At 37.4% G+C, this 57,671-nt stretch carries 47 protein-coding genes and 2 tRNA genes (1 of these 49 running past the window's edge); 27 read left to right on the top strand and 22 right to left on the bottom strand.

Features of this window, described 5'->3' with window-relative positions; translation table 11 throughout:
• Nucleotides 1–211 precede the first annotated feature (211 nt).
• Nucleotides 212–298, top strand: a tRNA-Leu gene (locus INT04_RS14725).
• A gap of 182 nt (nucleotides 299–480) precedes the next feature.
• On the opposite strand, the gene INT04_RS14730 is transcribed toward INT04_RS14725, so the two are convergent.
• From INT04_RS14730 to INT04_RS14745, 4 genes are all read right to left on the bottom strand, one after another.
• The gene (locus INT04_RS14730) at nucleotides 481–1,515 is read right to left on the bottom strand and encodes a glycosyltransferase family 9 protein (RefSeq protein WP_193016851.1); all 1,035 of its coding nucleotides are present in this window, start codon (nucleotides 1,513–1,515) and stop codon (nucleotides 481–483) included.
• A gap of 290 nt (nucleotides 1,516–1,805) precedes the next feature.
• Entirely contained in the window at nucleotides 1,806–2,975 is a 1,170-nt protein-coding gene (locus INT04_RS14735; protein WP_193016852.1) for an iron-containing alcohol dehydrogenase, read from the bottom strand.
• Between the two features lie 245 nt (nucleotides 2,976–3,220).
• Nucleotides 3,221–4,132, bottom strand: a complete 912-nt coding sequence (locus INT04_RS14740) for an AraC family transcriptional regulator (RefSeq protein WP_193016853.1) — start codon at nucleotides 4,130–4,132, stop codon at nucleotides 3,221–3,223.
• 169 nt (nucleotides 4,133–4,301) lie between these two features.
• Complete coding sequence (locus tag INT04_RS14745; RefSeq protein WP_193016854.1) at nucleotides 4,302–4,673, bottom strand: DUF305 domain-containing protein; 372 nt, start codon at nucleotides 4,671–4,673, stop codon at nucleotides 4,302–4,304.
• Between the two features lie 299 nt (nucleotides 4,674–4,972).
• On the opposite strand from INT04_RS14745, the gene INT04_RS14750 reads away from it, so the two are divergent.
• From INT04_RS14750 to INT04_RS14770, 5 genes are all read left to right on the top strand, one after another.
• Complete coding sequence (locus tag INT04_RS14750) at nucleotides 4,973–5,758, top strand: class I SAM-dependent methyltransferase (RefSeq protein WP_193016855.1); 786 nt, start codon at nucleotides 4,973–4,975, stop codon at nucleotides 5,756–5,758.
• Between the two features lie 199 nt (nucleotides 5,759–5,957).
• Nucleotides 5,958–6,377, top strand: a complete 420-nt coding sequence (locus INT04_RS14755; RefSeq protein WP_193016856.1) for a hypothetical protein — start codon at nucleotides 5,958–5,960, stop codon at nucleotides 6,375–6,377.
• Between the two features lie 745 nt (nucleotides 6,378–7,122).
• Nucleotides 7,123–8,346: a sugar transporter gene (locus tag INT04_RS14760; RefSeq protein ID WP_193016857.1), complete on the top strand. Its 1,224-nt coding sequence runs from the start codon at nucleotides 7,123–7,125 to the stop codon at nucleotides 8,344–8,346.
• Between the two features lie 140 nt (nucleotides 8,347–8,486).
• On the top strand, nucleotides 8,487–8,819 hold the full coding sequence (locus INT04_RS14765) for an SMR family transporter (protein WP_193016858.1): 333 nt from the start codon (nucleotides 8,487–8,489) through the stop codon (nucleotides 8,817–8,819).
• Between the two features lie 31 nt (nucleotides 8,820–8,850).
• On the top strand, nucleotides 8,851–9,159 hold the full coding sequence (locus tag INT04_RS14770) for a DUF333 domain-containing protein (protein ID WP_193016859.1): 309 nt from the start codon (nucleotides 8,851–8,853) through the stop codon (nucleotides 9,157–9,159).
• A gap of 78 nt (nucleotides 9,160–9,237) precedes the next feature.
• Here INT04_RS14770 and dsbB read toward each other — a convergent pair whose 3' ends face one another.
• Entirely contained in the window at nucleotides 9,238–9,762 is a 525-nt protein-coding gene (gene dsbB / locus INT04_RS14775) for a disulfide bond formation protein DsbB (RefSeq protein WP_193016860.1), read from the bottom strand.
• 173 nt (nucleotides 9,763–9,935) lie between these two features.
• Nucleotides 9,936–11,480 carry a sodium/proton antiporter NhaB gene (gene nhaB / locus INT04_RS14780; protein WP_193016861.1) on the bottom strand — a complete coding sequence of 515 codons (1,545 nt, stop codon included), beginning with the start codon at nucleotides 11,478–11,480 and terminating at the stop codon, nucleotides 9,936–9,938.
• Nucleotides 11,481–11,713: 233 nt separating this feature from the next.
• Here nhaB and fadR point away from each other — a divergent pair, with 233 nt between their 5' ends.
• The 5 genes from fadR to INT04_RS14805 all read left to right on the top strand — a co-directional run bounded on the left by fadR (nucleotide 11,714) and on the right by INT04_RS14805 (nucleotide 18,537).
• Nucleotides 11,714–12,433, top strand: coding sequence for a fatty acid metabolism transcriptional regulator FadR (gene fadR, locus INT04_RS14785; protein WP_193016862.1), 720 nt, complete (start codon nucleotides 11,714–11,716; stop codon nucleotides 12,431–12,433).
• Nucleotides 12,434–12,906: 473 nt separating this feature from the next.
• Nucleotides 12,907–14,211: a D-amino acid dehydrogenase gene (locus tag INT04_RS14790; RefSeq protein ID WP_193016863.1), complete on the top strand. Its 1,305-nt coding sequence runs from the start codon at nucleotides 12,907–12,909 to the stop codon at nucleotides 14,209–14,211.
• 13 nt (nucleotides 14,212–14,224) lie between these two features.
• On the top strand, nucleotides 14,225–15,337 hold the full coding sequence (gene alr / locus INT04_RS14795; protein WP_193016864.1) for an alanine racemase: 1,113 nt from the start codon (nucleotides 14,225–14,227) through the stop codon (nucleotides 15,335–15,337).
• Between the two features lie 49 nt (nucleotides 15,338–15,386).
• The gene (gene hypF / locus INT04_RS14800; protein ID WP_193016865.1) at nucleotides 15,387–17,705 is read left to right on the top strand and encodes a carbamoyltransferase HypF; all 2,319 of its coding nucleotides are present in this window, start codon (nucleotides 15,387–15,389) and stop codon (nucleotides 17,703–17,705) included.
• A 79-nt stretch (nucleotides 17,706–17,784) separates the two neighbouring features.
• Nucleotides 17,785–18,537 carry a MipA/OmpV family protein gene (locus INT04_RS14805; RefSeq protein ID WP_193016866.1) on the top strand — a complete coding sequence of 251 codons (753 nt, stop codon included), beginning with the start codon at nucleotides 17,785–17,787 and terminating at the stop codon, nucleotides 18,535–18,537.
• A gap of 98 nt (nucleotides 18,538–18,635) precedes the next feature.
• Here INT04_RS14805 and INT04_RS14810 read toward each other — a convergent pair whose 3' ends face one another.
• Both INT04_RS14810 and gapA read right to left on the bottom strand, forming a co-directional pair.
• Complete coding sequence (locus INT04_RS14810) at nucleotides 18,636–19,520, bottom strand: D-hexose-6-phosphate mutarotase (RefSeq protein ID WP_193016867.1); 885 nt, start codon at nucleotides 19,518–19,520, stop codon at nucleotides 18,636–18,638.
• A 112-nt stretch (nucleotides 19,521–19,632) separates the two neighbouring features.
• Nucleotides 19,633–20,628: a glyceraldehyde-3-phosphate dehydrogenase gene (gapA, locus tag INT04_RS14815; RefSeq protein WP_193016868.1), complete on the bottom strand. Its 996-nt coding sequence runs from the start codon at nucleotides 20,626–20,628 to the stop codon at nucleotides 19,633–19,635.
• Between the two features lie 343 nt (nucleotides 20,629–20,971).
• Between gapA and msrB the strand changes: the two genes are divergently transcribed.
• Nucleotides 20,972–21,409, top strand: a complete 438-nt coding sequence (msrB, locus tag INT04_RS14820; RefSeq protein WP_193016869.1) for a peptide-methionine (R)-S-oxide reductase MsrB — start codon at nucleotides 20,972–20,974, stop codon at nucleotides 21,407–21,409.
• Between the two features lie 81 nt (nucleotides 21,410–21,490).
• A complete protein-coding gene (locus INT04_RS14825; RefSeq protein ID WP_193016870.1) occupies nucleotides 21,491–21,772 on the top strand; it encodes a YeaC family protein in 282 nt (93 codons plus the stop codon).
• A gap of 111 nt (nucleotides 21,773–21,883) precedes the next feature.
• On the opposite strand, the gene pncA is transcribed toward INT04_RS14825, so the two are convergent.
• From pncA to sppA, 3 genes are all read right to left on the bottom strand, one after another.
• Nucleotides 21,884–22,525 (bottom strand): bifunctional nicotinamidase/pyrazinamidase, encoded by a 642-nt coding sequence (pncA, locus tag INT04_RS14830; protein ID WP_193016871.1) that lies wholly within the window; start codon nucleotides 22,523–22,525, stop codon nucleotides 21,884–21,886.
• Between the two features lie 22 nt (nucleotides 22,526–22,547).
• The gene (gene ansA, locus INT04_RS14835; RefSeq protein WP_193016872.1) at nucleotides 22,548–23,570 is read right to left on the bottom strand and encodes an asparaginase; all 1,023 of its coding nucleotides are present in this window, start codon (nucleotides 23,568–23,570) and stop codon (nucleotides 22,548–22,550) included.
• 246 nt (nucleotides 23,571–23,816) lie between these two features.
• A complete protein-coding gene (sppA, locus tag INT04_RS14840; protein WP_193016873.1) occupies nucleotides 23,817–25,673 on the bottom strand; it encodes a signal peptide peptidase SppA in 1,857 nt (618 codons plus the stop codon).
• Nucleotides 25,674–26,218: 545 nt separating this feature from the next.
• On the opposite strand from sppA, the gene INT04_RS14845 reads away from it, so the two are divergent.
• The 3 genes from INT04_RS14845 to INT04_RS14855 are packed head-to-tail and all read left to right on the top strand — an operon-like array spanning nucleotide 26,219 to nucleotide 29,795.
• Nucleotides 26,219–26,770 carry an NAD(P)H nitroreductase gene (locus INT04_RS14845; RefSeq protein WP_193016874.1) on the top strand — a complete coding sequence of 184 codons (552 nt, stop codon included), beginning with the start codon at nucleotides 26,219–26,221 and terminating at the stop codon, nucleotides 26,768–26,770.
• 15 nt (nucleotides 26,771–26,785) lie between these two features.
• Complete coding sequence (gene selD / locus INT04_RS14850; protein ID WP_193016875.1) at nucleotides 26,786–27,829, top strand: selenide, water dikinase SelD; 1,044 nt, start codon at nucleotides 26,786–26,788, stop codon at nucleotides 27,827–27,829.
• A gap of 4 nt (nucleotides 27,830–27,833) precedes the next feature.
• A complete protein-coding gene (locus tag INT04_RS14855) occupies nucleotides 27,834–29,795 on the top strand; it encodes a DNA topoisomerase III (protein ID WP_193016876.1) in 1,962 nt (653 codons plus the stop codon).
• A 67-nt stretch (nucleotides 29,796–29,862) separates the two neighbouring features.
• Here the strand turns inward: INT04_RS14855 and xthA are convergent, their stop codons facing one another.
• A complete protein-coding gene (gene xthA / locus INT04_RS14860) occupies nucleotides 29,863–30,669 on the bottom strand; it encodes an exodeoxyribonuclease III (protein ID WP_193016877.1) in 807 nt (268 codons plus the stop codon).
• A gap of 440 nt (nucleotides 30,670–31,109) precedes the next feature.
• Between xthA and INT04_RS14865 the strand changes: the two genes are divergently transcribed.
• On the top strand, nucleotides 31,110–31,973 hold the full coding sequence (locus INT04_RS14865) for a helix-turn-helix domain-containing protein (protein WP_193016878.1): 864 nt from the start codon (nucleotides 31,110–31,112) through the stop codon (nucleotides 31,971–31,973).
• Nucleotides 31,974–32,007: 34 nt separating this feature from the next.
• Here the strand turns inward: INT04_RS14865 and INT04_RS14870 are convergent.
• The 3 genes from INT04_RS14870 to INT04_RS14880 all read right to left on the bottom strand — a co-directional run bounded on the left by INT04_RS14870 (nucleotide 32,008) and on the right by INT04_RS14880 (nucleotide 33,701).
• A tRNA-Tyr gene (locus INT04_RS14870) sits at nucleotides 32,008–32,092 on the bottom strand.
• Nucleotides 32,093–32,340: 248 nt separating this feature from the next.
• Nucleotides 32,341–33,189, bottom strand: a complete 849-nt coding sequence (purU, locus tag INT04_RS14875; protein ID WP_193016879.1) for a formyltetrahydrofolate deformylase — start codon at nucleotides 33,187–33,189, stop codon at nucleotides 32,341–32,343.
• 38 nt (nucleotides 33,190–33,227) lie between these two features.
• Entirely contained in the window at nucleotides 33,228–33,701 is a 474-nt protein-coding gene (locus INT04_RS14880) for a YchJ family protein (protein WP_193016880.1), read from the bottom strand.
• A gap of 149 nt (nucleotides 33,702–33,850) precedes the next feature.
• On the opposite strand from INT04_RS14880, the gene rssB reads away from it, so the two are divergent.
• The 3 genes from rssB to INT04_RS14895 all read left to right on the top strand — a co-directional run bounded on the left by rssB (nucleotide 33,851) and on the right by INT04_RS14895 (nucleotide 37,236).
• Nucleotides 33,851–34,870 carry a two-component system response regulator RssB gene (gene rssB, locus INT04_RS14885; RefSeq protein ID WP_193016881.1) on the top strand — a complete coding sequence of 340 codons (1,020 nt, stop codon included), beginning with the start codon at nucleotides 33,851–33,853 and terminating at the stop codon, nucleotides 34,868–34,870.
• A gap of 179 nt (nucleotides 34,871–35,049) precedes the next feature.
• Nucleotides 35,050–35,958 (top strand): UTP--glucose-1-phosphate uridylyltransferase GalU, encoded by a 909-nt coding sequence (gene galU, locus INT04_RS14890; protein WP_193016882.1) that lies wholly within the window; start codon nucleotides 35,050–35,052, stop codon nucleotides 35,956–35,958.
• A gap of 270 nt (nucleotides 35,959–36,228) precedes the next feature.
• Nucleotides 36,229–37,236: an NAD-dependent epimerase gene (locus INT04_RS14895; protein ID WP_193016883.1), complete on the top strand. Its 1,008-nt coding sequence runs from the start codon at nucleotides 36,229–36,231 to the stop codon at nucleotides 37,234–37,236.
• A 230-nt stretch (nucleotides 37,237–37,466) separates the two neighbouring features.
• On the opposite strand, the gene hns is transcribed toward INT04_RS14895, so the two are convergent.
• Nucleotides 37,467–37,871 carry a histone-like nucleoid-structuring protein H-NS gene (gene hns / locus INT04_RS14900; RefSeq protein WP_193016884.1) on the bottom strand — a complete coding sequence of 135 codons (405 nt, stop codon included), beginning with the start codon at nucleotides 37,869–37,871 and terminating at the stop codon, nucleotides 37,467–37,469.
• Between the two features lie 509 nt (nucleotides 37,872–38,380).
• Between hns and INT04_RS14905 the strand changes: the two genes are divergently transcribed.
• Nucleotides 38,381–38,977: a thymidine kinase gene (locus INT04_RS14905; RefSeq protein ID WP_193016885.1), complete on the top strand. Its 597-nt coding sequence runs from the start codon at nucleotides 38,381–38,383 to the stop codon at nucleotides 38,975–38,977.
• Nucleotides 38,978–40,133: 1,156 nt separating this feature from the next.
• Here INT04_RS14905 and adhE read toward each other — a convergent pair.
• Nucleotides 40,134–42,800, bottom strand: a complete 2,667-nt coding sequence (gene adhE / locus INT04_RS14910) for a bifunctional acetaldehyde-CoA/alcohol dehydrogenase (protein ID WP_193016886.1) — start codon at nucleotides 42,798–42,800, stop codon at nucleotides 40,134–40,136.
• 514 nt (nucleotides 42,801–43,314) lie between these two features.
• On the opposite strand from adhE, the gene INT04_RS14915 reads away from it, so the two are divergent.
• Nucleotides 43,315–43,959, top strand: a complete 645-nt coding sequence (locus tag INT04_RS14915) for a YchE family NAAT transporter (RefSeq protein ID WP_193016887.1) — start codon at nucleotides 43,315–43,317, stop codon at nucleotides 43,957–43,959.
• Nucleotides 43,960–44,041: 82 nt separating this feature from the next.
• Here INT04_RS14915 and INT04_RS14920 read toward each other — a convergent pair whose 3' ends face one another.
• The 5 genes from INT04_RS14920 to INT04_RS14940 all read right to left on the bottom strand — a co-directional run bounded on the left by INT04_RS14920 (nucleotide 44,042) and on the right by INT04_RS14940 (nucleotide 49,095).
• The gene (locus INT04_RS14920) at nucleotides 44,042–44,764 is read right to left on the bottom strand and encodes an ABC transporter ATP-binding protein (protein ID WP_193016916.1); all 723 of its coding nucleotides are present in this window, start codon (nucleotides 44,762–44,764) and stop codon (nucleotides 44,042–44,044) included.
• On the bottom strand, nucleotides 44,751–45,587 hold the full coding sequence (locus tag INT04_RS14925) for an ABC transporter ATP-binding protein (protein ID WP_193016888.1): 837 nt from the start codon (nucleotides 45,585–45,587) through the stop codon (nucleotides 44,751–44,753). Before INT04_RS14925 ends, INT04_RS14920 begins: the two co-directional genes overlap by 14 nt.
• Nucleotides 45,580–46,410: an ABC transporter permease gene (locus INT04_RS14930; RefSeq protein WP_193016889.1), complete on the bottom strand. Its 831-nt coding sequence runs from the start codon at nucleotides 46,408–46,410 to the stop codon at nucleotides 45,580–45,582. The genes INT04_RS14925 and INT04_RS14930 overlap by 8 nt, the downstream gene beginning before the upstream one ends.
• Nucleotides 46,410–47,453 (bottom strand): ABC transporter permease, encoded by a 1,044-nt coding sequence (locus INT04_RS14935; RefSeq protein WP_193016890.1) that lies wholly within the window; start codon nucleotides 47,451–47,453, stop codon nucleotides 46,410–46,412. Before INT04_RS14935 ends, INT04_RS14930 begins: the two co-directional genes overlap by 1 nt.
• Before the next feature lie 76 nt (nucleotides 47,454–47,529).
• Entirely contained in the window at nucleotides 47,530–49,095 is a 1,566-nt protein-coding gene (locus INT04_RS14940; protein WP_193016891.1) for an ABC transporter substrate-binding protein, read from the bottom strand.
• 328 nt (nucleotides 49,096–49,423) lie between these two features.
• Between INT04_RS14940 and nirB the strand changes: the two genes are divergently transcribed.
• From nirB to oppA, 5 genes are all read left to right on the top strand, one after another.
• Nucleotides 49,424–51,970 (top strand): nitrite reductase large subunit NirB, encoded by a 2,547-nt coding sequence (gene nirB / locus INT04_RS14945; RefSeq protein ID WP_193016892.1) that lies wholly within the window; start codon nucleotides 49,424–49,426, stop codon nucleotides 51,968–51,970.
• Nucleotides 51,967–52,299 carry a nitrite reductase small subunit NirD gene (gene nirD / locus INT04_RS14950; protein ID WP_193016893.1) on the top strand — a complete coding sequence of 111 codons (333 nt, stop codon included), beginning with the start codon at nucleotides 51,967–51,969 and terminating at the stop codon, nucleotides 52,297–52,299. The genes nirB and nirD overlap by 4 nt, the downstream gene beginning before the upstream one ends.
• Nucleotides 52,300–52,326: 27 nt before the next feature.
• Entirely contained in the window at nucleotides 52,327–53,718 is a 1,392-nt protein-coding gene (cysG, locus tag INT04_RS14955; RefSeq protein ID WP_193016894.1) for a siroheme synthase CysG, read from the top strand.
• A gap of 642 nt (nucleotides 53,719–54,360) precedes the next feature.
• Nucleotides 54,361–55,998 carry an ABC transporter substrate-binding protein gene (locus INT04_RS14960; protein ID WP_193016895.1) on the top strand — a complete coding sequence of 546 codons (1,638 nt, stop codon included), beginning with the start codon at nucleotides 54,361–54,363 and terminating at the stop codon, nucleotides 55,996–55,998.
• A gap of 271 nt (nucleotides 55,999–56,269) precedes the next feature.
• Nucleotides 56,270–57,671 carry the 5' portion of an oligopeptide ABC transporter substrate-binding protein OppA gene (oppA, locus tag INT04_RS14965; RefSeq protein ID WP_193016896.1) on the top strand. Its footprint extends 236 nt past the window's final position, so 1,402 of the gene's 1,638 nt are visible here — the first part of the coding sequence; its start codon is at nucleotides 56,270–56,272; its stop codon lies off the right edge, out of view.

Genomic DNA, 57,671 nt, shown 5'->3' on the forward strand with positions numbered 1-57,671 from the left:
TTAAAATCCCTCGGCTGTAAGGCTGTGCGGGTTCAAGTCCCGCCCTGGGCACCATATAAAAAAGCGGACCTTGTAGGTCCGTTTTTTCTTACACCGACAAAGATTGGTATAAGAAAGGCGTTACTGTATTAAGCAATAAATGTTTTAAATTTATTTGTTATCACCATTATTTGATGAATATATAATGAGTGTGGCAAGTAAATACAATTTGGCCCAGGTGGTGAAATCGGTAGACACAAGGGATTTAAAATCCCTCGGCTGTAAGGCTGTGCGGGTTCAAGTCCCGCCCTGGGCACCATCTATAAAAAAGCGGATCTCATAGAGGTCCGTTTTTTTTGATCTATTCAAAGTGAAAGTTAAGTCATTCAATATTTAAATTATTTTTGCTTTAGGCAGTCAATTGTTATTGGAATAAAAAATCATCTTATTAATCGTGATAATAAGATGATTTAATATGCGTTTAGAGGTGTATGTCAGCTATCATTTACTCTCTGATTTTAAATGAATGACACGATCTCTCAGATTAATAAAATGTGTCAATACATCCTCAACAGTAAGAAGCCCAACGTTATCTTCAGGTGCTTTTAGCACTTCACTGGCGATATGCCATGGTCCCCAAAAGCCAGCATCACTATTACCAAACATTGCCACTGTCGGCACTCCGACACCCACTGATATATGTAATGCACCGCCATCACTGGTTAGCATTTGATCACACAGAGACATACCTGCCATTAATTCTCGAAGGTTTTGAGTAGGGACTGGTGTAATAGGAATATCTTTACACTGGTCAAGAATAAATTGTGCCTTTTCATCATCACCAGGATGTTGTTTATTATCGCTACTGCCCGGCGACCAAAAGAGTAAAATATGACATTTTTCACGTTGTATAAGCTGGTGTGCTAGCGCGATAAATTTTTCTGCTTGCCAACGCTGCTGTGGTTTACGAGAGCTAATTTGTAAACCATAGATAGGAACATTTTCAGTTATATTGACACGTTGTCGGATTGCAGTGATTTCATCATCTTTAACATATAGCTTTAGTGGGCCTGCTTTTGTTTCTATTCCAAGAGGGTGGGCTAATTGGCAGAAAAGTTCAGCAATATGACCTTTGTGGGAAGGGATAGGAATTGGATCAGTTACCGCAGAAGGTGTGTCATTACCAATAGCAATAATACGTTTAGCACCTGATAATTTTGCCCATTGCAAGGCTCTTTTTGCCCAATGATCACGTGCAACAATGGCAATATCATAGCGTTGGCGTCGCATATCAAGAATAATTTTCAAACGACTAAAAATCAGTTTTAAGGATGACTGACCTGATTTTTTATGATGTAGCTTGCTGTAAATATGAATATTTCCAACAGAAGGGTTACCTTCTAAAATAGCTTGATTATAAGAATTGACGAGAAGATCTATCTTTGTATTGTATTCTTGCGCAAGAGAATCTATTAAAGGTGTAGTGAGTATTAAATCCCCAATATTATCTCGTTGTATTATCAATATTTTAGGCATAATTAGGTTTGTTTATCTTAAAATGAGAGAAGTGCATTGCTGATAGGTATTATTCAGCAGTAAGCATAATATATATTAATGATTATAAACAATTCAATATGCAGAGACATCTCTATCAGCGAAATAATCCGCTTTTTAGATAGGAAATGAGAGGAATATAATTATTGATGATATTTTATTTTAACACAGTGGCTATCTAAGAGATAACCACTGTGATTACATCATAAACTTTAATCGTATAACTTATTGTTAGCTATTCAATGTATTTTCACTATAGGGTTGAAGGGCGATTAAAAACATTCTTCTAAAATAGTGAGCACATCTTTTGTTGTCAGCTTTTTATAGCCATTGCCAATAATTGTCGTAGATTGTGCAATTTGAGGAAGCATTTCTTTTGTAGCACCTAATGCTTCTAATGAAGTCACGATGCCGCACTCTTTCGTAAAGTGCTCAAGTGCATCAATGCCTTCTAAAGCAATTTGTTCTTGAGTTTTACCTTCCGTAGAAATACCCCATACTTGAATTGCGAACCGTACAAATTTCTCAATACCAAATGTATAGATAAAACGATAATAAGGCAGAGAAATTGCAGCAAGTCCCATTCCATGGGCACAATCTGTATAAGCACCTAATTGATGCTCAATCATATGAACTTGCCAATCTTGCGTTTTTGATAATCCTGTTAGGGTATTTAATGCTAATGTGGCATTCCACATTAAGTTACTTCTTGCTTCATAATCAGTCGGGTTTTTAAGCGCGATGCGTAAATTATCAATTGAAGATTTTAATAAACTTTCAATTAAATAATCGGTTGTATTTGCACCTTGATCAGAAAAGTATTGCTCCATCAAATGGGACATTGTATCAAATACACCACTCACCATCTGATACTGAGAAACAGTAAATGTATATTCTGGGTTTAAGATTGAAAATTTAGGAAATACACTTGCAGGAAATAGACGCCCAATTTTATATTTAGAGTCTTCATGAGTAATAACTGAACCACCGTTCATCTCAGAGCCAGTCCCTACCATAGTAAGAATTGAAGCGACAGGAATGATGTTATTGTCAATATCTTGATTTTCAACCCAGTATTTTTGAAATGGATCTTCGTTTTCACAATAGGCTGAGACAGAGATACCCTTGGCACAATCAATAACAGAACCACCACCCACAGCTAAAATTAAGCTGACGTTATGCTCACGAACTAATTGAGCGCCCTCCATCATTTTTGCATAGGTTGGGTTTGGCATAACACCTGATAACTCAACCACTTTTTTACCTGCATGATTGAGAATGGTTATAACTTCATCATAAAGACCATTGGATTTAATTGCATTACGACCATACATCAGCATGACTGTTTCGCCATAATGTGATAATTCATCATTTAATTTAGCAAGAGAATTCTTACCAAAATGAATGGTTGTCGGATTATAGTAAGAGAAATCGAGTTGCATTTTGATATCCTATTGCGATATTAAGTTGATAGCTATTCAATTGACGTCTTGTTTATTTTTGACTTCAAAAGAGATAGAGAGGTATTCGTCGTTGGGGTAAATGCTATCGCTTTTATATTTAGATATGAATGTCTGATCTTCTTTGTCTCTTGCCTATTTTTCCAAAAGATAAAAAAGAGACATTAAATAGAGATTAATAGGTAAACAAGAGACATAAAAAATGAAATGATAAAATAGTAGTATCGTTAAAGACGCTGAGTTTCTTTGAGTATTTTAATATCTGTTGCTGGTGGAGCACCAAATAACCGGCTATATTCTCGACTAAATTGAGACGGACTTTCATAACCTACACGATAAGTCGTTGTTATTGCGCCTAAATTTTCAGTTAACATTAATCGACGGGCTTCACTTAGTCTTAGCTTTTTTTGGAATTGCAACGGGGTCATTGAAGTCATCGTTCTAAAATGGTTATAAAAGGCAGATTTACTCATTCCAGAACATGACGCCAATTCATTGATATTTAATGGTTTTATAAAATTATTTTTTAACCAATCAATTGCTTTTGATATTTGATGGCTATGACTACCCGCAGTGACGATTTGATTTAAACGTTCACCTTGTTCAGTGATGAGTAGGCGATAGAAAATTTCACGCTTTATCCCTGGAGCCAGAATTTTAATACTCTCAGGAGAATCAAGAAGATCGAGCAAACGAATAAAGGCATTGACTAATGGTACTGATAATTCACCGACTGCAATTCCTTTTTGTGCATTTGAATTTGGATTAAATGTTAATTCGCCATCTACAATGAGTTGTGATATCTCTTGTAGATCTAACTCCATAACTAGTCCTAAAAAAGGTTTATCTTCGCTGGCTTTCATAATATTAGCCATAACAGGAAGCTCAATTGATGAAATTAAAAAATGGTTGGCATCATAAATAAAACTTTCGTCTCCTAATATAACTCTCTTTTCACCTTGGGCTATTAAACAGATACCTGATTTATGTGTGTGGCTGGTAATAGGTGTTGGTGAATTCCAGTGTGTTAGTGTTAATCCTGGAATTGGAGTTTCAAGTTGGTTAGTATCATGAGTCCACTTTTCAATTATCACGGCAAGTTTTTGAGTTAATAGCGCCATGGTGTCTGAATTATTCATAGGGGCTCCATACATAATAAGAGTATTAATATTGATACAACCTTAAAATTATAATGTATGTGATGGATATTAGACAATTATTTGATTAATCTTTAATAAAAATCCTAGTAAGGCTGTCATAAAAAAGAAAATAGGCTGAATTCAATAAATCACAGCCTATTTAAATCTGTTATTTATTCGCTTTCTTTTTTTCTAACCATTTTTGCATTTGCTCTATTTCAGGGCCTTGTGCATCGATAATAGCTTGGGCAAGTTTACGCATCTCAGGATCTGTGCCGTATTTTAGTTCAATCTTTGCCATATCGATAGCGCCTAAATGGTGGGCAATCATACCATCAGCAAAAGCAACATCGGCGTTATCCGTATTCATACCTTTTGCCATCTCGGCATGCATTTTATTCATAGAGTCATTAAGTTCTTTCTGCATTGGAGAAGTATTGTGCGATGTGCTCATGTCCATATTCGGATGTGTGTTGTTTGCCATTGCCCCAAAAGAGAGAGTACTCATAAAAATAACTACAGCAGGTAATATTTTTTTCATAACAGTTTCCTTTAATTTATCGTGAAATTGTTATCACCTTAAAGATTCCCCTTAGGGGAAGGTCAATGTTGTTGTTCAAAGTTTAATATTCTTTACCTTTAATGACGTATTTATAGGATTATTTTTATTAACTCATTATATTTTAATGATTTATAGATTAAGTAATGATGATGAGAGGTTTTATCAGTTTTTATTTTTAAGACTTTCTTTATGAAAATACAGAAAAGTAATGATAACTATTTTCATTAAATGGTTTTTGTTATAAAGTTGCATTGTTAATGCAACTTTAAGGTGGCAATATGAAAACTCAAACAACAACACAATCGATACCTCAAGAACAGTCAAAAGCAGGGCATACATTTTTGGCCAGCTTAGGAAAAACACGCTTAAGACCCGGTGGTGTAGAAGCGTCGGATTGGTTAATTAATAATGGACATTTTACATCCTCAAGCCATGTTTTAGAGATTGCCTGTAATATGGCGACAACCTCAATAGAAATAGCGAAAAAATATGGCTGCCATATTATTGCTGTAGATATGGATGATAAGGCTTTAGCCAATGCAAAAAATAATGTTGATAATGCACAGTTATCACATTTAATTCAGCTAACAAAAGCCAATGCATTATCACTCCCTTTCCCTGATAATAGTTTTGATGTGGTTTTGAATGAAGCCATGTTAACTATGTATGCGGATAAGGCGAAAGCAAAATTAGTAAAAGAGTATTATCGTGTTTTAAAACCGGGTGGTTTGCTATTAACCCATGATATTATGAAAAAAAATAATGATGTAAATAGAGATAATTTAATAGGTGTGGTGAAATCAAATGTTGCGCCTATGTTTAAGCAAGAGTGGAATGAGTTGTTTATTAATATTGGGTTTTCAGAAGTAAAAATAAAATCAGGTAATATGAGCTTAATGTCACCGATAGGCTTAATACGTGATGAAGGCTTATTAAGAACAGCTAAAATAATTAAAAATGGATTAAAAAATAAGGAAAACAGAGAACGATTCTTATCAATGTTTCGTTTTTTTAGAGAAAATAGGCATAATTTAAATTATATCGCGTGTTGCTCAAAAAAATAATATTTATTAAGCGAGATTAATAGAATAATTAATAGCACCTAAGTAATAATGATAGGTGCTTATTTTTTATAAAAAATAATTAGTATTGTATACCTCCGTAATAAAATGTAAAAAATAAAAAGAATCGTAATCCAGATTGAACCTAATTTATTTTAATTATATATATTGAAGTAGAGATAACCGATAGATGGAGTTAAGCATGAAGCAAATACTAATTATTGCAGGAGGATTACTATCACTAACAATTATGTTGACTATTTTTATCGCGATTTTAATTGTGTCCGTATTTAAAGATAACACCGTCGAAATATGGAATGAAGGGCGTGAAGTGATAGAAAATTCATCATCAAAAGTTAACGAGGCAATGGCAACGGTAGAAGCACAACGTGATACGTTAATGGCTATTTATCAATCAAAAAATAACAATGGAAGCTGCCAGCAATTAGCTGAGAAGCTAAATGATGTGGAAAGTGCGCTTTCTAATGGAAGTTTAACGTTACCGCGACCTGCAATAGAACAAATTTCCACAATTAAAAATGCTTTCGATGGTTCAACATCATCGACGAAAAACATCGCTTGCGAGCAAGCTCTTCAAGTAATTAATAACTTAAGCCAGTAATCTGGATATCTTTTCATATTTTATTTCTTTTTTTATCCTGTAATCAGATTATTTTTAATAATTAAGTTAATATTTATTATCATAATTATATGAATATACTGCGTATTTTTATTTAAAATAGCTGGTTTCTATTACCCAAAGCAAAAGATTAATAAGTGACTTATATCTGTCCTTTCGTTATGCATAGATTATGTTAACGTTAAAAAGATATCCTGCTGGGGATTTAAAATTACGATATGAATATGCTAAAATTGGTAGCTGATTCGCTTTAGCAATGAAACTTAGTAAGGATTTGGTTTATTTTTTGTTTCTAACGAAATGCATTTTTATCTTAATGGTTTAGCGTTTGATTCTGATTGATCCAAAAGTTACATATATAATTTTCAATTATTCAATTGTTTTATTGAATGATTGACTGTTAAGGTTTAGGATACTCTTATTCAAAAAAGGATCACGTAAACCATGAGATTTTATGGGGACAGCCATTATGCTAAGTGTTAAGAAATTTGATGCAGCAGATCTTTATATTGTAAGATTTTTGAGCTCATGGGGTGTGCTTTGTCACTCCTGTATTTAACCAACTTTCTATTGATATGGAAGACAGTGTGACTTTTGCGGAAGTACATATCGTTGATAGTTAATCTATTGCTGGTAAATATGCGATCCGTAGTATTTCCTAGATAGCAATTTATAAAAAAGATTTACTAATAGACTCACTTATAATCTGAGAAAACATCAATTAATTATGAATATCGCAGCATCAAACGTAAATGAAGTTAGCCGTCAAACTGCATGGATAAGAGTAATAATATTATCATTTGCGGCTTTCGTTTTTAATACAACAGAGTTTGTTCCTGTTGCACTGTTAAGTGATATTTCTGGAAGCTTCGGTATGATCCCTGCTCAAACAGGGTTAATGATCACAATATATGCTTGGATTGTGGCTTTAATGTCTTTGCCTTTAATGATAATGACAAGCAAAGTTGAGCGACGTAAGCTACTTATTATTTTATTTATTATCTTTATTTTAAGCCATATTTTGTCTGGTGTAGCATGGGATTTTAAATCACTGATAGCAGGGCGTATTGGTGTTGCTTTTTCTCATGCAGTGTTTTGGTCGATTACCGCATCACTGGCTGTTAGAATGGCACCAGCGGGTAAACGAGCTCAAGCATTAGGTTTATTAGCGACAGGAACTGCATTAGCAACCGTACTTGGTTTGCCTTTAGGTCGAGTTGTTGGGCAGTGGTTAGGATGGCGTGCAACATTTATGGGAATTGGTGTTTTAGCTTTAATTACCATGTTTGCATTAATGCGTTATTTGCCTTTATTACCCAGTGAGCATTCAGGCTCATTAAAGAGTGTGCCTGTATTATTAAAACGTGGTCCATTAATGGGCATTTTTCTATTGACAGTAGTCGCTGTCACTGCACATTTTACCGCTTATAGTTATATTGAGCCTTTTGTTGTTGATATTGCTAATTTAGATCAAAATTTCGCGACGTTGGTTTTATTAATTTTTGGTGGTGCGGGCATTATCGGTAGTGTGTTATTCAGTCGTTATAGTACAAAAATGCCAACATCATTTTTATTCTTTGCACTTATTTTATTAACCCTTTGCTTAGGTTTTTTAATGATAAGTAGCCAAAATTTAATGGCGTTTATTGTGCTTATTATTTTTTGGGGTATTGGTTTCATGTGTATTGGCCTAGGCATGCAAGTAAAAGTCATTGATTTAGCCCCTGATGCAACAGATGTTGCGATGTCTATTTACTCTGGTATTTTTAATATTGGTATAGGAGCTGGGGCACTAATTGGTAATCAAGTTATTTTACATGCAGGTATGCCAAACATTGGTTATGCAGGCACAATACTCAGCATCATTGCTGTTATTTGGTGTGGATTTATTTTTAACCGCTATCGTGTTTCTATGGGGGGAGAGCCCCGTAAAAAGAATCAACTCCATTAATACCAAATAAGTATTTTTACGAAGAAAAGGCATTATTCAAATTGAATTGATGCCTTTTTTATTTGTTGTTGATGAATATCCTCGAAAAGGCTTGTGATAGAATTCACAAAATTGAATTTGTATAAGATTAAGGCGAAAAAATGAATGGATTAACTTACCTAATGTTGGCAATTATATCTGAGGTGATTGCGACTACGATGCTAAAAGCGTCTGATGGCTTTAGTCGTTTATATCCATCTATTGTTGTCGTTATAGGGTATTGTTTTTCTTTTTGGGCACTTTCTCAAGTGGTCAGAGTCATGCCATTAGGTATTGCTTATGCAATTTGGAGTGGCTTAGGGATTGTATTAGTTTCTGTTGCGGCTGTTTTCTTTTATCAACAAAAACTTGATTTACCTGCCATTATTGGTATGACTTTGATTATTGCAGGCGTTTTAGTCATAAACTTACTCTCCAAAAGTGCTTCACACTAATAGGAATAACGGAAAAGCTAGGGTATCTTTGATGCAAAAGAAATTTAAAACAGCATGCTATTTATTTATGTTTACTGGTTTTGCTTTTATTGCAGGATGCAGTGATTCAGTGCAAACACAATACACATCAACTCAAGGGGTTAATAAGAGCAGAACGATACCGACAACAAGCCTCAATATCCCTTTAGATGAATCAGCTAAGGCGACGTGTGTCTTTTCCGGTGGTGTGCCATCCTTAAACTATGAATTGCATGGTGGTCAAACACCAGTATGTCAATTTGCGAATGGAAAACGTTGTAGTGAACAAGCATTAATTAACGGTGCGTGTATCCCAGGTTGATGCTTATTATTTATAAATTTAAAAATCAATATGTAACAATAAAATGGCCCCTAATTATTAACTAAGGGCCATTGTTTTTTATTTTTTTGATTTAAACGAGCTTGTTATTTGGCTTATTAATACTAATAAACCCACAATAAAATAAACTGAGAAAATAATAAGCATCCACTGTGGCATTTCTAATGTTAAGAATTGCCATTGACTGACAGAGCAGTCTCCTGTTGCTTGGAAGACGGCAGGGAACCAATTTTGCAGTGCAAACCAAGAAGGTAAGGTGACAAAAAAATCACAAGTTGCAAAAGGGGATGGATTCAGGATCAGTTGCGTATGCTCCCAAGCTAACTCGATGCCTCGGTAAGCTGAGTAAAGCCATAAAAAACTACCCGCCATACGCATAAGTGCCATTTTAGGTGCACTTGCACCAATGAGTGCTGCAACTAATATTCCTAATACAGCGATGCGTTGATAGACGCACATGACACAAGGCATTAATTCCATTCCGTACTGAAAATACAATGCGGCACCTTCAAGACCTATTGCTGTTAATGCAAGCAATAGCCATGAAAAACGGCTTTGTGACCAGTGACGAAGAGAAGTCAGCATAATAATGTCCATTTAAATTTTAAAATAAGAGCCTATTCTGCACAAAAATCAAGTGCAAAAAAAGTAACAATCTGTTATTTCACAAATATTTACATTCAAGATTTTTTTAATGAAAAAAATAGGGCTTTTAACAAACAAAAGCCCTATTTTGATGTGTTATTTTAGAATGGTTTTTATGGGATAGCCACTAAACCAATTTCATAAAACCAGTGTGTTGCGGGAACAAGCCAGAATTCAACAGCTAATAAACCAAATAATGTCATTACGATAGTATATGGAAGAGCCATGATAACCATACGACCATACGATAAACGAATGAGCGGTGACAATGCGGAGGTTAATAAGAATAAGAATGCCGCTTGACCATTTGGAGTGGCAACGGAAGGTAAGTTTGTACCCGTATTGATAGCAACACCAATATGTTCATATTGTGATTGACTAATTAGTCCATCTTGTAATGCCGTTAAGGCTTCACTGATATAAACCGTACCCACAAACACGTTATCTGAAATAGCTGACAACAAGCCATTAAACAAATAGAAAAGAGAGAGCTGTGAGGACTCTGAAGCTTGAAGAACAAACTGAATAATTGGCCCAAAAAGTTGTTGATCAATGATGACGGCAACAACAGAGAAGAAAACGGTTAATAATGCAGTGAAAGGGAGTGCTTCTTCAAATGCCTTACCTAGTGCATGTTCTTCGGTGATGCCACAAAATGCAGTAGCAAGAATGATAACAGATAAACCAATAAGACCCACATCAGCTAAATGCAGTGCCAACGCGACAATCAACCAAACCCCAATTAATGCTTGGATCATGAGTTGAGCTTTTTCTTGCGAAGTCCGTTTTTCACTGTTTTTCTTGTCATATTCAGTTAGGACTTTACGAACTAAATCAGGTAATTCAGCGCCATAACCAAAGAGTTTAAAGCGTTCTACTAAATAGCATACTGCAAGCCCAGCAAAGAAAACCGGAATAGTGACAGGTGACATTCTGATAAAGAAGGTCACGAAATCCCATTCTAAATGTTTTGCAATAATTAGGTTTTGGGGCTCACCCACCATGGTCATTACGCCACCTAATGCCGTACCTACACCAGCATGCATCATTAAGCTACGTAAAAAAGCACGGAATTGTTCTAAAGTTTGTTTTTTCTCTACGGTATCAATAAAACCATCATTATTAAGCTCAGTGCCTGCCTGATTAGAAGCAAAATTATGATAAATAGAGTAAAAACCGAGAGAAACACTAATGATAACTGCAATAACGGTTAGCGCATCTAAAAAGGCAGATAAAAATGCACTTGCGAAGCAAAAAGCAAGCGATAACATTCGCTTAGAACGAATAGATAAAAGCAGTTTGGTGAAGGCGAAAAGTAACAATTGCTTCATAAAATAGATACCTGCAACCATAAAGACCAGAAGTAAAATAACTTCAAGGTTGTTGGCAATTTCATGACCAATTTGTTTTGGGCTCGTCATACCTATAATGACGGCCTCAATAGCAAGTAATCCTCCGGGTTGTAATGGGTAACACTTTAGCGCCATAGCCAGTGTGAAAATAAATTCCACGACTAATAACCATCCGGCGACAAAAGGGTCAACAAAGAAAAAAATCAGTGGGTTGATAATTAAAAAAGTAAGAATAGCAAGCTTATACCAATCGGGAGAGTTTCCCATAAAGTTCTTTAGTAGTGCTTGTCTTATACTCATATCCATTAGGTTTCTCATCCTCCAAATAGAGATTTTAGGCGCAATCATGCGCAATTTAACCATAGTACGCGCTAATCGCTGTGAAATTAAGCGCGTTAGTAATAATAAATTGATAAAACAACATCATGTTTTATGATGCCACTCACTATTTAATGATGGTTGAGCTATATCAAAATTACGCATTCTGATATTATCTTTTTTATTATTAGCAGAAAAATTGCTTCGGAAGAAATAAAAATATGGTAATTAAGGCTCAAAGCCCCGCAGGTTTCGCGGAAGAGTATATTGTTGAAAGTATCTGGAATAATCGTTTCCCTCCAGGATCTATTCTTCCTGCGGAACGTGAACTCTCTGAGTTAATTGGTGTGACAAGAACCACATTAAGAGAAGTATTACAGCGCCTTGCTCGTGATGGCTGGTTAACGATTCAACATGGAAAGCCAACAAAGGTAAACAATTTCTGGGAAACGTCAGGCCTTAATATCCTTGAAACAGTGGCTCGCCTTGATCATGACCGAGTTCCACAATTAATTGATAACTTACTTGCGGTAAGAACCAATATTTCAGCTATTTTTATTCGTACTGCATTTAGAAGTCACCCTGAAAAATGTATCGAAGTTTTAAACCATCAACTGACGACAGAAAACAGTGCCGATGAGTTTAGTGAACTGGATTACAATATTTTTCGTGGTTTAGCTTTTGCTTCAGGTAATCCGATTTATGGCCTCATCTTAAATGGTTTGAAAGGATTGTATACCCGTGTTGGGCGCTACTATTTTTCAAATATTCAAGCCAAGGAACTTGCATTAGCATTCTATAAAAAACTGGCTGAATTATGTGAGCAAAAAGATGTAGAGTTTGTAATGGATTGTGTCCGTCAATATGGTAAAGACAGTGGTATTATTTGGCAAAGCTTGCAGTCACCACTTCCAAGTGATTTAGAAGAAGTAAAACGCTAAATTTACTTTTTTAGTTTATTGCGATAGAGAAGACCAGTATCCCTATTAAGTTGTGATACTGGTTTTTTTATATCTTAAAAATAGAGGGGGGGGTTTTAGGCAATGCTTTAAATAGACTATTTTTAGAAAAAATAACAATAAAAATAGTCTTATTTTAATATTATCATCTTTGTTTTTATTTATTTTTAGATTTTAATAAAAAATAAATTTCCTCTGTTTATCATTATATTTCCCTCTAATTTAAACTAATTTCTTAATTAATGTTTTTATAATTAATTGATATTTATGTATCTAATTGATTTTAAATCATAATTAAATATTTGTTTTTGAAGGAAGTTTATTTAATGCTAATTAAGTGTGACTTAACTCTAAAATTTGCTTTTTTATTGGTCTAGATGATTATTCTATATTGGCTTTTTGTGTATGGAATATTATTCTTATGTTATATCAATGTAAATTATTGGAGTCTTGCCATGAAAGTGATCATCTTAGGTGGCGGCGTTATTGGTGTAACAAGTGCGTGGTATTTAGTGCAACAAGGACATGAAGTCATTGTGGTTGACAGACAAAATAGTGCTGCAGAAGAAACTAGTGCGGGTAATGCAGGACAAATATCACCAGGATATGCAACGCCTTGGGGCGCGCCAGGTATTCCATTAAAAGCCGTAAAATGGATGTTTCAAAAGCACGCCCCCTTAGCCATTAAACCGGATGGCTCACTTTTTCAATTACGTTGGATGTGGCAAATGTTGCGTAATTGTGATGCGTCACATTATACCATGAACAAAAGCCGCATGGTGCGTATTGCGGAATACAGCCGTGATTGTATTCGCCAGCTTCGCCAAGAAACGGGTATTGAATATGAAGGGCGTCAAGGGGGCACTTTGCAACTTTTTCGTGACCAAAAACAATTTGATAATGCTGCCAATGATATTGCTGTATTAAAGCAAGAAGGTGTTGCTTATGAATTGTTAACGGCGGAACAACTCAAATTGGCTGAGCCTGCACTAGAGCATGTTAGTCATAAACTGGCAGGGGGCTTGCGTTTACCAAATGATGAAACAGGTGATTGCCAAATTTTTACAAAAAAATTAGCAAAAATGGCAAAAGATGCAGGTGTGACTTTTTTATTCAACAAAGAAATCAAACATTTATTATTCGATGGTGATAAAGTAGCGGGCGTTCAATGCCATGATGGATTGCTGACAGCCGATCACTATGTGGTGGCAATGGGCTCTTACTCAACTGAATTTTTGAAAAATAAAGTCGCTATTCCTGTTTACCCGCTTAAAGGTTATTCACTTACGATGCCGATCATTGATCCGTCAAGAGCCCCGACATCCACTATTTTAGATGAAACTTATAAGATCGCAGTAACCCGTTTTGATGAAAGAATTCGTGTGGGAGGAATGGCTGAAGTTGTTGGCTTTAATTTGAACGTTTTAAAATCACGCTGTGAAACGTTAAAAATGGTTGTGCAAGATCTTTATCACGGCGGTGGCGATATCGAACAAGCTACATTCTGGACTGGCCTAAGGCCAATGACACCTGATGGTACACCCATTGTAGGGCCAACGGCTTATCGCAATTTATCCTTAAATACGGGGCATGGGACATTAGGTTGGACAATGGCATGTGGTTCAGGTCAATTATTGGCTGATTTAATTTCAGGAAATAATCCCGCTATTGCAGCTGATGATCTCAGTGTATTTCGTTATATCGATGGTTTTAATACTAAATTGCTCTTACCTGGGCAAAAACTTGATGCCGCTTATTAATTGAGGAAAACCCATGTCCAGACCCACAAAAGTAACCATTAACCTCGATGCATTAAGTCATAACCTGTCTGTTATTAAAGAGAGAGTAAAAGGCAGTAAGGTGTGGTCTGTTGTGAAAGCAGATGCCTATGGGCATGGATTATCCTGTATTTGGCCTGCATTAAGTCATACAGATGGCTTTGCGTTAATTGAGTTAGATAAAGCCATTATGCTAAGGGAACAAGGATGGGTTGGCCCCATCCTTTTGCTTGAAGGTTTTTTTAAGCCTGAAGATGTATATCTGTTAGAACGTTATTCACTGACGACAACAGTGCATTCTGATTGGCAATTTGATGCTATAGAAAAAGCACAACTAGAACGACCCATTAATATCTATCTTAAACTTAACAGTGGAATGAATAGATTAGGCTATCGATCAGACGTTTATCAACAAGCCATTATCCGAGCTAAAAGTATCAATAATATTGGCTCTATTATTCAAATGTCACATTTTGCTAATGCGGATACTGGGTTAAATATGGATATGCAAAAAGCGGTCATTAATCAAACCATGGTAAAAGAATTACCACGTTGTTTGGCTAATTCGGCGGCCACTTTGTTTAACCCTGAAACGTATCAAGATTGGGTACGCCCTGGCATTATTTTGTATGGCGTTTCACCTTCGGGGGTTTGGCAAGATATTGCTGATTTTGATTTACAGCCTGTGATGACATTTAACAGTGAAATATTAGCCATTCAACAAGTTAAAAAAGGTGAGCAAATAGGGTATGGTAGCCGATTTACGGCTGATCGCGATATGCGAATAGGTGTGGTTGCCTGTGGTTATGCAGATGGTTACCCAAGACATGCCCCTGATGGTACACCCGTTATAGTCAATGGACATAAAACACAATTGGTCGGGCGTATTTCTATGGATATGCTCACCATTGATGTGACAGATTTCCCTGATGTCAATTATGGTAGTTCGGTGGAATTATGGGGTGAACAATTGCCAGTTGATGATGTGGCAACAGCATGTGGTACGATTGGCTATGAATTGCTTTGTGCAATTACTCCTCGTGTCACCGTAGAAATGATGATAAATCTACCTAACTCCACTTTTTCTGATCTAAATGAAAGTTGTTGATCATCACTAAACTAGAATAAGCTTAAATTTATTTTGATTTGGTGATCCTATGAGTAACGGCATTGCATTGCGTGTGAAAGGCAAGGTTCAAGGTGTTGGTTTTCGTCCCTTTGTTTGGCAATTGGCACATCGCTTTGGTTTATTAGGGCAAGTGAGTAACGACAGTTTAGGTGTATTAGTGTATTTAACACCGTCACCTAAAAACGCGCTATTTATCGAAGCACTAAAAGCAGAATGCCCCCCATTAGCACGCATTGAACGTATAGAAGAATCACCCTATCAATGGGAGCAGCTACCTACTGACTTTATTATTGTACAAAGTGGTGGCGGTGAAATGGATACACAAGTTGTTCCTGATGCAACGACTTGCCAAGCTTGCATTAATGAATTGTTTGATCCTCAAAATCGTCGTTACCATTACCCTTTTATTAACTGCACACATTGCGGTCCTCGTTTTACCATCATAAAAAAAATGCCTTATGACAGGCCTTTTACTTCAATGTCTGAATTTCCATTTTGCCCTGAATGTAAACATGAATATGAAGATCCTGCTGATAGACGCTTTCATGCTCAGCCTAACGCATGTCCTGTCTGTGGGCCTCATATCTGGCTTGCAGATAATCGAGGTGAAACGTTATCAATAAAAGAGCTCGCATTAACTCAAGCATGTGAAGCATTACTTGCTGGAAAAATTGTTGCAGTGAAAGGGATTGGTGGTTTTCATTTAGTGTGTGATGCACGTAATAATGAGAGCGTTGCATTATTACGAAAACGTAAATATCGACCTGCTAAGCCATTAGCCGTGATGATATCTCGTATTGAACAACTTAAAGAAGATGAACAAGACTCTGATTTTCATCAGGCTATTATTAAAGCATTACAAAGCACCGCTGCACCTATTGTATTAATTCCCAAAACAGCAGCCCCCTCATTAAGTGAACTCATTGCACCGGGCCTATCTGAAATAGGTGTAATGTTGCCAGCCAATCCATTACAACATCTATTAGCTCGTGGTACTGATATTCCGTTAGTGATGACATCAGGAAATGCGTCTGGCCACACACCTGCATTAAGTAATGAAGACGCCTTATTACAATTAAAAAATTGTGCAGATTTATTTTTAATGCATAACAGAGAAATTATACAACGAGCTGATGATTCATTAGTTCGCATTGAAGGTAAACAAAGCATCATGATCCGCCGTTCTCGTGGATATGTTCCCGATGCTATTTCATTACCTGAAGATTTTGAGGCGCAACCATCAATACTTGCGATGGGGGGGGATCTTAAAAATGTATTTTGTTTATTACGTCAACATCAAGCCATTATGGGGCCTCATCTAGGTGATCTAGATGATATTAGTGTGCAACAACAACTAGTAAAATCGCTGGCTCTTTTTCAAGAAATTTATCGTTTTGCACCCAAAGCTATTGCGATAGATGCTCATCCTAACTACATCAGTCATCAGTTGGGTAAACAATTTGCGCAAGCGCAAAATATTCCTGTTATTGAAGTTGCTCACCACCATGCTCATATTGTTTCTTGTTTAGCAGAGCATGGACATACACATCAACAAAGCGCAGTTGTCGGGATCGCACTTGATGGATTAGGTTACGGTCAAGACGGGACTTTATGGGGAGGCGAATGTTTGCTGGTGGATTATCAAAAAGCAGTACGGATTGGCGGACTTCCAGCAGTTGCCATGCCTGGTGGTAATCTTGCATCAATTCAACCTTGGCGAAATTGGTTCGCACATTTAGCTACTTTTTCTAAAGATTGGCAATGTAGTGTGATCACCCAAATGATACCTAGTCATGATTTGCAAATATTAAGTAAGGCAGTAGAACGTCGTTTAAATTCACCTAAAGCCTCTTCTTGTGGTCGTTTTTTTGATGCAGTTTCAGCATCATTAGGATTAGCACCTAAAGAAATAAGTTGGGAAGGTGAAGCTGCATGTTACTTACAAACAGCGGCATTACAGTGTCATAAAGAGAAAAAAACAGAATTAATTAAGCAATATGGGCATTTGATGCCTGTAAAAAATAACAGGCTTGATTTGTCTGTTTTTTGGTCACAATGGGAAAGTATTAAGCTTAATGTCAATGAAAAAGCATGGCTATTTCATTATCTATTAGCTGAAAGTTTAGGCGATATTGCATTACAAGCGGCTGATGAACATCGGATTGATACCATTGTGCTAACGGGAGGTGTGTTAAATAACACACTACTCAAACACCTGTTTAAGAAAAAATTAAACAATAAAAAAGTATTAACACCTATGATGTTACCTGCTGGTGACGGCGGTATTGCATTAGGACAAGCACTGATTGCTACACATTTAATGAAAAGATTAAATGATTATAGGTAAAATAATGTGAGTTCTAGTTAATTGTGACTAAAATAGGTTTTTGGTTGCTACTTTATTAATGACAATATGGAAAATCATCGTGAGTAAGAAGAAGATTATCATTTCTTTAGCTGTTATTGCAGGACTTAGTGCACCAGCAGCCTTTGCTGGAGAATGGTCGGTTGGTGGATCGGTTTTAGCACAAGTGACCCCTTATAAAGGCGCTAAATCAAAAGATTATTTATTACCTGTTCCACAAGTTAACTATCAATCAGAAAATTTTTATTTCGCAACATTAGCGGCGGGATACTATTTATGGAATACACCCACTGATCAGCTTTCTGTTGATGTGCACTATTACCCTCAAGCGTTTAAACCAAGCGATAGTGATGATGAGCAAATGAAAAAACTGAATCGTCGTCGTGATACGATGATGGGCGGTTTTACTTATAAGCATCATGAATCATGGGGTAGCTTAAGAGCCATTTTTTCTGGCGATGTATTAGGAAAAAGTAACGGTATTATTGCTGATGCCGCTTATTTATATCCTTTCGAATTGGGTAATTGGTCTTTCCAACCCGGTGCGGGTGTAGTTTGGGAAAATAAAAAGCAAAATCGTTATGCTTATGGTATTACTCATGCCGAATCACAACGTAGTGGCTTAGCTGAATACCGCCCAAATGATAGCTGGAGACCTTATGTTGAGATTTCCGCTAACTATAAGTTTGCTGAAAAATGGAATTTCTTTGCGATGGGACGTGTTGACCATTTACCAAGTGAAGTGAAAGATAGCCCAATGGTAAACAAATCGGTTACTGCGATTGTGTGGACTGGTGTGACTTATACATTCTAATCAGCAAAAATCTAACTAGAATTTAGTGAGATTATCGATGATAAAAAAGCTTCGATTCAAATTCGAAGCTTTTTTATTGGTAATACGTAAATGTTATTTTATTTTTCCGCAATATTCTTACGGACACGCACGACGAGCGATAAACGGCCAGGATGAATATTGTCAGGTTTTAATGGCTGATTAATACGTGCTGTTTCTACACATGCCATTTTGCGATAGCCTCCTGCATTCATATCTTTCATTGAACTGGCGAGTTCAGCCCCAGGATTCCAACACACTACATCACTATGATGGTAATGATGGACCTCAATAGTACGATCCCAACCATCATCATGGATAAGGTTAAAATCATTAGGCTCTGTGTAAAGCCGGTCAGTGCGTCCATTAAAGCGTAATGAGGTTTCATCAGTATAAACCTCTTTATCCGCTACAGTGTCAATGTAGTGGCCTCCTAAGCCAGTAACAGAGACATTGTCGATATCACTGACGTTAAAATAAGAGTGAAGGGCAGCAGTCGCTTCATAATCACCGTAAGATTCTAATTCTACCTCACAAGTTGCACCTAATTTAAAGCGTGCAATAACGGTAAATGGATGAGGCCAATATTTTTGTGTTTGTGGGCTCTCTTTTAATGTCATGGTAATGAGCACGCCGTCATCTTGTTCTGTATGAGCGCTAAATTCCCAAGGTAAAATACGGGCAAATCCATGACTGGGTGTTCCTGCTGACGCGAACCAAGGCCAGCAAATGGGGATACCACCACGAATGGCAACACCTGGAGTGAAAAGAGAGGCTTCACTTAGCCAAAAGACAGGATGCTCTTGTGCAGGTTGCCACGCAATTAAATGTGCACCTTGAAGGCTGATTGCGGCGCGTACTTTAGGATGTGAAATAACAAGAATAGAGAGCTCACCTAATTGCCGGCGGCTTAAGTAAGGTGATATTTGTTCAATAATCGGCAAAGAAAAAATTTTCTCATTCATTATTTATGACCTTATGTCACGGACTATTTTAATACAATAAACTGACTGGCTAGAAAATAAAAGAGCCACCAAAAGGTGGCTCTAAGCAAATCTTGATTTTCTAATCTCTTAATTATTTAGAGATATGAGAAATCAGATCCAGAACTTTATTTGAATAACCCACTTCGTTATCGTACCAAGCGACTAATTTAACAAAGTTGTCATTCAGTGCGATACCTGCTTTAGCATCAAATACTGAAGTCAGTACTTCACCATTGAAGTCAGTTGAAACAACTGCATCTTCAGTGTAACCCAGAACGCCTTTCAGCTCGCCTTCTGATGCTGCTTTAATAGCATCACAGATTTGTGCGTAAGTTGCTGGTTTTTCTAGACGTGCAGTCAGGTCAACAACAGAAACGTTAGGAGTAGGAACACGGAAAGACATACCAGTCAGTTTGCCGTTCAGTTCAGGAATAACTTTACCTACAGCTTTAGCCGCACCAGTTGATGATGGGATGATGTTTTGAGAAGCACCACGACCACCACGCCAGTCTTTTGCAGATGGACCATCAACAGTACGTTGAGTTGCAGTTGTTGCGTGAACAGTTGTCATCAGTGCTTCAACGATACCGAAGTTATCATTGATAACTTTAGCTAAAGGCGCTAAGCAGTTAGTAGTACAAGATGCGTTAGAAACGATATCTTGGCCTGCATATGACTTATGGTTTACACCCATAACGAACATTGGTGTGTTGTCTTTTGATGGACCAGTCAGAACAACTTTTTTCGCACCAGCTTGGATATGTTTACGAGCAGTTTCGTCAGTTAAGAACAGACCTGTTGCTTCTGCAACAATGTCAGCACCGACTTCGTTCCATTTCAGATTTGCTGGATCTCTTTCTGAAGTTACGCGGATGGTTTTACCATTAACAACGAGGTGGCCATCTTTTACTTCAACAGTACCGTTGAAACGGCCATGAGTTGAATCGTATTTCAGCATGTATGCCATGTAGTCTGCGTCTAACAGATCGTTAATACCTACGATTTCGATATCTGAACGTTCTTGAGCAGCACGGAAAACGATGCGGCCGATACGACCAAAACCATTAATACCTACTTTGATAGTCATATGTATTCCACCAGCTTTAATTTAGTGAATTAAAAAGTTGCTTCTAAAGTTACCAAAACCGCGCCAATCGTCAAGCGGAATCGTGTCAATAATTGCAAAAAATCAATTAAAAAAACACTATTCGCTTAAAGATTGGTCGTTTTAGCTAAATGTTACGCTGTGTATTATCGGGATCAACGCCGATAAATGAAGTTACCTTTGTTCCGATATGTGAAATTCATCACATTTCAAAAACTAAAGATTACTCTAGTTGATTTTAGACTATATTTTCCAGATTTGTTGTTAAATCTTTGTTATTATTCACTGTTGTTTTAAAAAGCATTTTTGTGAGAATGAGGTCTATATGGCAGATAATGAAAAGAAAGTGAATATTTCAAGTAATAACAATCACCTTGATTTATCAAAACTCAATGAAATGCAACACTATGTCACACAACAACACGGCACAGAGCCGCCGTTTAGTGGTAAATTATTACACAATCGCGAAACGGGGATTTATCACTGTTTATGTTGTTCGGCACCGTTGTTTTACTCAGACACTAAATTTGATGCAGGGTGTGGTTGGCCTAGCTTTTATCAACCTGTGAATGAAAGTGTAATCCGCTATATTAATGATTTTTCTCATAATATGAAAAGGACTGAAATACGTTGTCAGCAATGTGATGCACATTTAGGTCATGTTTTTAATGATGGCCCTGCCCCAACAGGGGAGCGTTATTGTGTTAATTCAGCTTCATTATCATTTACGAATAGTGAAACAGGTGAAAAACAGAAAGGCTAGTCATTGTTTTTTAACAAAATAATAACAACAGAAAAAACGATTCAGCCATTTCAAGTAATTATTTAGCTTATGGAGCAATCAATGGAAGTTAATGAACTTATTTCGATGGTCACCCCTGAAATTTATCAGCGTATATCAACGGCGGTTGAATTAGGTAAATGGCCTGATGGCGTTGCATTAACTGATGAGCAAAAAGAGCATTGCATGCAGATTGTTTTATTATGGCAGGCAAAAAATAACCACTCGCCCGAACATATGACTGTCGGAACAAACGGGCAAATTACGATGAAAAGTAAACAGGAATTAAAAGCTCAGTTTCAATCTGAACGTTTGGCAACATTAACGCCAATGGATGATGACTAAAACGTGTGTTGAATGGGTAGAATAGATATAAAAAGGGGGATGCTTATTAACCGAATTGGTTAAAACTGCCCCCTTTTTCGTTTTATGAAGATAAAGAAAATAACGCACTTATTAATTGTTACGATTTAGCCAATGTGCTGAATCAATTAATTCTGCACCTTTTGCCTGCATCTCTTCTAGCGCTTTTTCACTGTCACTCTCTTGAATGTTTACACCACGACAGCCATCTGTTATTACAGATACTTGATAACCTAAGCGTAAAGCATCTAATACCGTAAATTTAACGCAGTAATCAGTAGCAATACCAAGAATATAAAGATGTTTTATATTCAATGTCTGCAATAGAGTATGTAAACCTGTTTGATATTCGTGGTCGTTATCAAAAAAGGCACTATAACTGTCAATAAGGCGGTTTTGGCCTTTGTAAATAATGTGATTAATCAGAGTGTGATTGAGTTCAGGATGAAAATCTGCACCATGGGAATTCTGTACACAATGCACAGGCCACCAAACTTGAGGCAATCCGTTCAGTTTTCCTATTTCACCTACAACGGTACCTGAGTTTTCAGCAAAGCTAAGATGATCAGTCGGGTGCCAATCTAAACTTGCAATAATCGGGCTTTTAGTTTGCTTGAAACCATTAATGAGCAGATTGGCTGTTTGAATAACCATTTCACTCTCGTTAACAGCTAAAGCACCCCCTGTACAAAAATCGTTTTGTATATCAACCAGTAATAGCGCAGAGTTTTTCACTAAAGTTGCCCTTTTATTAAGCTTAATCGTTATCGTTTAATGTCATTTCACCGCGAAGGTTTTGTTGCATTAAACGGCAAATTTCAGTGTAATTATATTGTTGGCTAAGAAGATAATGAAGCTTAGTTAATGTTGCCTCAAATGTCATATCATAGCCACTAATCACACCCACTTCAGCTAATGCTTGACCTGTTGCATAACCTTCCATATTGACTCGACCCGAAATACATTGGGTAAGATTAATAACTACAATGCCACGCTCTGTTGCTTCACGCAGTGTAGAAAGTAATGCAGGGTGCGACGGTGCATTACCTACGCCATAAGAACGTAATATTAATGCTTTCACGGGTTGCATCAGAATATTTTTAACTATTTCATCTGAAAGGCCTGGGTAAATGGTGACAACACCAATGGGTTGAGGCGTAATATTATGTGCAATAAATTCTCCATTTCCTTTTGGAAATGAATTAATTTTAAATTGCTTAATATTAATCCCTGCTTCTAAAAGAGGGGCGCTATTGGGCGAGGCAAATGCATTAAAACCATCTGCATGTGCTTTTACTGTGCGGTTGCCGCGATACAGGGTGTTATTAAAGAAAAGTGCGACTTCATTAATTGGGTGATGTGCCGCTAAATAGAGCGCATTTAATAGATTCGTTTGTCCGTCAGAACGCAAAGCTTCTAAAGGAATTTGAGAACCAGTGACAATAATGGGTTTACTGAGGTTCTCGAACATAAAAGAGAGTGCTGAGGCGGTAAATGCCATGGTATCAGTACCATGAAGAATAACGAATCCGTCATAGTTATGATAATTATCATTAATATCATCAGCGATAGATTGCCAGTCTTCAGGTGTGATATTTGAGGAATCAATTAAAGGAAGGTGCTCTTTGATTGTAAAATCGGGCATCTCTACACGATGGAATTCTGGCATTTTAGCTAATTGGCGTTGTAAATGTCCTGATACAGGAATATAGCCATGTTCAGAATGTTGCATACCAATAGTACCGCCAGTATAAACAACGTAGATTGATTTCTTTTGCATCAGACAAAGCACTCTTATTAAGCTGTGAGAAATACCTGATTATAGGGAGTTTGTAGAATAAAAAAAGGAAAGGGTGCTAAAAAAAGAAAATAGAGGTTAGCTAATATCATGCTTTAAATCATTGTGTTAAAAATAGCTTGAATACAAACGAACAAAAAGCATTCGTCAGAATATTATTCTATCAAAAGTCAGAAAAAAGAGAGGAATACACCCACTCTATATGAGCAGGTGTATAGATTGAAAAGATTATTGAATATCACCACAAGATAAACAATACGCATAGCGATTTAGCGGATCGTTCATATTGCGATAAAACTCTGTCTGTGTTTTAACTTCTTTTAAAACAGGTGCTGGCAAATAAGCTTGTAATGGATCAGGAATAAGCGCTTTTGTGTTAGAGGATAAACTCATTATGATCTGTTCTGACAGACTTAATTCAGGTTTCATCCAATCAACAACCGGTTGATCGATTTTTGCCATTTTAGCTACAGCATCAATAGCATCATCAAAATCACCAAACTCATCGACTAAACCGACATTTTTTGCATCTATTCCTACCCATACACGACCTTGAGCAATCTGATCAATTTGAGCTGGTGTTTTCTTCCGTGATTCAGCTACTAAATTAAGGAAAGTCTTATAACCGCTTTCGATATTAAGCTGTAAAAGCTGTGCAAACTCGTCCGGTAGCTTATTAGTGACAGATAATCCGGCTAAGGGTGACGTTGTGACGCCATCAGTATGAACACCAATAGACTCTAAGCTGTTTTCAAACGTATTAATAACGCCAAAAATACCAATAGAGCCTGTTAATGTTGAAGGGCTAGCAATAATCTTATTTGCAGGGGTTGAGATCCAATATCCGCCTGATGCAGCCATGCCGCCCATTGATACAACCACATGTTTTTTCTGTTGTTTAAAAGCGGCAACTTCACTGCGTATTTGCTCTGAGGCTGAAACGCTACCACCAGGGCTATTGACACGTAATACAAGCGCTTTAATGTTTGGATCTAAACGTGCTTGGCGAATTTGATTCGCAATAGTTGAACCACCCGCAGAGCCGGGGATGCTTTCACCATCAATAATGGCACCTTGAACAACCACTACAGCAATATTCCCTTCATCACTTGCAGGCAATGATGAGGTTAGCGTATCGGCATAATCATAAATGCTGATATTGTTAAATTGTTTATTCTCTTTATCCCACTGAAAGGTTTCTGTCATATCTGCTTCAAATTGGGCATATGAACTTACAGAATCTACTAATTTACGATTTAGCGCATAAGTGGCGTTATCGCCATCTGCATTGCGTAGCTGAGCAATCATCTCTTTTGCGCCCGGGAAAACATCTTCTTTAGTGATGCTACGATTCTCTGCAACTTGGGTTAAGTAAGTAGACCACAGCGAATTAACTAAACGTAATGACGCTTCTCTAGATTCTGCAGACATATCATTACGCATTAATGGTTCAACCGCAGATTTATACGTTCCTACGCGGAAAATATGAGTACTGACTTTTAAATTTTCTAGCAGTGTTTTGTAATAGAGATTTTGAAAGCCAAAACCGTAAACGCCTACCGCACCTTGAGGCGTGAGGTACACTTTATCGGCATAAGAGGCGAGATAATATTGAGGTTGGCTGTAATAACCACTTATGGCAAAAATGGGTTTACCTGTCTTTTTAAACTCATTAAGCGCTTTACCAATATAATTTAGTGACGGTTGATCAGCCCCTGCGAATTCATCAAGTTTTAATACCATTCCTTTAATTTTCGGATCTTGAGAGGCTAGGCGTAGCGTATCGACCACTTCAAATAAGGAATTTTCTTGGAGCTGACTACTTGATACACCTAAAAGCTCACGGCCAACTTCACCTAAAGGATTTTGTGTTGCAGTTTGGTCAACAATCACACCTTTAAGATCAACAAGAAGGGCGCCTTCATAATCAACCGGCTTTTGTGCTTCTTTGGTGATTAAGAAAATACCAACGACCATAAAGAGAAGGAAAAAGAAAATAACGTTTAAGATTAATTTCCTGATAAAGTTAATGGCTTGCCAACTAAATTTTAATATTGCGCCGATTAACTCCATAATTTTATTCATATTATCTCCACATCATGTAAAGCTAAAATTTAATCCTAAACAGTCATGCTAGAATTATTGGTAAGCAGGTGACATCTATATAATCTCATACTATTAAAACAAAAAATGTTGTTAGCAATAGAGAGAATAGCAATAGCAATGAAGGAATATTCTAATATAGCTCTTATGGAATGTCTGTTATTGATTTTTAGGAAACCACTAATGATAACTTTTTACTTAAGGTGCTATTAAGTCAATATTTATCTTAGATAAAAATAGTTAAATAGATTCACACAAAAAAGCATCAAAGTAATATAAGAATTCGTCGAATTAAAAAGGAAAGTAGGATCAAAATAAGCTTAAATTAACTTAGGTAAGTTAAGATTAATCATTTTATGAACAATAAATTACGATTAGATAACCGCTCACCTGATTTTGAGAAAAATTCCCGCCTAAATCTGTGGATGGTGGTAATATAACAGTTTGTTATACTGCGAATTGATAAGAACTGTCCATCCCCATAAGTATGGGATCTTGCTAAAATAAAATGCTGACAGGAGAATAAAATGGATGCATTAACACTGCTTTTGAACCGCCGTTCAGCTTCTCGACTGACTACTCCAGCCCCCGATAGTGAAGCCCTTAATACTATTTTACAAGCGGGTATGCGTGCGCCTGATCATGGTGCTCTTCAACCTTGGCACTTTATTGTGATGCAAAATGAAGGTATTGAGCGTTTTAGTCAATTACTGCATAAAGCGGCTGTCGTCAGTAAATTAGGGCCAGACGTTGAAGAAAAAGCAAAAAATGCACCTTTTCGTGCCCCAATGATTATCACAGTAATTGCAAAAGTGAAAGATCATCCTAAAGTGCCTGAATGGGAACAAATTGTTGCAGCGGGCTGTAGTGTACATGCGATGCAAATGGCGGCGGTTGCACAAGGATTTGGGGGGATTTGGCGTTCAGGTTCTTGGACTCATGACTCGGTTGTGAGAGAAGGACTTAGCTGCGATAAAAACGACCATATTATTGGTTTTCTTTATTTAGGTACACCAGCTTTGAAAGCGCCAACTACGATTTCTCCTGCTGATTTAACTGATTTTGTGACTTATTTTTAAAAAGGATGGCATGTTATGTCTGAAGCAATTCGTTTAACACAATACAGTCATGGTGCAGGTTGTGGCTGTAAAATCTCACCTAAAGTGTTAGAAACTATTTTACATAGTGAACAAGCAAAATTTTATGATCCTCAATTACTTGTCGGTAATGAAACCAAAGATGATGCGGCCGTTTATGATTTAGGAAATGGTACAGGCATTATCAGCACGACGGATTTCTTTATGCCTATCGTTGACAACCCATATGATTTTGGACGTATCGCTGCGACAAACGCTATCAGTGATATTTTTGCTATGGGTGGAAAGCCGATTATGGCAATTGCTATTTTAGGTTGGCCGATTAATAAACTGGCACCAGAAATTGCGCGTGAAGTGATTGAAGGTGGGCGAGCGGCTTGTCAAGAAGCTGGAATTTCACTGGCGGGTGGACATTCAATTGATGCACCAGAGCCTATTTTTGGTCTTGCGGTAACGGGTGTTGTGCCGGTCAGTAAAGTGAAGAAAAACAGTGAAGCGAAAGCAGGATGTCAGTTATTTTTAACAAAACCTTTAGGCATTGGTGTGCTAACAACCGCTGAGAAAAAAGGTTTGTTAAAATCAGAACACCAAGGTTTAGCGACAGAAATTATGTGCCGTATGAACAAAGCCGGTGCTGATTTTTCTGATATCGAAGGTGTCACGGCAATGACTGATGTGACAGGCTTTGGTTTATTAGGGCATTTAAGTGAAATCTGTGAAGGCTCAGGTGTACAAGCTACAATCCATTTTTCACAAGTACCAAGACTGCCTGAAGTTGAGTCCTATATCGAACAGGGCTGTGTACCGGGGGGAACTGGGCGTAATTTCGAAAGTTATGGTCACTTAATTGGTGAAATTACTGAAATGCAACGCAAATTGCTTTGTGATCCACAGACATCAGGTGGCCTATTGTTAGCGGTATTACCTGAAGCGGTAGAACAAGTTAAAGAAGTGGCTATGCGTTTTGATATAGAACTAACCTCTATTGGTGAACTGACTGAGCCAGTAGCAGGAAACGCGCTGATTGAAGTGATTAACTAACGTAATGAGATTATTTATTGCAGAAAAACCCAGCCTTGCTCGTGCTATTGCTGATGTATTGCCAAAGCCTCATAAACGAGGCGATGGCTTTATTCTTTGTGGTGATAACCAGTATGTGACATGGTGTGTTGGTCACTTGCTTGAACAAGCTGAGCCGGATGCATACGACCCGCGGTACGCCCGCTGGTCGTTAGATGATTTGCCTATTATTCCTGATAAATGGCAACTCAAGCCGCGAGCTGATGTTAAAAAACAGTTAGCAACAATCAAGACACTCCTCAAGCAAGCGAAAGAAGTGATCCACGCAGGTGACCCCGATCGTGAAGGGCAGTTATTAGTGGATGAAGTGCTCAATTATTTAAACATCAGCGAAGATCAAAGAAAACAGGCACGTCGTTGCTTAATTAATGATTTAAATCCTGCCGCAGTGACGCGTGCGATAGATAAGCTACGTTATAACCATGAATTTATTCCATTGTGCGTATCGGCGTTAGCAAGAGCTAGAGCAGACTGGCTTTATGGTATTAATATGACCCGAGCATATACCCTATTAGGTCAGCGTAATGGGTATCAAGGTGTATTATCAGTAGGGCGAGTACAAACCCCTGTATTAGGTTTAGTCGTTCGTCGTGATGAAGAAATTGAAAATTTTGTGCCTAAAGATTTCTTTGAAGTTAAAGCTCATGTTGTAACACCTGCCGATGAACGTTTTACCGCGATTTGGCAGCCCAGTGAGCACTGTGAACCTTGGCAAGATGAAGAAGGGCGATTATTAAATCGTAAGCTTGCAGAGCATGTTATTGAGCGAATTAAAGATAAACCTGCCAATGTAACGGATTATCAAGATAAGCAAGAATCTGAAATAGCACCGCTTCCTTTTTCGCTTTCCGCATTACAAATTGAAGCGGCAAAACGCTTTGGTTTAAGCGCACAGCAAGTCTTAGATACCTGTCAGCGATTATATGAAACACATAAATTAATTACATATCCCCGTTCTGATAGTCGTTATTTACCTGATGAACATTTTGCAGGTCGTCATGCGGTTATTAATGCCATTAGTGTGCATGACGGAAGTTTATTACCACAAGATACCTTAGATATTGATAAAAAAAATCGTTGCTGGGATGACAAAAAAGTAGATGCGCACCATGCAATTATTCCGACAGCAAAAACAGGTAATATTTCATTAAATGAAAACGAAAAAAACATCTACTATTTGGTTGCTCGTCAATATTTAATGCAGTTTATGCCGGATGCAGTATATCGTAAATGCGTGATTGAACTCGATATTGAAAATGGTCAATTTATCGCTAAAGCGCGTTTTTTAGCACAAGCAGGTTGGCGTGTATTGTTAGGCGCTAAAGAACAAGATTCAGAAAATGATGGTTCAGCATTACCTGTCGTCGCGAAAGGGGATAAACTGCTGTGTGAAAAAGGGGAAATTGTTGAAAAACAAACACAACCCCCCAGACCTTTTACAGATGCGACATTACTTTCAGCAATGACCGGAATTGCGCGATTTGTTCAAGATAAAGAATTAAAGAAAATTCTAAGAGCAACGGATGGATTAGGCACTGAAGCGACAAGGGCTGGTATTATTGAATTACTGTTTAAGCGCGGTTTCTTGCTAAAGAAAGGACGCGCAATTAATTCGACGCCAGCGGGTAGAGCATTAATTAATGTATTACCAGAGATGGCAACATTGCCAGATATGACCGCGCATTGGGAATCGATATTAACGCAAATCAGTGAGAAGCAATTTAAATATCAAGATTTTATGATGCCATTAAATAACACCTTGATAGAGTTGATTACTCAAGCGAAACGTCGCCCAAATATTCAAGCTTTTAGAAACTTGCCTGCGCCTACACAAAGTAAAAAACGCAAGACAGCCGCTAAAGGAAGTAACAAAGCAAGCGGCATAAAAAATAAAGCGCAGAGTAAAGAAGCCACAACGGATAATTAAGCACAAATAAAAGCACTTCCTTCGTTATCTCAGGGAAGTGCTTTTATTGAATTAAACTTTAATTTAATTAGATTTTGAATTCAGCCCATACAGGGGCATGATCAGACGGTTTTTCCATTCCACGAATATCGTAATCAATACCTGTTGAAATACAATTGTCAGCTAAACAACGGCTAGCTAAGAGTAAATCGATACGCAGACCGCGATTATCATCAAATCCTTTCGAGCGATAATCGAACCACGAGAATTTATCATCTATTTCTGGATGTTGTTGGCGGAAAGTATCGGTTAAACCCCATCCCATTAAGGTTGCCAGCCATTCACGTTCCTCAGGTAAGAAAGAACATTTGCCTGTTTTTAACCAGCGTTTCATATTATTTTCGCCAATACCGATATCTTTATCTGTTGGGCTAATATTTAAATCACCCATAATAAGTACTGGTGATGTAGGATTTAAGCGGGTGGTAAGGTAGTTTTGTAGATCAGCATAGAATTTTTCTTTTGCAGGGAATTTTGTTTCATGGTCACGACTTTCACCTTGTGGAAAGTAACCATTCATTACGGTCAATAGTCCAGCGGGTGTTTCTATATCCGCCATAATCATGCGACGTTGTGCATCATCATTGTCATCAGGAAAGCCTTTACGCACAGCAATGGGTTTTGCCTTTGTTAATAAAGCAACGCCATAATGTCCTTTTTGACCATGATAAAAAACGTGATATCCCAGTGCACCCACTGTGTCTAATGGAAACATATCATCATGAACTTTCGTTTCTTGAAGTCCGATAACATCAGGTTGATGTTTTTCTATGATTGCTTCAAGTTGGTGAGGGCGAGCACGTAAACCATTAATATTGAAAGAGACAAATTTCATGTGACGGTAACCATTTATATATTGAATAATAGAATACCTTATACTAGCAGGATCATAAAATGAATGTAAGTAAATCACTAAAATGATGGCACTGCTTATCAAAGGGAAATAAAAACAGTTAAAATAAAGAACATCACAAAAATACAATAAATTAATAAAAAGAGTTCATTGCATAACAAAAAATATTAATTAAACAAAGTGGAAACATAAACTAATCTTTGATAGAAGAATATAAGTATTATTATTCTTTATGTGTGAGGAATAATGACATAATAAAAATAACATTATAGTTATAAATTGTATTTATTAAGAGGAGATAACAGTGGTCTTAAATATTATTTTTATATAAAAATAGTTTTAAAATTAATTAATATATTTTTATTTGCATTAAATGAATTAATGAGATTATTTTATTCAACACAGCAAAGGAATGGTGAATTATGTTTTTTTCTCGTAAATTAGAAGCCTTTATGGCCGTAGTTGAAAATGGTTCATTAAGTAAAGCCGCTCGTGTGATGAATCGAACGACACCGCCAGTAGCTAAATCTATCAAAGACTTTGAAGCGGTGTTGGGAAAGCGGTTATTCAAACGAGAGAAGTTTGGTATGAGTTTAACTCAAGAGGGGCTCGAACTTTATAATGATTTGAAATCACTCTATCTTCAGGAAAAAGAGATAACAAAAAAACATATCTCAGGTATCATAAATAATAGTATTCATGTTTATTATGATTGGGGGAAAAGCCAATATTTAACTCAACTTTATCAAGCAGCAAATAAAAATTATTCCCATATAAATATAATGAGGTTCTCAAAAGATAATTTTGATGAAATACCTGATTATGATGGAAATACATTAATATTAAGCGCTGAAAAAATTATTAATGAGAAGTTTAGTCTTATTCATAAAATAGAAAATAAATATTTAGGGATATGTTGTCAAAAATCGCTTGCGGATAGTGTTAATAATAATCTTGATATACTCTTAAGTAAAAATATTTGGCTATGCGATCCTGCACTATACAAAACAGCTAAAATAAAAAAATTAGAAAGTGAAATAGGCAGTGGGGGAAAGCCCGTTAGTGTCAGAATGATGGATGATCTTAATTGTTGCTTACGTTTTATTAAAACACATCACTCACTTTTATTAACAGATGAAAATCCATTGAAAAGTGGGTATGAGGAAGAACTCTGTTTTATCCCTTTAACGCAAACCATAATGCAGTATGACTGTTATGTTTATAAGTCTAAATACCATTCAAGTATACTAAATCGATTTATTGATTTGATTGGAAAAATGGAGTAGGAAAAATATTTTATGCGGTATTACTAAGAGGAGATGGTGGTGGGAGAAGGATTCGAACCTTCGAAGTCTGTGACGGCAGATTTACAGTCTGCTCCCTTTGGCCGCTTGGGTATCCCACCAACATTAAATTGTTCCGCTGTCCGTGACAGCGGGCGCAATAATACCAAATACCGGAGATGTGTAAAGCGCTATTTTACTAAAAATAGATCGACTGCTGTAAAAACAGACGTATCGCTCAAGCTTTATCCTCTATCGTATTGATTTTAAGCAATATCATTAATAAGAGGTAAAAATAAACCGCGATATGTTTTATATCGCGGTTTACGTTTAGATAACCATTTTTTGGCCATTCTTCATCATTAAGAATTTATAAAATGATGGTTCTATTGCCATAAACAAAGACACGCTGTGACAGTACCCAATATAAAGCGTGGCTAAGGACATTTTTCTCAACGTCTCGGCCTGCTCTCATCATATCTTCTGCTGAGAAAGTATGATCAACATTAATGACATTTTGTGTGATGATCGGTCCTTCATCTAAATTGTCATTTACATAGTGTGCAGTTGCACCAATGATTTTCACACCACGTTCATATGCCTGATGATAAGGACGAGCACCAATAAAGGCGGGTAAGAATGAATGGTGAATATTAATAATTTGATTTGGGAAGTGTTGTACAAATGCAGGGGTTAATACACGCATGTATTTAGCAAGTACTACGTAATCCGGCTTATATTGGTTAATTTGCGCAATCAGCTTTTCATCATGTTGATCACGTGTTAACCCTTCATGGCTGACAAGATGAAAAGGAATATCAAATTGTTCTACCAGATGCTTTAAGGTGTCATGATTACCAATGACGGCGGCAATTTCAACATCGAGATCACCAAACGTGCTTTTCATCAGTAAATCGCCAAGGCAATGCGCTTCTTTAGTTACCATAACAACAATACGGCGACGACCTGCTGTATTGAGTTCACGTTGTGAACCTTGCGGTAGTGCATCATCTAAATCTTGAAGAAAGGTTTCATCATTGAAAATACCTTCAAGTTCAGTACGCATAAAAAAGCGGCCTGTACGGTGATCAACGAATTCACTATTTTGAACGATATTTAACTGATGTTTATAGCAAATATTTGTGATTTTTGCGATAAGCCCTTTTGCATCAGGGCAAATAGTACGCAGTATCTTTTTTTGAGTGTTTGGGTGTTGCATGTATGGATAAATCCTTTCATTTACTTCTATGTTTGCAGTTATCTGATGTTATTTTCACAACATTTTTTGTATTTACGTCCTGAGCCACAAGGGCAAGGATCGTTTCGGCCCACTTTGGGTTTTACGCCATCAATATAAAACCAACAGTCATCTATTTTTAAAAAACGAGAACGTTCGTGTAGGTATTGTTTATCATCGGCATTTCTTTCAATAAAGCAAGCCGAGAATTCAACATAAGCTTCAATTTGATTTGAGTTCTCTTGAGATGCGATGACATTTAGGCCAAGCCATTGTGTATTGGGAAAACCTGCCACTAATTCGTCATGCAAAGAGGGGACTCGACAGGAAGGGTGCCATGTCTTTATTAAGTAATCAGCCTTATGTTTAACAAAAGCACTATAACGAGAACGCATGAGTGTTTGGGCATTTGGGGCATTCTTTTGACCCAAATGGTAAGGTTCACAGCAATCACAGTAGAATAATTGACTATTACAGGGGCATAAACTTGACAAAATAATGTCCTAACTCACGTTATTGGTATGACGTTTTCCCATAGAGTGAAAAAAGTAACGATTGGGAATAATTAACGTCAATGTTGAACTAAACTAGTAATGTAGCGTTAATTAATCTGCATGTGAAACGATAGTTACAGGAGTAACCTATGAATAAAGCATTAGTGGGTAAAAAAATCTTAATAATTGATGATGAGGTTGTTTTTCGCACTATGCTGACGGAATATTTCTCACATGAAAAGGCGTGTGTTTATACCACAGATAATGGCAGTCAGGCTTTATCTCTACTTGAAAAGGGATTACATCCTGATCTGATTTTATGTGATATACGTATGCCGATTATGAATGGCCCTACATTTTTGTGTCACCTAGAACAACGTAAACTTTCTATTCCCGTTATTGCAATTTCATGTACTGATAATATGGCTGAAATAGATGATATGTTGCGATTAGGGGCACAAGAAGTTTTTCTTAAACCAATAACACATCTCGATAAATTAAAACAAAAAGTAATTGAAGTATTATGCCCAGGTTTTTTTGAATCAGTATTAATAGAGGGTGTTCATTTAGAGCCGCTTTGGAATAGCTTACGAAAAGATGTTCATTATATTCAATCTTTCGTAAAACAGATGCAACCACAGGTTAAACAAGTTGTTGCAGGCTATTGTGTTAATTATCGTCAGTTAAATGACGCAGCTAAAATGGGATTATTATTTGATATTGCGGCATTATCAGAAGATCAAATTATTTTTTATTGTGTAGATATATCTCGTGATGATGAGAATGGATTACTTGTCGCATTACTTTTAAGAGTTGTTTTTAATGATGTATTAAAATCATCAGAAAAAAATCGCTCTTTGCCTAGTATGTATAACATGTTGAATAAACTCAATAAAATGCTTAATGAAATTGGTGTGAAAGGGCAGTTTCCCATTACTTTAGGCTATTACCATACAAAGAAAAAAAATATACTATTAGCATCGGCAGGATTACGAGCAGAAATAAAAACAGAAAGTAAAAAACATGAATTGAATAGTGGTATTCCTTTGGGCACATTGCAGCTTTTATATATTAATCAAATAAAATGTGAAGGAACAAATTGGCAATGTAAAATTTGGGATAACACAAATCAGATTAAATTAATGTTCTCACCTATCAATGAAAGTTAAATTTAGATTAAATAAAAACAGAATATCGTGCATATATTAAACATAAATGAAGAACTATCTCAATTAAGCGGTAGGGCTCTGTTTATCCTTAGATATTAGCTGGTATACTCTGGCGATTATTTTTTAATGTACCCATTCATATCTGAAAATAGAACGGTACGAATTGCAGGAGAAGTATCATGTCATCAGCAGTGCGTAAAGTTAGAAAAGCGGTGATCCCTGTTGCTGGGTTAGGAACAAGAATGCTACCTGCAACCAAGGCAATTCCTAAAGAGATGTTGCCAGTGGTTGATAAACCGCTTATTCAATATGTGGTTAATGAGTGTATTGCAGCAGGGATTAATGAGATCGTCCTTGTTACTCACTCATCTAAAAATTCAATTGAAAACCATTTTGATACCAGTTTTGAATTAGAAGCCATTTTAGAAAAACGTGTTAAACGCCAGTTATTAGAAGAAGTACAAGGTATTTGCCCAAGCCATGTCACCATTATGCAAACACGTCAAGGGATCGCAAAAGGATTAGGTCATGCTATTTTATGTGCAAAACCTTTAATTGGCGATGAACCTTTTGCTGTTATCCTACCGGATGTTATTTTGGACAGATACAGTGCAGATTTAACGAAAGTAAACCTTAAAGAAATGCTTTCTCATTTCGAGCGTTCAGGGGCAAGCCAAATTTTAGTTGAGCCAGTTCCAGAAGATGATGTTTCTAACTACGGTATTGTTGATTGTATGGGCGAACATTTATGCCCAGGTGAAAGCAAACCTATTACTCGTGTTGTCGAAAAACCGAAGAAAGAAGAAGCGCCTTCAAACTTATCTATCGTAGGTCGTTATGTGTTATCTGAAAGTATTTGGCCTTTATTGGCAAAAACAGCACCGGGTGCGGGTGATGAAATTCAGTTAACAGATGCGATTGCAATGCTGATTGAACAAGAAGCCGTTGAGGCTTATCACCTACAAGGGAAAAGCCACGATTGTGGTAATAAATTAGGGTATATGAAAGCATTTGTGGAATACGGGATACAGCACGAAGAGTTTGGTGAAGATTTCACACAATGGTTAAAATCATTAAAGATACAGTAAAATGAAATTAGGCAATAACTGCTTTGCATGGAAGTTCTTATTGAATAAATCATACGAATAAATAGTGTGTTATAAACAGATTATTTTGTTAGAAAGGCTAGAAAAAGTTATTGCAAGAGATTAAGGTATGGCTCAATGCGTCATGTATTGGGCCATACTATTGTCTGTAAAGTATGATGATGTTAAGCGTTATGATGTTTAATCAAGGTGATATTAAGCATGATAGCGTTGACATAAAAATAAATTAATTGGGTTATTTTGAGTGATAATATGAAAATATTGGTAACAGGTGCTGCGGGTTTTATAGGCTCTCATTTAAGTCAGCGTTTAATCGACATGGGTTATCATGTTGTTGGTGTCGATAATCTTAATGATTATTATGATGTGCGTTTAAAAGAAGCTCGATTAGCTAAATTACAGCAGTTAGAAAAATTCCAATTTGAAAAAGTTGATATCGTTAATTCAACAAAAGTGGCTCAATTATTTGCAACACATCAATTCGATCGAGTTATTCATTTAGCTGCTCAACCGGGTGTCCGTTATTCAATTGAAAACCCAATGGCTTATATTGATGCAAATATTATTGGTCATATTAATATATTAGAAGGATGCCGTCATAATAAAGTAGGGCATCTTATCTATTCGTCTTCAAGCTCTGTCTATGGATTAAATCAAAAACAACCTTTTTCAACAGAAGATAGCGTTGATCATCCCGTCTCATTATATGCTGCAACAAAGAAAGCTAATGAGCTAATGTCTCATAGTTATTCGCATCTATATCAATTGCCGACAACTGGATTACGCTTTTTCACTGTATATGGTCCTTGGGGTCGCCCTGATATGGCATTATTTAAGTTCACTAAAGCAATGTTAGCAGGTGAACCTATTGATGTTTATAACGGCGGAAATATGACCCGTGATTTTACTTATGTGGATGATATTGTAGAGTCAGTTGTTCGCTTAGTTAATATTCTACCTAAAGCTGATGATCATTGGACTGTTGAGAAAGGTGAAACATCGTCAAGCTCAGCGCCTTATAAAATCTATAATGTAGGTAATGGACAACCCACTAAGCTAATGGATTTTATTGAAGCGATAGAAAAATCGTTAAATATTAAAGCTAAATTGAATTTAATGCCGATGCAAGATGGTGATGTCCTTTCTACTTGTGCAGACTGTCAAGATCTTGCTCAGACAACCGGTTTTTCACCAAATACAAATGTAGAATATGGTGTAAAACAGTTTGTTGATTGGTATTTAAGTTATTATAAAAATTAATGCTATCAATTTTGTTGAAGCAAAGAAAAAAGGAGCCATAAAAGCTCCTTTTTCATTATTAATAAAAGCGAATAACGTGGTTATCACGTTCTCTATTTTGTATACACAATCTTAAAACAAACAACATCAGCGCATATTAAAATTAAACGTTTGATTAATAAAATAGGGTAAACAAGAAAATACCCTTTTAATTATTTAAAAGGGTATTTTAAATAGAATATTGGCTTAAATTAGAGAAGGAAATCGTCTAGTGATTTGCCTTCTTCTTCAATAGCACGTTTGATTACAGCAGGTGTACGGCCTTGGCCTGTCCAAGTTTTAGTTTCACCATTTTCATCAACGTAAGAATATTTAGCTGGGCGAGCTGCACGTTTAGCACGGCCAGTTTTATTTACAGCACTTGCTTCAAGCAAATCTGTAGGATCAATACCCGCTTCTTCTAACATTTCACGGTATTTTTGTAATTTTTGAACACGTTCTTCTTCAGCTGCTTTTTCTAATGAGAATTCTTCACGACGCTCATTAACGACAACTTCGAGCTTCTCCAGCATTTCTTCTAAAGTTTCTAAAGAAGTTTCTCTTGCTTGTGCGCGGAGAGTACGGATGTTATTTAATATTTTTAAAGATTCGCTCATTTTCCTGGTCTCAAATAAATGTTGTTGGCTGATGTAATACTAATAATAGATTGCTATTTAAATTTCTGCAATACCTAAATACAAACCTTACGTAAAATTTCTTTTTTTTAAACTAATATCTCAACGAAAAAAATAATAAATGTTGAGGTATCTTTAGTCAATAAAGGAAATATGAGTAAGTAAATGCATCTTTTAAGTGATGATAGCGCTAATGTAAAAGAATAGAAAGCTTTGTTCATTTTTTTATAATAACGGACTTTTTTCTAAAAATGGATTAGGGCTAACTTTCATACTTTAATAAACGTATATCAAGGCGTGTTTTAATATGTTAAGTACTTATTAAAGCTATTTATTTTTTAAGCAAAAATTAGCACTCACAACGACTCTCATCTTTTGATGGTATATCTAGAATAGAAATAAAGGTAATAAATAGGGGTTATTGATAACTTGTAGATTGTTTATGTTAGACTGTCGCTCGTGAAAATAAACACTATTTAAGGAGAGAGCTGATGGCTCAGCTTTACTTTTATTATTCAGCCATGAATGCTGGAAAATCAACATCTTTATTGCAATCCTCTTATAACTATAATGAACGAGGAATGCGTACATTGATTTTTACTGCGGCTATTGATACACGCTTTGCAAAGGGACAAATTAGCTCAAGAATAGGCTTAAGTGCGGATGCATTACTCTTTAGTGATGATATGAATATTCGTGATGTCATTGTCACTGAGCATAACAAACAACCTATTCATTGTGTATTGATTGATGAATGCCAATTTTTAAGTAAGGCTCACGTTGAACAACTTTGTGAAATAACGGATATCTATGATATCCCTGTTCTGACTTATGGGTTGAGAACCGATTTTAGAGGTGAATTATTTACAGGTAGTGCTTATTTATTAGCATGGGCAGATAAACTGGTTGAGCTTAAAACAGTGTGTTACTGCGGTAGAAAGGCAAATAAAGTATTACGCTTAGATGATAAGGGAAATGTGCTTAGTGATGGTGCTCAAGTTGAAATTGGTGGAAATGAAAAATATGTTTCAGTTTGCCGTAAGCATTATACACAGGCAACGCTAAAAGGGAGTATCGAGCAAGAGTAACCCTTTTCTTTTCCCTCTTTGACTAATTTATAATGGTGAAAGAGGGGCGGAAATAAGAATTCAAATATCCTCTTATATATTTTTTAATACTAAAAAATGTTTATCTATTTTTTTAATTCGGCCAATTTATTGGCCTTTTTTATATCAAGTTACTGTTAGTTTGATTTTCTTATGTAAAGAAAGGTTATTTTTTTATGAGAAAAACTATTTCTTTCATAGAATTCATTATCATTAATCAAAAAAAACATAATCAAATATACGTAGAGTGTTTGTTTTGTGATGCTGATATTGTTTTTTACAAATGATAAGAAGGAAAAACATTTGATGTACTTATATTATTCATAGATTAATAAAATTGAATAAAAGATGTCATAAATGGCTAGCGATTTTATTTCTTCTCTCTATGACTAACATAATGAAACATTTATATCGAGTCTTATTGGTGCGGTTTATGTATTTACTTGAATTATTGCCTAATAAACAATGTACCGTATTCTCTATACTTTAATGTGATGGGGGAACACTCTTTTTATACTACAAAAGGAGTACTTTTTTAGCAAAGCGCACAAATAGCAACCTTTTATTGCATTATTAAACAAGTGGCTTAGTTTTGATAATATTTTATTGAAATTATGTTTGTTATAAAAAATATGCCATTAATGATGGCGATATAAAATATTATATATCAAGATACTTTGATTATTATTTAAGAATTTGAATTACCAATGCTATTCATTTCCTCTTGTTTTAACAAAAACAAAGCCTGTTTGTGAGCCTTAAGAAGGTAACCCTCGTTTAAAATCACATGTTCTCATATTCATTTTATGATGATAATAAGTGTGAAATGAAATAATTATACTAACCAATGAAAGAAGAGCAGAGTTGAGTAAGCTCTGTAATCTGTATTGGCGCATTTTTTATAGATAGGTAATGCAACAGGGTGGTTTAAAAAGAAAACCGCTTAGGATTTGACCTAGCGTAAAATATAGATGAATCAAGAAAGTCATTATTCTAATAATAGAAATAAAAACAGTAGAGCAGGGGAAAATATTGAGTATTTTTACTGAGGAAAGAAAAATAAACAGCAACCCAGTGCTTGAACTGGGTTGCTGCAATAATCAAAATGTGAGGACTAGACTAACACATAAAATTTTGATTATTTTTTACTGCTTTTTTTTGCTGGTTTTGATTCTTCTTTTACTTCAACAACAGGATGCTCATTAAATTCACGACCATAATATGTATCTAACAGCAGTTGTTTTAGTTCAGAAATCAGCGGATAACGTGGGTTAGCACCTGTACACTGATCATCAAATGCATCTTCAGATAACTTATCAATTTTTGCTAAGAAATCACTTTCTTGTACACCCGCTTCACGAATAGAAGATGGAATACCTAATGAAGATTTCATTTCTTCTAACCAAGCTAATAATTTTTCAATCTTAGCTGCAGTGCGATCGCCTGGCGCTGAAAGCTCTAAGTGGTCAGCAATTTCCGCATAGCGACGACGGGCTTGAGGGCGATCGTATTGGCTAAATGCAGTCTGTTTTGTTGGGTTGTCATTGGCGTTATAACGAATAACGTTTGAAATTAATAACGCATTGGCTAAACCATGAGGAATATGGAACTCAGAGCCTAATTTATGCGCCATTGAGTGACAAACACCTAAGAATGCGTTTGCAAAAGCGATACCTGCGATGGTTGCTGCATTATGTACACGCTCACGAGCAACTGGGTTTTTAGCCCCTTCGTGATAACTTGCTGGCAGGTATTCTTTCAGTAATTTCAACGCTTGCAGTGCTTGACCATCAGAATATTCGTTAGCTAATACAGAAACATAAGCTTCTAATGCGTGAGTAACAGCATCTAAACCACCAAATGCGCACAGAGATTTAGGCATGTTCATAACAAGATTGGCATCAACAATAGCCATATCTGGTGTTAATGCATAATCTGCTAATGGATATTTTTGGCCTGTTTCATCATCAGTCACAACAGCAAATGGGGTAACTTCAGAACCTGTACCTGATGTTGTGGTGATAGCAACCATTTGTGCTTTCACGCCCATTTTCGGGAATTTGTAAATACGTTTACGGATATCCATAAAGCGTAATGCTAATTCTTCAAAATGGGTTTCTGGATGTTCATACATAACCCACATGATTTTCGCTGCATCCATTGGAGAACCGCCCCCTAATGCGATAATCACATCAGGCTTAAAGCTGTTCATTTGTTCTGCACCTTTACGCACAACACTTAATGTCGGATCTGCTTCAACTTCAAAGAAAATTTCTGTTTCGACACCAAATTTTTTCAATACACGTGTGACTTCATCAACATAACCATTGTTGAATAAGAAACTGTCAGTCACGATAAAGGCACGTTTTTTACCATCACTGGCGATCTCTTCCAGTGCGATAGGTAAGCAACCACGACGGAAGTAAATAGATTTAGGAAGTTTATGCCACAACATATTCTCTGCTCTTTTCGCCACGGTTTTAGTGTTGATAAGGTGTTTTGGCCCTACGTTTTCTGAAATAGAGTTACCACCCCATGAGCCACAACCTAATGTTAGAGAAGGCGCGAGTTTAAAGTTGTATAGGTCACCAATACCCCCTTGAGAGGCTGGAGTATTGATTAAAATACGTGAAGTTTTCATTTTGTCGCCAAAATAGGCAACATGCTCAGGGCAGTTATCTTGGTCTGTGTATAAGCAAGAAGTGTGACCGATACCGCCCATTTCAACGAGTTTATCGGCTTTATGTACTGCATCTTCAAAAGTTTGAGCATGGTACATCGCTAATAATGGCGACAGTTTTTCGTGAGCAAAAGGTTCTGCTTCAGTGGTTTCTTTTACTTCACCAATTAAGATTTTGGTATTTTCTGGAACGCTGATGCCGGCCATTTCAGCAATTTTTGTTGCTGGTTGACCCACGATAGCAGCGTTTAAGTTACCGTCTTTTAAGATGATATCTTGAACCGCTTTTAAATCTTTACCCGTTAACATATAACCGCCGTGAGTTGAGAAACGCTCACGAACTTGTTTATAAATGCTGTCAACGACGATAACGGATTGTTCTGAAGCACAAATAACACCGTTATCGAAAGTTTTAGACATTAAAATGGAGGCAACAGCACGTTTGATATCCGCAGAATCATCAATAACAACGGGGGTATTACCCGCACCTACACCGATAGCCGGTTTACCTGAACTATAAGCGGCTTTAACCATACCCGGACCACCTGTCGCTAAGATCAGGTTGATATCTTCGTGGTGCATTAATGCATTAGATAGAGCAACGGATGGCTCATCAATCCAGCCAATAATGTCTTGGGGCGCGCCCGCCGCAATAGCTGCATTTAAAACAATTTCAGCGGCGCGATTTGTCGCTTCTTTTGCGCGCGGGTGTGGCGAGAAAATAATACCATTACGTGTTTTTAAGCTGATTAATGCTTTAAAAATCGCAGTAGAGGTTGGGTTTGTTGTCGGGACGATACCGCAAATGATACCAATAGGTTCAGCGATAGTCATTGTGCCGTAGGTCAGATCTTCAGATAAGATCCCGCAGGTTTTTTCGTCTTTATATGCATTATAGATGTACTCGGAAGCAAAGTGGTTTTTAATCACTTTATCTTCTACGATACCCATACCAGACTCTTTCACAGCCAATTTTGCAAGAGGAATACGGGCGTCAGCAGCAGCTAATGCAGCAGCACGGAAAATTGCATCAACTTGTTCTTGAGAGAAGTTAGCAAATTCACGTTGCGCTTTTTTTACACGAGCAACCAAATCATTGAGTTCAGTAACGTTAGTTACAGACATAAAGAGACTCCTGATAAAATGTTAAATTTTTTAAGCAAATTAGCCGTTTTAATCGCCACTAATAAGAATAGTCTAGATAGATAACAACGTACTTATTTCAGTAATAATAATTAGAAGCCCTAATTTGCTTAAAAAACTTAAAAAAAACAATAATAAACATAAATATATTTTCGAAAGAACTCTCTTTTTTCGAATGATAACAGCTTACCATCTTTCTAATTAATTAACGTGATATATATCACAAAATTGATAAGCTGACACCTTTCAGCAAGCCAGTTAATGAGAATGAGAATTATATGTAAAAAATGTCCAACGATTTTTTTGTCGTATCTTTTATTTCGATATAAAATTAAATCACTGGGTTTTTCTCGGTTTGCAAGAGAATATTTTAGGTAAAAACTTGTTAAGTAATAGAATTAACTGGTTTATTGATTTAAAGTAACGCGCATTTTTTAGAGTTATTCTATCTTTTAGAGAATAATTCGCATGTTTATTAGCCAAGAAGGGGCTTTTCATGGGGTCACTGCTGGATTTATCCGGTTATATTAAATTTTTTGTTGGTCTTTTTGCGATTGTAAACCCAATTGGCATTTTGCCCGTCTTTATTAGTATGACGAGTTACCAAACGGATGCAGGGCGCAATAAAACAAACTTAATTGCAAATGGCTCCGTTGCAATTATTTTAGTTTCTTCCTTGTTAATTGGGGATTCTGTCCTAAGTGTTTTTGGCATTTCTATCGACTCATTTCGTATCGCGGGGGGAATGCTGATAGTTACTATTGCGATGACCATGATAAATGGACGTTTAGGGGAAGATAAACAGAACAATCAAGAAAGAAATGAATCTGCGGTACGTAACAGTGTTGCCGTTGTACCTTTAGCATTACCTTTAATGGCAGGGCCCGGTGCAATTAGCTCTTGTATTGTGTGGAGTTCTCGTTGGGAAGGTTTTACAAATTTTTTAGGATTAGCAGCAACCAGTATGTTTTTTGCTTTCTGTTGTTGGTTACTGTTTCGTAGTGCAACATTATTAGTAAAATATCTAGGGCAAACGGGTATTAACGTAGTAACCCGTATAATGGGCTTATTATTAATGTCCTTAGGTATAGAATTTATTGTGACCGGCTTACGTTCTATTTTTCCGGGCTTATTAGTTTAAATAGCATCAACACAGTCGCATTTTTAAAAATCGCAGTATTTAATTAAGTACTGCGATTTTTTATGTTTACCACATCGTCGCTTTAATGTTCATCAAGACGATGTATCCCTTTTGATAAGGCCTCTCGATCATAGTGCTGAGTTAACTCACCATTTTCCATTAATGCTGCTCTATCAGACATATGTGCGATAACATCAGCGTCATGACTCACTAATAAATAAGTCATATTATGCTGTTTTTTCAATGCATTAAGCAGGTTTAAAATTTCGGCTTGTACTGACATATCTAATGCTGAAGTGGGTTCATCTAAGAGTAATAACTGAGGTCGTAATAAAAGCGCTCTTGCAATGGCAACACGTTGGCGTTGCCCTCCTGAAAGCTGATGAGGATAGCGACTTGTTACATCAGCAGGTAAACCGACTTGGGATAATGCTTGTTCAATGGTCTGTTTATCAAAAGAAATTTGATGAATTTTTAAAGGCTCAGAAAAAGCGCGTTCAATGCGATGTTGGGGGTGCAAAGAAGCATAGGGATCTTGAAATACCATCTGTATATTACGACGCAAGGCACCCTGAAAACGTTGCTGTGGTTTAATCGCTTGCCCTAAAAGTGACATATTACCTTGCCAATGAGGTAATAACCCAGCAATGACACGTAAAACGGTCGATTTACCACAACCTGAACGGCCTATTAAACTAAAGGTTTCACCTTGCTGAACATGCAAATTGACACCCTTTACGACATGTTTTGCTTGTTTACCTTGCTCAAATTTAACGTGTAAATCATGAATATCAATTAGCATGATGCAGTCCCTTAAAATTGAGCGTTCTATCTAATACAGGTAACCGGGTGCCATAAGTGCCAGCATTAGGTCTACATGTCCAAAGCGTGCGTGTATAAGGGTGTGACGCAGTTGGTAAATCTTTAGCATTAAGTTCATCAACTTGCTCACCTTGATACATCACCATAACGCGCTCGCAATATTCAGCAACAAGGGGTAAATCATGGCTAATCAGCAGTAAGCCCATATTACGTTGTTCACATTGTTTCGTGATTAAATCAAGGATTTGATGACGCAATTGAGCATCAAGGGCAGATGTCGGTTCATCGGCAATTAAAATGGTTGGGTTATTAATTAACGCAATAGCGATCATCACCCGTTGACCCATTCCACCTGATAATTCACCGGGATAGCGATAAATACTTTGTTCAGGTAAGCCAACAGATAACAGCGTTTCAATAATCAATTGGCGTCTATCTTGGCGCGAAAGTTTTTGATGTTGTTTTACGGTTTCTTCTACTTGTTGATAAATGGTTTTTACAGGATTTAATGCATAACGGGGATCTTGTAATACCATTGAAATCGTATTACCTCGGATGTTGTTCCATTGACGAGATGAAAAATCCAATAAATTATTTCCCTGCAAATTTAGTGTATCTGCACTGACTTTACCTGGTTGACGTACAAGTCCCATTAATGCACGAGCAGTCATAGACTTGCCTGAGCCTGATTCGCCGACAACCGCCAAACGTTCTTGTCCTAAAGTGAACGAGGCATTATTGACAACTCTTGCTTTTGGGAAATCGATACAGAGGTTATTTACCTCAATTAAGGGTGTTTTATTCATGGGTATCTCCCAATACATCGCGTAATCCATCACCTAATAAATTAAATGTCAGACTACTGATTAAAATTGCTGTACCCGGAATAGCGGCAACCCACCATTGATCAAAAATAACCGGCATACCTTCTGCGATCATTGCTCCCCATTCCGCCATTGGCGGACGAGCGCCTAACCCAAGAAAACCCAGACCTGCTGCTGCGAGAATAATCACCGCTAAATTCAGCGCTAAACGCACAATGGCGGAGGGTAAGCATAAAGGGAGAATATGTCCCCATAACAACCGAATACCTCTAATACCCATCATTTCAGCCGCCGAAAGATAATCGCTATTGCGTAAATGTTGAATTTCACTGCGAGACTGTCGTGCATAAGCAGGCCATGCGGTGAGCGCAAGGGCCAACGCGCCATTAAGCAGTCCAGGGCCTAACATTGCGACAAAGGCGAAGGCTAAAATAAGGGAAGGCATAGACATTACGACATCAGTGAACCGCATTAAAATTCGTTCAGTCCAACCGCCGTAATAGCCTGATAAAATCCCAATCAATAATCCCAGTGGTAGGGTAATCAGTGCCACCAGCCCAACTAAACCTAGCATTGGGCGTGTGCCATAAATAATGCGAGAAAGAATATCTCGCCCATAATTATCTGTGCCTAACCAGTGTTCAGCATTGGGTGCTAATAAACGTTGTGCAGCATGTTGCCAATTAGGATCATAAGGGGCTAACCAAGGTGCAAACAGGGCAATAACAAGCAGTAGCACGAGCAACGACAAACCAATAAATGCTGAAGGCGATCGCGCTATTTTTCTTAAAAATGAGGATGGCATTAGCGAAGCCTCGGATCAGTCAAACGAATAACGATATCGGTCATATTATTAATAAAGACAAAACACAGACCAATAATTAATGTTCCACCCATAATGGCTGTAGTATCACCCGCAAAAAGCGCAGTCGTGAGATATCGACCAATTCCTGGCCATGAGAATACGGTTTCTGTTAATACCGCACCTTCTAACATGCCTGTGTAGGAAAGGGCGATAATCGTCATGAGTACACCGCGAATATTGGGTAATACGTGATAAAACAGGATGCGTAACTCACCCAGCCCTTTTGCTCTCGCTAAGGTGACATATTCTTTATTCATCTCATTTAGGCAAGCTGAGCGTGTTAAGCGAGTGATCGCGGCAAGGGCAAAATAAGCGAGTAAAGAAACAGGTAAAATAAGGTGTGATAATGCATTTAAAAAGGCGTCTTTATCTCCTGCCAATAAAGTATCAATTAATACAAATCCCGTTACAGGATCAATCGTAAATTGATAAATATCGTCTAGACGTCCTGGGCCTGCGGTCCATTGCAATGTGGCATAGAAAATAAGCAGTAAAATTAAACCTAGCCAAAAGATAGGTACTGAGCTGCCCAAAAGCGTGAGAATTCTCAAAATAAAATCGAGAGGCGTGCCTACAAAGCGTGCGCACAACACACCGAATAAAATGCCTAAACTCGCTCCTATTAATAATGCGACAGTCGCTAATTCTAATGTGGCAGGAAAGGTTGCTAATAAGTCATCAAGAACAGGCTGACCCGTTGATGTTGCGGTTCCTAAATGCCCTTGTAACAGCGTTTCAACATAGTGAAAAAACTGCATGTAGAAAGGTAAATCTAATCCTAGCTCATGTTTTACTTGGTTATAGGTTTCGAGACTTGCATGATCGCCTACAATTTGTAAGACAGGATCAACGGGTGAAAATGCAGAAAGTGTAAAAGTAATGACAAGAAGCCCAAAAAGTGTCAGTACCAGTGTCAATATTCCTTGAGCAAAGGTGATTAACTGACCTTTTAGACGAAGAGATAACGTCATAGCAGTATTCATACAGCAATAGCCTAGTGAAATAGCAAAAAATAGACCATCCACCGTCATATAACGGTGGATGGCTTCAGGAAAAATATTACTTAGTTACTTTGTCATAGTAGACCATATCGGCATTTAAACCTTGGGCATAACCTTTTACGTTATCGCGCATGACGATTTGGTTTTTACCTTGGTCAATAAAGACGTAAGGTGAGCTACGTTGTAACTCTTTTTGCATTTCAGTATAGAGTGATTGACGTTTAGTTTTGTCTGCTTCATTTAATGCAGCCAATGTTTGCTGACTTAACTCAGGAATTTTCCAGCCATTTAGCCAAGCGACGGTGTTGGATTGTCCATCGTTATAAGCAAAAGCACTCGCATTTGAGTGGGCATCAAAATAATCCGGGATCCAAAAGCGAATTGCAGCTTGGTGCTGTTTAGCACGCACACGGCTATACACTTGGCTACCTGCCGCAGGTAATAAATCTACTTGTACACCGGCTTGTGCAAAACTGGCTTGAATAGATTGCGCTACAGTAATGTAAGGCACTTTATTTTCAACATCTAACGTAAAACGTGCATTGGTAATGCCAGCTTTAGCCAAAATCGCTTTGGCTTTTTCAGGATCAAACGTAAACGGATTATCTTCTAAAGCACCCGGTAAACCTACAGGTAAGAAGCTTTGATGAATAAAATACTGACCACGCATTAAATCTTCTGTAATACCTTTGTAGTCAATTAAATAGCGAGAAGCCTCCCAGAAGGCAGGATTATTAAGGGCTGGATTTCCACTGGCGGTATTAAACGCCATATAGACTTGTTCAGCAGATGGGATATTGAGAATTTTAATACCCGCTTTTCCGGCTAATGCAGCTGTTTGGTCTGTACCCAGTTCACGTGCAATATCTGCATCACCTTTTTCAATCAGTAAACGACGAGAGGCTGGGTCGGGTACATTTTTGATAATAATATTGGCTATTTTAGGTGCGCCAGTGGGGGAGAGTGGATTGGCTTCTAACACAATCGCTTGGCGGGGCTGATAGGTGCGCATTTTATATGCACCACTGCCTGCGGAGTTCATTCTTAGCCAGCTATTACCAAAATCATTATTTTTAATATGTGCAGAGACGAGTTTCTCATCAACAATAGAGGCAATAGGTGTTGAAAGGATATTAAGCACTACATCAGGGCTAACATCGGCTGTCCAACGCACTTCTAATGCGTTATCACTGACTTTTTTCAGTAATGAATCAATGTTATCTGTTTTCCACCCTAGTACATTTAAGATAAAGGCAGGGGATTTGTTCATGGTGATCGCACGCTGATAAGAAAAGATAATATCTTCAGGGCGAACCGCGTTACCCGATGCAAATTTTGCATCCGGTTTAATATTAAATACGATCGTTTTCTGTTCAGGGTTTGCTTGCCAACTTTCAACTAAAATAGGCTCATTAATTTCGGGATTATCACGATTAGGTTGAACAATTCGCTGATATAAACTAGGTACCGTTTGAATACTAGATAGCTCATTACTTTCAGCTGGGTCAAGACTGACAAGATCATCAAGGCCTTGTACCACAATTAATGTATTGGCAGGTGTTGCTGCAAATGCCGGTACTGAAAGGGCACCTACAACGAATAATGATAATAATTTTGCTTTCATGAGACGCTCCCTGAAACAGTGTCACTATAGTCGTTATGTTAATAACTTATTAGTTATTACTTTGTGAAATTAACTTAGGCAAAATGTGATCGAACCGCAAAGTTTTAATTACGCTTACATATAGCGCTTCGTTATAAGCAATCAAGATTAATTATGGTAGAAGAATAATTAATCGCCAGAACTTGAAGATGAAATACTCCTTTAGTAGTAATCCCCTGACTATTAAGGTGTAGTAGCTGAATTGATTAAGCTGTATTTGATGTTCATCAATAATCCTTATGAGTAGTTTCGTATTTTAGCCTTAGAAATCTTTAAAGTTGAGGCTAAAATGAGCAAGAAAACACTGGCAATCATCGGTAACGGTATGGTGGGACACCGTTATATCGAAGAACTGATTGATAAAGGGGGCAATGAAGAATTTAACATTGTCGTCTTTTGTGAAGAACCTCGCGTTGCATATGATAGAGTCCATCTCTCCTCTTATTTTTCCCATCACACCGCTGAAGAACTCTCTTTAGTTAAACACGGCTATTACGAAAAACACCAAGTAGATGTCTTAATGGGAGAGCGCGTTATCACCATTAATCGTGAAGAAAAAGTGGTGCATACCAATACAGGGCGTTGTGTTAGTTACGATAAGCTAGTTATGGCAACAGGCTCTTATCCATGGATACCTCCGATTAAAGGGAGTCATTCTCCAGATTGTTTTGTTTATCGAACCATCGAAGATTTAAATGCTATCGAATCTTGTGCTCGTATTAGTCGTAAAGGGGCGGTGATTGGTGGCGGCCTTTTAGGGTTAGAAGCCGCAGGTGCGCTAAAAAGTCTAGGTATTGAAACGCACGTTATCGAGTTTGCACCCACCTTAATGGCAGAACAGCTTGATACATTAGGTGGTGAGCAACTTAAGCGAAAAATAGAGCGCATGGGTGTGAAAGTGCATACCGCTAAAAATACACAAGAAATATTATCAACAGGGGAAAGTGCACGTAAAACGTTGCAATTTGCAGATGGCACTTCGCTTGACGTTGATTTTATTGTGTTCTCCACAGGTATTCGCCCGAAAGATAAATTGGCTCGCCAGTGTGATTTAGAGATTGCCCCAAGAGGCGGCATTGTGATCAATGATTTTTGCCAAACGACAGATCCTGATATTTATGCGATTGGCGAATGTGCATCTTGGCAAAATAAAACCTTTGGCTTAGTCGCGCCGGGTTACAAAATGGCGCAAGTTGCGGTTGATAATTTATTAGGCCATCACTCCGTATTCCAAGGTGCCGATTTAAGTGCAAAATTAAAACTTCTTGGTGTGGATGTTGGGGGGATTGGTGATGCTCATGGAGATCAAGCGGGGTGTCGTAGTTATATCTATCTGGATGAAGGCAAAGAAATTTACAAACGCCTGATTGTTAGTGAAGACAATAAATACCTATTAGGGGCGGTATTAGTCGGTGATACCGAAGATTATGGCAATCTTTTACAACTGTCTCTGAATACCATTGAATTACCCGAACATCCAGACACGTTAATTCTACCTGCACATGCAGGAAGTAAGCCTGCAATCGGTGTTGATTCATTACCTGAAACAGCACAAATTTGTTCTTGTTTTGATGTGACGAAAGGCGACATTATTCAAGCCATTGAACGCGGATGCCATACCGTCGCAGCACTTAAAGCTGAAACCAAGGCGGGGACGGGCTGTGGCGGTTGTATTCCACTGGTGACTCAAGTTTTAAATGCAGAGTTAGCTAAGCAAGGTATCGAAGTTAATCATCATCTTTGTGAGCATTTTCACTATTCTCGTCAAGAGCTTTATCACCTTATTCGTGTTGAAGGGCTGAAAAGCTTTGATGAACTGTTAAAAAAACATGGTCAAGGTTATGGCTGTGAAGTGTGTAAACCTACTGTGGGTTCATTACTTGCTTCATGTTGGAATGATTATATCTTGCGTGATGATTTGGTGTCTCTTCAAGATACCAATGATAATTTCCTTGCAAACATGCAAAAAGATGGCACTTATTCCATTATTCCTCGCTCTCCTGGGGGGGAAATTACGCCTGCGGGTATTATCGCTATTGGTCAAGTTGCACAAGAATACAATCTGTATACCAAGATTACGGGTTCACAACGTATGGCGATGTTTGGTGCGCATAAGCAAGATTTGCCTGCTATTTGGGAAAAGTTGATTGCGGCGGGTTTTGAAACAGGTCATGCCTACGCTAAAGCATTGCGTATGGTAAAAACGTGTGTGGGAAGCAGTTGGTGTCGTTTTGGTGTCGGTGACAGTGTGGGGTTAGGCGTTGCGTTAGAGCATCGTTATAAAGGAATAAGAACTCCCCATAAGATAAAATTTGGGGTGTCAGGCTGTACGCGTGAATGTTCTGAAGCTCAAGGGAAAGATGTCGGTATTATTGCCACAGATAAAGGTTGGAATCTCTATTTTGGGGGAAATGGTGGAATGAAACCCCGTCATGGTGATTTATTTGCTTCAGATATAGATGAAGAAACATTAGTACATTATATCGACCGTTTTATGATGTTCTATATTCGTACCGCAGACAAACTGCAACGAACTTCCGTCTGGTTAGACAACGTAGAGGGGGGCGTTGAATATTTACGTGAAGTCATTATTAACGATAAATTAGGCTTGAATGCACAATTGGAAAAAGAGCTCAATGCCTTACAAGAACGTGTTGCTTGTGAATGGAAAGAAACGGTTGATTCTCCAAAAGCATTAAAACGTTTTGCCCACTTTATTAATAACCCAATGCCTGATCCCACAGTGCAAACGGTAAAAGAACGATTTCAACATCGGCCCGCTCGTTTACATGAACGCATTGATATCAAACTGGTAACAGAGGAGATGCCATCATGAGCCAATGGATAGTAGTTTGCCAATTAGATGACATTACACCCGGAACAGGCGTTTGTGCGCTGGTGGCTCAAGATCATGTAGCGATATTTCGTCCTTACTGTGATGCACGGTTATATGCGTTAAGCAATATCGATCCCTTTGCACATTCAAGTGTTTTATCACGAGGATTAATTGCTGAACATGAAAATGAGTTGTATATCGTCAGCCCACTGAAAAAACAGCATTTTCGGTTAACAGATGGTTATTGCCTTGAAGATGCAGATCACTCCATTGCACATTTTGATGTCAAAGTGGAAGGCAATACCGTCAGCGTACGTGCTCGCGATTAGCCTAAATGAGTAAACAGGGGAGTGAATATGGATTATTTTCCAATATTTTGTCAGCTCAAAGATAAACCTTGTTTATTAGTGGGTGGTGGTGAAATTGCTGAGCGTAAAGCCAGATTGTTGATGGAGGCAGGTGCCAATATTTCTGTTGTTGCACCTTCGTTTACAGGGCAGTTTATGCAATGGCACACGGAGCAAAAACTCAACTGCATAACAGGGCTATTTACGGCTGATTATCTATCTGGTAAATGGCTTGTTATTGCAGCGACAGATAATGAGCAAGTGAACCAACAAGTTTTTCAGACGGCAACAGAAAAACAGATTTTTTGTAATGTCGTTGATTCACCAGAGCAAGCCAGTTTTATTATGCCTTCGGTCATTGATCGTTCCCCTATTATGGTCGCTATCTCATCGGGGGGAAAAGCACCCGTGCTTGCGCGTATTTTACGAGAAAAATTTGAGCAATTATTACCTAACTCTCTTGGCTCTTTAGCGCAGTTAGCAGGAAAGTTAAGAGAGCAAGTAAAACGCCATTTTTCTTCGATGAGCGCCAGACGCTACTTTTGGGAACAATTTTTTGCAGATAAGTCACTGCAAGTTGAAATTGAAGCGCAAAGAGAAAACGGTATTCAACAACGCATCTGTGAGTTGTTATCAGAAAATATGCAACCTCAAGGCAGTGTCGTTTTAGTTGGTGCAGGGCCAGGTGATGCAGGATTAATGACAATTAAAGGTTTACAGCAATGTCAGCAAGCTGATGTAGTGGTTTACGATAGATTAGTCTCTGATGATGTAATGGCATTAGTGCGTAGGGATGCACAACGCATTTATGTGGGTAAACAGGCCGGTTTTCACTGTGTTCCTCAGGATGAGATTAATCAAATATTGATCAAAGAGGCCAGAGCAGGAAAGCGTGTTGTGAGATTAAAAGGAGGCGATCCCTTTATATTTGGTCGAGGCAGTGAAGAGTTAGAAGCCTTAATTGAGCATCACATTCCGTTTTCAGTGATCCCCGGTATTACGGCGGCGTCAGGTTGTACAACGTATGCGGGAATTCCGTTAACGCATCGAGATTATGCGCAAAGTGTTCGTTTTATCACTGGGCATGGTAAAGGCTTAAACGAAGCTCAGTGGCAATGTATTGCACAAGAAAATCAAACATTAGTCTTTTATATGGGATTGAATAAAGCAGGCTATATTCAGCAAATGTTACTTAACCAAACCATGCGTTCTACTATGCCGGTTGCCATTATCGAAAAAGGAACTTTAGCCACACAAAAGGTGATTGTGGGCCAATTACATCAACTGGCGGATATGGCTGAAACGATGGAAAGCCCTGCACTGATTGTTGTGGGGGAGGTTGTGGGCTTGAATGAGAAACTACAATGGTTTCAATCCAAATCGGCTAACTCGCTGAAATAATTTGACGTTATTATTTTAAAATGAAAAACCGCTTTAATATTCGATATGTATATTAAAGCGGTTTTTAATCTAACGTATAGAAATATAAATAGAAATTTATTTAATTTTACTTCAATTAAACATTTATATTAAAATTTAAAAATAAATAATAAAAGTGAGGGTTTAATAATCTACTGTTATTTTTAGGTAGGAATTATTATTTAGTCTAAAGGTGAATTTATCGCTATTTGTAAGTAATTTCAAATGGAAATTCTTAACTTACAAACCATCATAAAGTTCTGCAAGTCTGCCAAATTTCCTCCCAATTATATTAATTTTGTGAGCTACGTAGGTTTTCTATCTATAAAACTTGCATGATGTTAATTAAATGTTTATTTGTTGTTTTGCCTCTTATGATATTTGTTTTTTATTTTTATAAGATAGAACGCTTGAGGGCTAAATAAAGTTAAGTGATAAGAATACCGCATAAATTGACAAAATTTACGATAAGTGTAAAAAAGAAGTGTGTTGTTATCATTTTTATCTCGTCTATATCTTAAAAACGTTAGAGAATGACAAATATTGCAATCAAAATTTAACAACGATCTATATCGTTAATTAAGCGACCCCGTTATAAATTATTGTTTATTAGGAGAGGTATTCATGAAAAATAAAGTTGTGTTAACAATGGTATTTCCGGTCAGTATTATGTCACTTGTTTTAACCTCCTTTTTTTCTCATGCGGTGACTCTTCCTGAAGGCACCATTTTGGCAAAACAACAACATATTGTGATCAATAATGGCACTGAGGTTTCGTCTCTTGATCCGCATAAAGTGGAAGGTGCACCTGAAAGCAATATTATTTTAAATTTATTAGAGGGCCTGACTTATGTTGGGCCTCATGGTGAAAGTATTCCGGGTGTTGCTCAACGCTGGGAAACAGATGACAACAAGGTGTGGATATTTTATTTGCGAGAAGATGCCAAGTGGAGTGATGGCACACCCGTTACTGCGGAAGATTTTGTCTATAGCTGGCGTCGTTTAGTTGATCCCCAAACAGGTTCACCTTATGCCAGTTATCTTGAATATGCATATGTTGAAAATGTTGCAGATATTCTTAATGGTAAAAAACCCCCTGAAACATTAGGTGTGAAGGCCATCGATGCACATACCTTACAAGTGAATTTAACCCAGCCAATTCCTTATTTACTCGATATGGTCAGCCACACTCCCTTAAAACCCGTTAAAAAAGAGACGGTCGAAAAATACGGTGTAAATTGGACGCGTCCTGAAAACTTTGTGGGTAATGGTGCTTATATTATTGATAATTGGGTTGTGAATGAAAAGGTGACGTTAAAACGTAATCCGCTTTATTGGGATAATCAAAATACCGTTATTGAACAAGCCACATTTTTACCAATAAGTTCAGAAACCAGTGATATCAATCGTTATCGTAGTGGTGAAATAGATATTACCAATAGTGCGATCCCCCCAGTTCTTTATAAAAAAATGAAACAAGAGCAGCCAGAAAATTTACACGTAACACCTTATTTATGTACTTTTTATTATGAATTAAATAATAAAAAAGCCCCTTTTGATGATGCGCGCGTTCGGGAAGCGGTGAAATTAAGTCTTGATAGACAAGTTATCGCTGAAAAAATAATGGGACAAGGGCAAATTCCTGCTTATTCTTTTACGCCATCTTTTATTGGTAATGGCCATTTTAAAGCCCCTAAATGGGCAAATTGGACACAACAACAGCGTAATGAAAGGGCACGTGAATTATTAAAAGAGGCGGGATTTGATGGACAAAATCCTCTGACCTTTACCTTGCTCTACAACACATCTGATCAAAACAAACAGCAAGCCATCGCTGCCGCATCCATGTGGAAAAAAAGCATTGGTGCAAATGTCACATTGCAAAATCAAGAATGGAAAACGGCACTAGAGAGTCGTAATCAAGGTAATTACCAAGTCGCAAGAGCAACATGGTGTGCGGATTACAATGAACCGACCTCATTTTTAAACTCATTTCTTTCCACAAGCAGCCTAAATACCATTTTTTATGAAAATAAAGCTTATGATGACACATTAAATAATGCACTGCTTGCACTCGATAGTGGCGCTCGACATCAACTCTATCAACGCGCAGAAGCCTTGCTAGACAAGGATTCTGCAATAATCCCCGTTTATTATCGCGTCAGTGTTAGATTAGTTAGTCCAAAAGTAGGTGGCTTTACAGGTAAAGACCCCTTTGATTATACGGACTTAAAGCGCTATTTTATAAAGGCAGATAACTAAAACTGGTAAGTTATGGGTATTCTATAGCAATATCTGATTTTAATTATCGAAAAGCAGTTTTAATAAAGTACAGCCAAAAAGTACTACACAAAAATATTACGGCACAAAAAAATTATAATGTTATTAGACAATTCAGTACTGATAACAAATAAGCAAGATTGATTTATTTTTTGTAAAAACAATAAGTTGTGCAAAACGTTCTAAAAGCACAGCGTAGCATCACAGAACGGTTGTTAAACAACCTGCTCACTAACTGGGAGTATTTTATAAAATGAGAAGTTTAACTAAAAAGAGTGCGTTGACGATTGCCATTGGCGCCATTTTGGGATTATCCGCGTTAGCGGCTAATGCGGCTGTTGTTCCTGATGGGGTAAAGTTAGCCGAGAAACAAGTGCTTGTTCGTAATAACGGCTCAGAGCCACAATCACTTGATCCTCATAAAATTGAGGGTGTTCCAGAGTCTGCACTCGCACGTGATCTTTTTGAAGGTGTGACGATTGTTGGTCCTGATGGTGAAATTTTACCGGGTTCAGCTATCAGTTGGGAAAATAAAGATTTTACTGTTTGGACGTTCAAAATTCGTGACGGCGCTAAATGGTCAAACGGTGAACCTGTTACCGCGCAAGATTTCGTTTATAGTTGGCAACGTCTAGCGGATCCTAATACGGCATCTCCTTATGAAAGCTATCTGCAATATGCCCATATCGTGAATATTGACGATATTATTGCGGGTAAGAAAAAAGCCACAGAATTAGGTGTTAAGGCATTAGATAACAATACATTAGAAGTGACTTTATCTGAGGCAGTGCCTTATTTACCAAAATTATTAGCGCACTCCTCCATGTCGCCAGTTAACCAAAAAGTCATTGAAAAATTTGGTGAAAAATGGACACAACCTGCTAACTTCGTCGGCAACGGCGCTTATAATTTAAAAGACTGGACAGTCAACGAACGTATTGTTTTAGAACGTAGCCCAACGTATTGGGATAATAAAAGTACCGTTATTGATAAAGTGACATTCTTACCTATTTCATCTGAAGTCACTGACGTAAACCGCTATCGTGCGGGTGAAATCGACATGACTTATAGCAATTTACCAATCGAACTTTTCCAAAAATTGAAAAAAGAGATCCCTGATGAATTGCGTATAAGTCCGTATTTATGTACTTATTATTATGAAATTAATAATGAGAAAGCGCCGTTTAATGATCCTCGTGTTCGTGAAGCGCTTAAACTGTCAATGGACAGAGATATCATCACTTATAAAGTGAAAAACCAAGGTGATATTCCTGCTTATGGTTTTACCCCGCCATTTACTGACGGCATTAAAGAGAACAAACCAGAATGGTTTGCGACTTGGACGCAAGAACAACGTAATGAAAAAGCACGCCAATTATTAGAAGAGGCGGGCTATAACAAAGCCAATCCACTGAAATTTAAGTTGCTGTACAATACATCCGACTTACATAAAAAAGTGGCGATCGCTGCCTCTTCAATTTGGAAGAAAAACTTAGGTGCTGATGTGTCTCTTGAAAACCAAGAGTGGAAAACCTTCTTAGATACTCGTCACCAAGGTACTTATGATGTTGCACGTGCCGGTTGGTGTGCAGATTATAATGAACCGTCTTCCTTCCTGAACATGATGCTGTCTTACAGCAGTAATAACACTGTTC

The organism is Proteus sp. FME41 (assembly GCF_014897315.1).
Taxonomy (GTDB): domain Bacteria; phylum Pseudomonadota; class Gammaproteobacteria; order Enterobacterales; family Enterobacteriaceae; genus Proteus.

What these genes read in the sequence shown, in the direction of transcription:
- INT04_RS14905 (WP_193016885.1), top strand. Translation starts at nt 38,381, where the DNA reads ATGGCTCAGCTTTACTTTTATTATTCAGCCATGAATGCTGGAAAATCA.
- INT04_RS14755 (WP_193016856.1), top strand. Translation starts at nt 5,958, where the DNA reads ATGAAGCAAATACTAATTATTGCAGGAGGATTACTATCACTAACAATT.
- INT04_RS14940 (WP_193016891.1), bottom strand. Translation starts at nt 49,095, where the DNA reads ATGAAAGCAAAATTATTATCATTATTCGTTGTAGGTGCCCTTTCAGTA.
- INT04_RS14765 (WP_193016858.1), top strand. Translation starts at nt 8,487, where the DNA reads ATGAATGGATTAACTTACCTAATGTTGGCAATTATATCTGAGGTGATT.
- hns (WP_193016884.1), bottom strand. Translation starts at nt 37,871, where the DNA reads ATGAGCGAATCTTTAAAAATATTAAATAACATCCGTACTCTCCGCGCA.
- INT04_RS14735 (WP_193016852.1), bottom strand. Translation starts at nt 2,975, where the DNA reads ATGCAACTCGATTTCTCTTACTATAATCCGACAACCATTCATTTTGGT.
- purU (WP_193016879.1), bottom strand. Translation starts at nt 33,189, where the DNA reads ATGCAACACCCAAACACTCAAAAAAAGATACTGCGTACTATTTGCCCT.
- INT04_RS14960 (WP_193016895.1), top strand. Translation starts at nt 54,361, where the DNA reads ATGAAAAATAAAGTTGTGTTAACAATGGTATTTCCGGTCAGTATTATG.
- gapA (WP_193016868.1), bottom strand. Translation starts at nt 20,628, where the DNA reads ATGACTATCAAAGTAGGTATTAATGGTTTTGGTCGTATCGGCCGCATC.
- dsbB (WP_193016860.1), bottom strand. Translation starts at nt 9,762, where the DNA reads ATGCTGACTTCTCTTCGTCACTGGTCACAAAGCCGTTTTTCATGGCTA.
- xthA (WP_193016877.1), bottom strand. Translation starts at nt 30,669, where the DNA reads ATGAAATTTGTCTCTTTCAATATTAATGGTTTACGTGCTCGCCCTCAC.
- INT04_RS14935 (WP_193016890.1), bottom strand. Translation starts at nt 47,453, where the DNA reads ATGAATACTGCTATGACGTTATCTCTTCGTCTAAAAGGTCAGTTAATC.
- ansA (WP_193016872.1), bottom strand. Translation starts at nt 23,570, where the DNA reads ATGCAAAAGAAATCAATCTACGTTGTTTATACTGGCGGTACTATTGGT.
- INT04_RS14810 (WP_193016867.1), bottom strand. Translation starts at nt 19,520, where the DNA reads ATGAATGAGAAAATTTTTTCTTTGCCGATTATTGAACAAATATCACCT.
- msrB (WP_193016869.1), top strand. Translation starts at nt 20,972, where the DNA reads ATGGCAGATAATGAAAAGAAAGTGAATATTTCAAGTAATAACAATCAC.
- rssB (WP_193016881.1), top strand. Translation starts at nt 33,851, where the DNA reads ATGAATAAAGCATTAGTGGGTAAAAAAATCTTAATAATTGATGATGAG.
- INT04_RS14930 (WP_193016889.1), bottom strand. Translation starts at nt 46,410, where the DNA reads ATGCCATCCTCATTTTTAAGAAAAATAGCGCGATCGCCTTCAGCATTT.
- nirB (WP_193016892.1), top strand. Translation starts at nt 49,424, where the DNA reads ATGAGCAAGAAAACACTGGCAATCATCGGTAACGGTATGGTGGGACAC.
- INT04_RS14855 (WP_193016876.1), top strand. Translation starts at nt 27,834, where the DNA reads ATGAGATTATTTATTGCAGAAAAACCCAGCCTTGCTCGTGCTATTGCT.
- cysG (WP_193016894.1), top strand. Translation starts at nt 52,327, where the DNA reads ATGGATTATTTTCCAATATTTTGTCAGCTCAAAGATAAACCTTGTTTA.
- selD (WP_193016875.1), top strand. Translation starts at nt 26,786, where the DNA reads ATGTCTGAAGCAATTCGTTTAACACAATACAGTCATGGTGCAGGTTGT.
- INT04_RS14915 (WP_193016887.1), top strand. Translation starts at nt 43,315, where the DNA reads ATGGGGTCACTGCTGGATTTATCCGGTTATATTAAATTTTTTGTTGGT.
- nhaB (WP_193016861.1), bottom strand. Translation starts at nt 11,480, where the DNA reads ATGGATATGAGTATAAGACAAGCACTACTAAAGAACTTTATGGGAAAC.
- INT04_RS14845 (WP_193016874.1), top strand. Translation starts at nt 26,219, where the DNA reads ATGGATGCATTAACACTGCTTTTGAACCGCCGTTCAGCTTCTCGACTG.
- INT04_RS14750 (WP_193016855.1), top strand. Translation starts at nt 4,973, where the DNA reads ATGAAAACTCAAACAACAACACAATCGATACCTCAAGAACAGTCAAAA.
- sppA (WP_193016873.1), bottom strand. Translation starts at nt 25,673, where the DNA reads ATGAATAAAATTATGGAGTTAATCGGCGCAATATTAAAATTTAGTTGG.
- INT04_RS14825 (WP_193016870.1), top strand. Translation starts at nt 21,491, where the DNA reads ATGGAAGTTAATGAACTTATTTCGATGGTCACCCCTGAAATTTATCAG.
- INT04_RS14770 (WP_193016859.1), top strand. Translation starts at nt 8,851, where the DNA reads ATGCAAAAGAAATTTAAAACAGCATGCTATTTATTTATGTTTACTGGT.
- INT04_RS14895 (WP_193016883.1), top strand. Translation starts at nt 36,229, where the DNA reads ATGAAAATATTGGTAACAGGTGCTGCGGGTTTTATAGGCTCTCATTTA.
- INT04_RS14740 (WP_193016853.1), bottom strand. Translation starts at nt 4,132, where the DNA reads ATGAATAATTCAGACACCATGGCGCTATTAACTCAAAAACTTGCCGTG.
- hypF (WP_193016865.1), top strand. Translation starts at nt 15,387, where the DNA reads ATGAGTAACGGCATTGCATTGCGTGTGAAAGGCAAGGTTCAAGGTGTT.
- galU (WP_193016882.1), top strand. Translation starts at nt 35,050, where the DNA reads ATGTCATCAGCAGTGCGTAAAGTTAGAAAAGCGGTGATCCCTGTTGCT.
- INT04_RS14745 (WP_193016854.1), bottom strand. Translation starts at nt 4,673, where the DNA reads ATGAAAAAAATATTACCTGCTGTAGTTATTTTTATGAGTACTCTCTCT.
- INT04_RS14925 (WP_193016888.1), bottom strand. Translation starts at nt 45,587, where the DNA reads ATGAATAAAACACCCTTAATTGAGGTAAATAACCTCTGTATCGATTTC.
- fadR (WP_193016862.1), top strand. Translation starts at nt 11,714, where the DNA reads ATGGTAATTAAGGCTCAAAGCCCCGCAGGTTTCGCGGAAGAGTATATT.
- adhE (WP_193016886.1), bottom strand. Translation starts at nt 42,800, where the DNA reads ATGTCTGTAACTAACGTTACTGAACTCAATGATTTGGTTGCTCGTGTA.
- INT04_RS14865 (WP_193016878.1), top strand. Translation starts at nt 31,110, where the DNA reads ATGTTTTTTTCTCGTAAATTAGAAGCCTTTATGGCCGTAGTTGAAAAT.
- INT04_RS14760 (WP_193016857.1), top strand. Translation starts at nt 7,123, where the DNA reads ATGAATATCGCAGCATCAAACGTAAATGAAGTTAGCCGTCAAACTGCA.
- nirD (WP_193016893.1), top strand. Translation starts at nt 51,967, where the DNA reads ATGAGCCAATGGATAGTAGTTTGCCAATTAGATGACATTACACCCGGA.
- INT04_RS14790 (WP_193016863.1), top strand. Translation starts at nt 12,907, where the DNA reads ATGAAAGTGATCATCTTAGGTGGCGGCGTTATTGGTGTAACAAGTGCG.
- alr (WP_193016864.1), top strand. Translation starts at nt 14,225, where the DNA reads ATGTCCAGACCCACAAAAGTAACCATTAACCTCGATGCATTAAGTCAT.
- INT04_RS14730 (WP_193016851.1), bottom strand. Translation starts at nt 1,515, where the DNA reads ATGCCTAAAATATTGATAATACAACGAGATAATATTGGGGATTTAATA.